Raw genomic sequence first — 57,671 nt, forward strand, 5'->3', positions numbered from 1 at the left:
CGACGGCACTCATCACTGCGGAACCGATCACCACTTGACTTCGAGGTCGACCATGGGGCTACCCTCGATCAGGCCGCCTGACGTACACACCCCGTGTCCACTATCCAGGGGTCACGCCCGACTTCGGTGGCGGCACCCTCGATATCGCTGTCCTGACCGCGACCAGCGAATGGACCTTCGAGGTCATCCGCGCCGGGGGGGACAACACCCTCGGCGGCAAGAACCTCGACGCCACCGTCGCCCGGTGGGTCGACGATCGGGTCCGCGGCGACGATCCGGAGCTGGCGGCCTGGCTGCGCACTGCGGACGGTCTCGATGCTCGCCGCACTCTCGACGATCAGATCCGCCGGGCCAAAGAGCTGCTCTCGGAGCATCCCTCGGCGACGATCCGGGTCACCGGCAACGGCGCGGACCTGACGTTGACGCTCACCCGGGACGAGTTCGAGCAGATGATCGAACCGCAGATCACCCGGGGTGTGCAGCTGGCGGCGCAGGTGCTGCGCGAGGCCGGGGTGGACCGCACGAGCCTGCAGGCCTTGTATCTGACCGGCGGCTCGTCCCGCATCCCGTACGTGCACCGACGACTGTCCGAACTCGGATCGATCGCCACCTTGGACGATCCGAAAACCGTGGTGGCCAAAGGCGCGGCCGGATTCGTCGCCGGCGGCCGCGCCACCGTCCCCCCGGCCGAGGTCGACACCGAGGTACTGCGACCCGGCCGACGCCCCAACCGGCACCGCGCCCGGCGGAGCCCTCCCCCAGCACCAACCGTGGCGGTGCGGGACGGACGCGGAGCCTGCTGGTGATCGCCGGCGCGGGGCTGGCCGCCATCGCCGCGGCGACGGGAGTGTTCGTCGCGGTCAACCATGACACCGGCGCACCGGCGGCGGCCGCGGCGCCCGCCGCTGCCGACCCGCACCCGGCAGGGCAGGGTGCGGCCGCGGGCCGGTTACCGGCTGCGAGCGCCGATTCGAGCTATCGCAGCGAAACGACCGACGAGGTGACCGTGCTGCTGCCGACCACGCTGTTCATCTCCTCGACCGCCTGCGAGAAGTCCAGCTTTTCGTCCGAGGGGGCGCTGCAGGTGCGGTGCCTGCTCAATCCCGATTCCGCCGTCGGCAAGACGATCGGGATGGAGCGCCACGACTACACCTCGATCACCGCCTGGCGCGACGACCAGTACGCCCGCTCGACCTTCATCCGGCTCCGCGACGCCACCGACGGGCACACCACCGTCATCTCCGAAGACGGCACCCGCCTCGTCGACGCCGACGACTCGTCCGGCCGCGACGTCCGGTACACCGTCATCGACCGCTCCACCGGTCTGATTGCGACGTTCTCGATGGACAGCGTCGAGATCGGTGCCGCGTTCCTGGCCGAAGTCGGTTGGGACAGCTGACCGCTCGCGGCCTTCTTTTCTCGCACCTTCTTTTCTCGGATTGTTCTCGATGAGGAGTTTGTTTCCCATGCGTATTTCTCGTACCCGACGCGTCGTGGTGGCCGTGGCCGCGGCGACCTCGCTGACCGTGGCCGGCTGCAGTACCGACGACGGCGGTGCCGCGGCCGCAGACACCACCACCACGGCCGCTGCGGGGGACAGTATCGATCTGGCGGTACTGGACACCGGCGCGTACAACACCGAACCGAAGGATTTCGTCGAGCAGGGCCAACGGGCCGAGGACTTCGGGCCCGCGGTCGAAGGGCAACGCCTCGCCGAATTCGTGGTTCACCCGCACACCATCGATCCCGCCCTGACCGTCGGCGGACCGAACAACGGTGTGTTCGTCGGAGGTTTCGGCCCGATCTTCACCGGCACCGAACGGCAAGTCGTCGAACCGTTCTCGATGATCCATGCCTTCGACAGCTCCCGCTCCACCGCCGACGAATCCCGCACTCTCGGGATCGGGGTCTGGCGTTTCCCCACCGACGACGACGCGGCCGGCGCCGCGCAGGCGCTGCACCAGGCGATCGTCTCCCCCTCCGGCGAGGATCTGACTTCTGGTCCCGAAACACCGGTCAGTGTGCCGCAGCTGCCCGGCACGCTGGCCTCGACCTACACCTGGCCCGAGACGGGCACCACCAGCCTGAACACCCTGACACCACGCGGGATGTTCGTCATCTACACCTACACCAGCGACCGCAGCGGCGAGAGCGCCTGGGTCACCGACACCGCGGTACGGTCGGTACAGCAGCAGATCGAGTTGCTCGATCGGTTCCCGGCCACCCCGACCGACGAGATCGGCGCGCTACCGGTGGATCTGGACAAGGTCCTGGCCCGCACGGTCGGCTTCCTCGACAACGAATACGCCCGCAACTCCGACACCGCGATCTACGGCCCCGACGGCTGGTTGCACTTCGATTCGCACCCGGCCAAGACCGAGGAACTGTTCGAGCGGACCGGCACCGACCGGATCGCCAAGGCCAACAGCAACGTCTACCGCACCGCCGGCGCCGCCGACGCCGACGACCTCAAAGCGGCGTTCATCGAGATGAACGGGGACACCTACCCCGATCTGGTGCCCGACACCGCACTGGCGCAGGACCTTCCCGGCACCACCTGTTGGTCGGGTGATACCGCCCAAGGACGGATCGGGGTGTGCCTGATGACCTACGGCCGCTACATGGCCGAGGTGAGCGGCTTCCGTGCGATCGCCAACACCGATCCCGACAACGACACCCTGCGCACCATCGCGCAACGAGTGGCCACCCAGTACACCAAGTTCGTCCGCGCCGACGAGATGGGCCTGGGTGAGAACTGACGCTGCACCGGCCCCGGCGATGACCACGGCCAACGGTCGGGGAGAACAGCCGCAGCCACCTCGGGTGGCTGCGGCACTGCCGGCGACATCCACGACGTCCGAGACCGACGACCGCGACCGGCTCGAACGCGAGCTGGCCATGCTCGCCGACGTGCGCCGCCGCATCGCCGCATCCGACCCGAGCCTGCGTATTCCCACCACCACGGTCGACCGGGTCCTCGACGACTACCTGCAACTGCCCGAGCGACCGCAATCGGCACCGGACTGCGAGCAGACAGCGGATCCTGTCGAGGAGAACAGCAGGTAGGTTACTGCCCGGACAGAGGGGGCATGATGACCGAAACCGAACTGATCGAGCGGTGCCGGGCCGGGGACCGGACCGCATTCGCCGCACTGGTGACCCCGGCGCGGACCCGGATGTGGGCGGTGTGCGTGCAGATCACCGGCAACCGGCACGACGCCGAAGACGCCCTGCAGGACGCGCTCATCGCCGCCTGGCAGAACCTCGACAAGTTCCGCGGCACCGCCCAGTTCTCTTCCTGGCTGTACCGGATCGCCAGCAACGCCGCCCTCGCAATCGTGCGCAAACGCCGCGACATCCCATCCGACGAGATCGATCTCGCACACTCGCTGTCGACGCCGGGACCGGCCGAGCGGGTCGCCGACACCGACGCGGTCCGAACCGCTCTGGCGCAGCTGCCCGAACAATTCCGCGCCGCGGTGGTGCTACGTGAATACGCGCAGGGGCATTCCCCCCGGAGTGTGGACATCCTGAACACTGGGCCATGAAGGGCCCAGAAGGAGTGATGTCACGATGGTGATGAAGGCGTATTCGGCGGAGTTCAAGGCCGATGCCGTCGCGCTGTACTTGTCCGACCCGAGCCACACCTTCGAGGGCATCGGCAAGGACCTGGGCGTCAGCCGCGAAACCCTGCGCAACTGGGTGCGTGCGGAACGTAAACGCACCGGCACTGCGTCCGCAGCGGACCGGCCCCGGAAGCCGGCACCGGCGGGCGGGGTATCGTCCGAGTCCGTGTTGGAAGAGGAAAACAGGCAGCTCAAAGCGCAGATCCGCAAGCTGGAGACCGAGCGGGAAATTCTGCGGAGGGCCGCGAAATATTTCGCGGGCGAGACCAACTGGTGAGCCGCTTCCAGTTCGTCGACGACCACCGCAACACCGCGCCGGTGAAGTGGCTGTGCCAGATCCTCGAGGTGTCCCGATCCGGTTTCTACCGGTGGCTCGCCGCCGCGCCTGCCCGGGCCGAACGTGCCCGTGCCGACGAGGAGCTCGCGACGCGGATCCGTGGGATTCACGACGAGTTCGACGGCACCTACGGTGCCCCGCGCATCACGGCTGAGTTGCGCGACGCCGGGATCGAGGTGAACCACAAGCGGGTCGAACGGGTGATGCGTGCGAACGGGATCGTCGGGGTGCACCTGCGCAAGACCGTGCGCACCACAGTCCCCGAACCTTCCGCGAGCCCGGTGCCGGACCTGATCCGGCGGGACTTCACCGCGAGCGCACCGAACACCAAGTACGTCGGCGACATCACTTACCTCCCCGTCGGGGACGGTGACTTCCTCTATCTGGCAACAGTATTGGACCTGAACTCCAAACGGTTGGCGGGGTGGTCGATCGCACCGCATATGCGCACCGAGCTGGTCACCGACGCCCTGCGGGCAGCGGCCGCCGCCCGCGGTGCCGCCGGTCTCGACGGCGCGATCTTCCACTCCGACAACGGTGCCCAATACGTCTCGCAGAACTTCGCGGATGTCTGCCGCGAGCTGGGCGTGACCCGGTCGCGAGGTGCGGTCGGAACGTCGGCGGACAACGCTGCCGCCGAATCATGGAATGCGACGTTGAAGCGGGAGACACTCCAGGGCCGGAAAAGGTGGAACAGCGCAGGTGAGGCCCGCACCGCCGTCTTCCGTTGGATCACGCGTTACAACACGCGAAGGAGGCATTCCGCTCTCGGTCAGATCTGTCCTATCGAGTTCGAGCAGAGATCGACTATGATGGCTTCCGCCGCATAGGTATTGGTGTCCACATCTCGGGGGGAACGCCCCTCCATCCGCCGCTGGCGTGGTGGGTGGCCGCCAGGGTGCGGCAGGACCAGACCGCCTCGTGCGGGGCCACCCAGTGCACCTCGTCGAAGGCCGGGTAGTCGATGTTGTCGGGGTAGATGCTCGACCCGAGTCCGCGCATGAGCCGGGTGTGGGCGGGTTGGCCGAAGATCGTCGAACCGACGGTGTCGACCCCGACCAGTTTCAACTCCGGGCAGAACCGGCGCAGCACCCGGGCCACCCCGGCCGAGTGTCCGCCGGTGCCCACCGAGCAGACCAGCACGTCCACGCGGCCGAGTTGGGCGGCCAGTTCCAGGGCGAGGGATTCGTAGGCGTCGACGTTGTCCGGGTTGGTGTATTGATCGGGGCACCAGGAGCCGGGGTGCGCGCCGAGCAGCGCGGCGACCTTGTCCCGACGCGCCTGTTGCCAGCCGCCGGTCGGGTGCGGCTCGGTGACCAGTTCGACGGTGGCGCCGTACGCGGCGAGCATCCGGTGCACGATCGGCTCGAGGCCGGGGTCGGTGACCAGGGTGACCGGATGGTGGTGGGTGATCCCGGCCAGGGCCAAGCCCAGGCCGAGGGTGCCGCTGGTGGATTCGATGATCATCGCCCCGGGGGCGAGGTCGCCGCGGGCCTTGGCGCGTTCGACCATGTGCAGGGCGGGCCGGTCCTTCATTCCGCCCGGATTACTGCCTTCGAGCTTGGCCCAGAAACCGCGTCCGGTGCCGGCGAACGGCTCCCCGATCCACAGGACGGGGGTGTTGCCGACCATGGTGGCGGGCTGGGGGCAGCGGAGGGCGGTGGTCAGCAGGTGCGCGGAGGACGATGCCGCGAATGTGGAGTGAACAGCACTGGTCATGTGAGGTGTGATCCCTGTATCGGACTGCGACGGGCGCAGTACATCGGTGACGGGCAGCGCGGAGCGGGCCACCAGGGACGATCCCCGAGGTGGCCTGCGGGCTGTCGATCAGCACCGATTGATACAGAGAGTGTTGAGAATGGTGCGCCCGGATCGGGCGCGGGGTATCGGATCCGGTGGGGCACGGGCGGCCAAGGTGGCCGGCATCAGTGCCATCATCACCACGAGGGCGACCAGAGCGAGCACGGCGGCGGTACCCAACGGGCGCAGCGGATTGTCCGACCGGGGCATGGCGACGACGGTGTGCCCCTCGTGAGGGCGGTGCTCGCCCTGCTCGATGTGCGCGTGCCCGGGGGCGTGCTCCTCCGCGGCGACCGCGGTCGAGGTGGTCACCACGTGCACGTCCGTGTCGTGATCGTGGGCGAGGAACAGGCCGCATTGGGCGATGGTGTGCCCCAGCAGATACAGAACAGCAGCGACGGCGATGACCGTCCGCGTACGCGGGGGGCGTATCGCAACGGCGCTCACAACTTCCTGACTGTAGCAGCGCAAAACGGGCCGATCGGTTGGCCCAGGCATCGAGCCGGCCGAACCCCGAGGTCAGCCTGCGGTCGACCGGCACCCCTTCCCCTGCCTTCTCGGGCACGGTCGGTGCCGGGCCGGGCGTCCGGCCCGCGAACACGCCGACCCCGATGCGTTCGGGGTCGTGGGAGCGGTGTCGGCGCCTATCTCGGGCAGCCGCGCACGTCGTCGGCGCAGGCTCAGAAGTGGCCGCATCCCGGGGACGGCCGGGACCAGTATTTCCGCGAACTGGGGGGCGGTTCAGGTACACACGAGCGCGGACACCGCGCCGGCGCCCGCCAGGACCGTGAAGATCGGGCCCACCATGGACACCGTGCCCATTGCCGCGCAGGACAGCCAGGGCCAGCGCGCCCGACCTTCGATGCGCAGCTTCCACAACCGCAGCGACGTGTCGTTGCTCAACCCCAGTGTCCCTGCGGGCCGCGGCAGAGTCGACGCCGACACCGCCGTCAACGCCGACCGCACCGTGGCGGGGCTGGTGACCCGGGCGGCATGTTGATCCGCGGTGAGTTCGACGAGGGTGGTCACCGCGGTCGGCGCTGCGGCGAACAGTGGCACGCGGGGGAACACCTCGGCCAGAACATTGCACACGTTGACGATGCGGTGGTGTTGGCCTCGCAGATGGGCACGCTCGTGCGCAAGAACGGCTTCGCGTTCGCCGGCGCTCAGGCACGCCGACAAACCTTCGGTGGCCACCACGAAGCCGGGACGACCGCCGACGCTGTAGGCCATCGGCAGTGGGTGATCGAGCCACATGACATCGCCTCGGGACCGCGCCACGATGGCCACCACCTCACGGTGATAGGTCCGCACCCGGCGCGACTCCCGGGTGTGGCGCCGACCCACGACGGTGGTGCGGATCGCCGCGAGGGCCAGAGCAACGGTGACAGCGCCGGCGACCGCCGCGGTGATCCCTGGGGCTGCGGTGTGCGAGAGCACCGACCAACAGCGCACCAGGGTCTCGACGGCCGATTCGGCGGGCGCATGCTCGGGCCAGAGCGAGACGGCCACCGCGGAGGCACCGAAGAACACGGTCCCGCCGATACTGCCGAGCCATGCCGCCAGCACCGTCCTCGGTGTCAGGGCTGTGTCGGTCAGGCGTCGCAGCAACGTCGGCGCTGCCACTGCGATCAGAGCTGCGCCGACAAGGAGAATTACCGCCAGAGTCATCGGTCCGTGGGCCCACCGGTGCGTCCGCGACGCAGCGCATCGAATTCCGGGTCGGTCACCGTCTTGGCGAAGTGCAGCAGCACCGCACTGGGGTCGGCGCTGCTGTCGAGCAATGCCCGCAAGGCCTGGGACGTGGCTTCCTCGCGACTGCACGACGGTGAATAGAAATAGGCACGACTACGCTTTTCCCGCTGCACCCAGCCCTTCTCGTACAGATGGGTCACCACGGTCAGGATGGTCGTGTAGGCGAGTTGTTTGCGGCCACTCAGGCGTTCGACGAGGTCGTGTACCGACTGCGGCTCGTCGGTGGACCACAGCTCGTTCATCACCTCGGCCTCGAGACCGCCCAATCGCTGCATGGCTCCCCACGTAGATACTCGCCGGCTACCACACGTTCTCAGCGTGGTCCCTATTCCTCGGTCCTCTCGAATTCAACCATGCGGGAAATTTACCGTGTAATTGTCGGATGCGTATCGCCCAAGCGCCGAGGTGACTCCGCCGACCAGCGTGTCGGCCCCTCTTCCGATGCCGGGCACTCGTTTCGCCCACCTGCCTCGGTAGTAGTACAACGAGTCAGCGCAACGAGTCAGTACAACGAGTCAGTACAACGAGTCAGTACAACGAGCAGGCCTGCTACGCAGGGGGCGGTGTCGGTGAGGACAGCGACGGTAGGAACCGTCGACGCATCCCGAGAACCTCATCGGTGAGGGCGATGGAGGCGGCGCCGTCGTCGACGGTGCCGGTCACCGCCCGGATCGCGTCGATCGATTCCGGTATGACGATCGCTTCGTTGAATACCTGATAGGTGAGGTAGGCCTCGTCTCCGTCGACGGTCACCACGTCCTCCCACACCGCAACCTCCCACATATCGCCCCGCGGCCTCCCGAGATCCCGCATCAGTTCGACGGTGGTGTTCAACGCCACCAGTCCCTCCGCCATGGTGACGAAGGCGATCCGCGGGGCAGCGTGCAGGGCAGCGAGGACCTCGTCGCGGCTGCTGCGTCGGCGCAGTCGCAGGCTCCAGTAATGGTTGTGGGTTTGGGTGTGCGCGGCCTTGGCGGCCATGGTCACCACATCGAGATTCGGCAGGACGGTTCGCGCGTCCGGTCCTTGATGGGAGGGAATGGACGACTCGGGAACGATCGTGTTCATCACCCCACCCAGGTGGGACTCGCCGGGATCGGTGGCGCGCCGGATCAGTGTGCCCCGCGCGCTGGCCAGCAGATCCGCCGCCTCCAACGCCCCGAGGACCCGCACGATGCTGGTGGTGTTGCACGAGACCACCCGCGTGCTCTCCCGGCCCACGGCGCTGGCGTAATTCGCCTGCGCGACGAAGGAATGACCGGTCGTGGCATGCGATTCACCGCCCTGCAGGATCACCTTCACCCCGGCCCGACGGTAGAGGGGAAGAGCGGCGGCGGCCACCTTCTTCGGTGTGGCGTCCACAACGACGTCCACCTGGCCGAGCAGGTCTTCGAGGGTGCCGAGCACCGGAATGCCGGCGCTGGTCATCGCGTGCCGGGCGGACTCGCCGGCCGCAAATATCGGAATGCCGAGTTCCGCGGCGGTGCGGATCCGCCAGTCGGTGGCAACATCGGCCACTCCGACCAGATGCATATCGGGCATGGCCCGGACCGCATCGGCGACTCGCTTGCCGATGACTCCGTATCCCGTCACGGCCACTCGTATCGGCGCGGTCATCGATATCCTCCTTCGGATCCGTTGTTGAAGGTTTGGCTGAAAGTTGGATGGATCGCCGCGAGCGCCGCTATCCGGTCGTGTCCCCGACTCGGGGCGGCGCGGCTGCCACCGGTGCCTCCGATGCGGCCGCGCCGGCCTGGCGGGGAAGCTCGAGTCGTTTGAGCATCAAGGCGTTGACCGCGACGATCAGGCTTGAGCCGGACATCGACAGCGCCGCGATCTCCGGGCGCAGCACCAGCCCGAAGGCGGGTTCGAACACGCCGGCGGCGATCGGCAGGGCGATGACGTTGTAGCCGACCGCCCAGCCGAGGTTCTGCCGCATCTTGCGCAGGGTGCCCCGGCCGATGCGCAACGCGATCGGCACATCGAGTGGGTCCGAACGCATCAGCACCAGGTCGGCGGTTTCGATGGCGACGTCGGTGCCGGCGCCGATGGCGATGCCCAGATCCGCCTGCGCGAGGGCGGGGGCGTCGTTGACCCCGTCGCCGACCATGGCGACCTTCTTGCCGCCGCGTTGCAGTTCGGCGATCTTGTCGGCCTTGTCGGCGGGCAGCACCTCGGCGATGACGGTGTCGATGCCCAGCTGTCCGGCGATGCGCCGGGCGGTCGCTTCGTTGTCGCCGGAGAGCATGACCACCTCGATACCGAGCTCGTGCAGCGACGCCACCGCCTCGGCCGAGGTTTCCCGGGCGGCGTCGGCCAGGGCGATCACCCCGACACCGCGGCCGTCGACCGCGACGAGCACGGCAGTACGCCCCGTCGCGGCGAGCTCGTCGCGTCGGTCCATCAGCGCGCCGAAGTCGACGTTCTCGGCCACCATGAGTTTGCGGTTGCCCACTGCTACCCGCCGGCCGGTCACCTCGGCGACCGCGCCGTGGCCGGGCACGTTGCGGAAGTTCTCCACCGAGACGGCGGGAATGCCGCGCTCGGTCGCATGGCGCACGATTGCGCCCGCGAGGGGATGTTCGGATTCGCGTTCGACCGCTGTCACCAGCGTCCAGAGTTCGTCCTCGGGCAGACCTTCGACGACGACGTCGGTGACCTCCGGCTCGCCTTTGGTCAAGGTGCCGGTCTTGTCCATCACGACGGTGTCGATCCGGGCCGAGGTTTCGAGAGCGGTGGCGTTCTTGAACAGCACGCCGCGCTTGGCGCCGAGGCCGGTCCCGACCATGATCGCGGTCGGGGTCGCCAACCCGAGCGCGTCGGGGCAGGTGATCACCACGACGGTGATGGCGAACAGCAGCGCCATCTGTATGTCCCCGTCGAGCAGCCACCACACCAGGAAAGTGCCCACGCCGCCGACCAGGGCGACGAAGACCAGCCAGAACGCGGCCCGATCGGCCAGGCGTTGACCGGGGGCCTTCGAGTTCTGCGCTTCTTGGACGAGGGCGACGATTTGGGCCAGGGCGGTGTCGGAGCCGACCTTGGTCGCCCGGACCCGCAGGGTGCCGGTGGTGTTGATCGACGCACCGATCACTTCGGAGCCTTCGGTCTTGGTGACCGGCAGGGACTCACCGGTGACCATGGATTCGTCGACCTCGGAGTGGCCGTTCTCGACGATCCCGTCGACGGGGATCTTCGCTCCCGGCCGGATCAGCAGTAGGTCTCCGACCACGACCTCGGTGGTGGGGATCTCCACCGGCTCGCCGCCGCGCAGCACCACCGCCCGGGGTGGGGCGAGTTCGAGCAGGGTGCGGATGGCGTCGTTGGCGCCGCCGCGGGCGCGCATCTCGAACCAGTGCCCGAGCAGCACGAAGCTGGCCAGCACCGTGGCGGCCTCGTAGAACACCTCGCCGCCGCCGGTCAGGGTCACGCCCACGCTGTAGAGCCAGCCGGTGCCGACCGCGACGGCGACGAGCACCATCATGTCCAGGGTTCGGGCCTTGAGGGCCCGGTAGGCGCCATCGAAGAAGATCCACGACGAGTAGAAGACCACCGGAATCGACAACAGCAGCGAGAAGACGTCGTCGCGTAGGCCGAACGGTGCGGCCACGGTGAATCCGAGCACCTCCCGCCCGATCGGCGACCACAGCAGGATCGGGATCGACAGCAGTGCCGCCACGAGGAAGCGGTTGCGCATGTCGCGCACCATCGCGTCCATCGACATCCCGGCGTGCCCGCCGTGGCCCATCAACTGCTGGGGCGTGTGGGCGGCGTGGTCGTCGTGCGCGGCGTGTTCGTCCTGTGCGGCAGGGGCGGGTGCGGCAGAGGGGTGGGCGGCGTGTTCGCGCGGTTCCTCCTGCGGGTCGCACAGGTGCGAGGGCACCGACTTGCCCTCGCAGTGGTATCCGCAGTCCCGTACCCAGTCGGTCAGGGTCGCCACCGAGGTCACGGCCGGGTCGTAGGTGACGGTCGCGGTCTGGTTCATCGCGTTGGCCTCGACAGCCAGGACGCCGGGTCGGCGGAGCAAGGTGGACTGCACCACCGCCGCCGAGGTCGCCCAGTGCAGGCCACCGACCTCGAGTACGGCGGTGCGTTCGTTTCTGTTTGTCACGGTGTTCGAGGACATGGTGTTCTCCGGACGGTCGATGGAATACGCATTGCGAAAGGCGCATTGGAGGGTCAGGGAAAGCAACCGAAGAGCCGAACGCAGTTAGCGGCCCGATCCGTGGCCTCCGTGGCCTCCGTGGCCGGGGCCGCCCATCATCATCGCCATCATCAGCACGCAGGCCCCGGCGAACACCAGGGCACCGACGCCCACCGTGCCGGTGGCCACCAGCGCAATGGCGATCGCCAACATGGGGATACAGCAAATCACCATCATCGCGCGGTGTCCGAGAGCTCGACGCATTCGCCCGGCACGCGCGGGGGCCGGTTCGGAGTGTTCGTGGGGCGAGTGCCGACGGTCGGGCATCTCGCGGGGGTCGGTCATCGGGCACCTCTCAACGACTTGGGCTGGTAGCCGAGTGCGGCGTAGAGCGGGCAGTGCCCCAAGGCTCCGGTCACCGCAAGGTCGAGACCGGCCAGGATCAGCAGTACTTCCAGTGCGGCCACTCCGAGGCCCGGGGACTGGAACAGCAGGACGATCCCGGCGGTAATCGCGGCCGCTCCCACAACGATGCGACCGATGCGTTCGGCCGGGGTGATGTTCAACGACCATCGACGTGCCATCACAACCGCTCCTTCGCCGGTGAGCCGGGGCAGATTCCCCGGGCTTGCTGCTTGCCTTCATCCTCGTCGGGGGGTACGTAGATTCGGTGCGTATCGGATGAGGGTTTGATGAAGATGTCGTGCCGCATGGCCCGCGTCTTCGGTCCGAGGGCGCGGTGTCTTGTGCGCTGGGAGTTCATCGGCGGATCCTTGTCGTCGGGTGCCGCTGCAGCGGGAACTGCAGCGTCTGTCCCCCACCGAGGGTGCGGTGTGCTCCGTCCACGTCGACGGTGACCGCGGTGGCGGTGCAGCGATGGGCGGTCAGGTACAGCGTGCTCTCGTCGAGGCGCACGTCGATGCGGTGGCCCCGGTAGTGCAGTCGGAATTGCAGTTGCCGGATTTCGGGGGGCATCTGCGGGGTGAGCACCAGACGGTCCGACTCGAAGCGGACTCCGGCGAACGAGCGGGTGACGATGTCGACGGTGCCGGCCATCGCGCCCAGGTGGATGCCTTCGCGGGTGGTGCCGCCCTGCGTGTCGTCCAGATCGGCGATCAGCGCTTCCCGGAAGACGCCCCAGGCGCGGGCAGGATCGATCCGGGCCAGCACCGAGGCGTGTACGACCCGGCTCAGGGTCGACCCGTGTGCGGTGCGGGCCAGGTAGTAGTCGACGGTGCGGGTCAGCTGCTCGGCGGTGACGTCGTAGCCGAGCCGGGCGAGTATCGACAGCAGCTCGGTCGGTCCCAGCAGATACAGCAGCATCAGCACATCTGCCTGTTTGGCGAGCTTGTAGCGGTTGGTGGTGTCTGCTTCGGATTCCAGGATCAGATCGAGGCGGCCGATGTTGCCGTAGGTGCGCCGATAGCGAGGCCAGTCGAACTCGGAAAGCCGGTCGTATCCGTCGAACTGGCTGATCAGCCCGTCATGGAACGGCACCGCGATGCGACGGCTCAGATGTCGCCATCGCGTCATCTCCTCGGGGTCGACGCCGAGCCGGTCGAGCAGTTCGTCACCGTCGGTGCCGGCCAGCTCCGCCACCGTCGCGGCCGCATGGTGACACACCCAGGCGGCCATCACATTCGTGTAGGCATTGTCGCGGACACCGAGACCGGGGGCCTCGGGATACCCGTCGTGGTATTCGTCGGGGCCCATCACCCCGGAAAGGTGGAACCGGTCCTCCTCCGGGTCGTGCTCGGCCAGGGACGTGAACAGGCGGGCCACCTCGATCAGCAGTTCACCGCCGCGGTCGGTGAGCCACACCCGGTCACCGGTGCTCTGGTAGTACTGCCAGGCGTTGTAGGCCACCGCCAAGCCGACGTGTCGTTGACGGCGGGAGTTGTCGGGCATCCAGCGTTCCGAGCGCGGATTGTAGAGCTGGGTGGGGGTTTCCTCCCGTCCGTCGCTGCCGCTCTGCCAGGGAAACAACGCGCCGGCAAGTCCGGCGCGGGCGGCGGCGTCGCGGGCGGTGTCGAGACGTCGCCACCGATACTCCAGCAGCGACCGGGTCACCGCGGGCAGGTGGGTGGTGATCACCGGCAGGACGAACAGCTCGTCCCAGAAGACATGGCCGCGGTAGCCCTCACCGTTCAACCCGCGGGCCGGAACACCGGTGTCGAGCCCCTCGCTGTGCGGGCTGACGGTTTGCATCAGGTGAAACAGGTGCAGGTTCAGCACCAACTGAAGTTCCCGGTCGGTGTCGAGTTGGACGCGGAACCGATCCCACAGTCGCCGCCACGCCGCCTCGTGCCCCGGAAGCAGCTCGGTCACCCCGCCGGGGACGCGGTCGAGTTCCCCGAGAACACTCGATCCCGGCGACGCGATGGCCGCGTCCTTGGAGGTGGCGATCGCGGCGATCTTGTCGACCACCACCGGGTGGTCGTGGTGAACCTCGAGACGGAACTGGTGAGCGGGGATGCCGGCGGTCGTATCGGTGTCTCTGCCCCGCACGTCCCCGGCGCGCACGCGGGTGCGTACCGCCGTCGCGATCCGGATGCGACTCTGGCTGGTGTAGGTCTGTACCAGCAGCACATCGGGCTGGACGTGCCGAATCGTGGTCGCGGTCAGGTGCCGATGGGCCAGGGCTGCATAGTCCGCGACATTCGAGTTGGTCACCGTGGGATCGATGCCGGATCGCACTGTCAGCGTGCCGCTCCAGCCGAGGGGGGTCAGCGTCGTCTCGAGCGCGGCCAGATGGAAGCGCTGCATCGAGACCACGCGTCGTTGCCGCACCTGCAGACGCCGTCCCTGCCCGTCGCGCAGGCGCACCTCGCGGATCAGCAGTGCCCGCCGCAGATCCAGCACCCGCCGCTCGTCCTCGACGATCAGACCGCCCTCGGACCACCACGGTCCGGTTTCGATCCGCACATCGAGCCACAGCCAGTCGGCGGTGTTGACCAAATGCTCGTCTTCGACCCTCCGCCCATGCACGGAACTGGTGAGCCGGTTGTAGACGCCCGCGAGATACGTTCCCGGGTAATGGGTGCCGTCGGCCCGGCGTTCGGGGGCGGCACCCCGCACACCGATGTATCCGTTCCCGAGGGCGGTCAATACCTCCCGGTGGCCCTCGTGCGCGGGATCGAAGCCGCGGTAGATCAACTGCCACGGATCGGTGCGTACTGCACCGAGGTCCAACTCCGACACGTCACCGAGCACCAGGTCCGCGCCCGCGGCCTCGAGGAGCCGGCGGTTGCCACCGCGATCGATGCCCACCACCAGGGCGAAGCCGCCCCGCCGGGCCGCCTCGATACCGGATCCGGCATCTTCGACGACGACCGCTCGACTGGGCGGCACCCCGAGCAGCCGTGCAGCATGGAGAAACACCGCCGGATCCGGTTTGCCCGGCAGATCCCGCTCGGCGGCGACCGTACCGTCGACGACCACGTCGAACATCGTGTCCAGGGCGGCGGCGGACAGCACGGTGGTGGCATTGCCGCTGCTGGTGACCACTGCGGTGGCGACCCCGCCGAGGCGCAGGCGTTGCAGCAGCGCGAGGGTGCCGGGGAACACGGGCACTCCCTGTTCGGCCAGCAGCGTGTGGTAGCGGCTGTTTTTCCGGTTACCGATCGCGTGGACGGTCCACGCGTCCTCCGGGTCGTCGGGGGCGCCGGGGGGAAGGCTGATTCCCCGCGCGGCAAGAAACGTCGCGACACCGTCCGAGCGCGGCCTGCCGTCGACATAGCGGCGGTACTCCACGGCGGCATCGAACGGAGTTTGCGCCGCCCCGACGCGCGGGTCGCGTAGTGTCTCGTCGAACGTCTCCTTCCATGCCCGTGCATGCAGGTCCGCGGTATCGACGAGCACCCCGTCCATGTCGAAAAGTACGGCAGCGTAAGGGTAGTGCGCATGACCTTCCGGGCGGATCCGTCCGTCCGATTCCGCCGGGAGGGTGGGCGCGGCGTGCACAGGAGCGCTGTGGTCCTTCGACAGGGCCGAGTCGGGGCCGCTCACGGGATGTCCTGAACCGGCGACACCGCCTCGCACGGGTCGTCTGTAGGGGCGTTCCACCGCCAGTTCCGAATCTCGGGCATGTCCTCGCCGTGGCGCCGGATGTACTGGCGGTGTGCGATCAAAGTGTTTTTCAGTTGTTCACGGGCATGGGCGGCAGCGTCGCGCAGGTGGGGCAACAGATCCAACGCGGTGATCGCCAGATGGAACCGGTCGATCCGGTTGAGCACACACATGTCGAACGGGGTGGTGGTGGTGCCCTCCTCGATGTATCCCCGCACGTGCAGGTTGGCGTGATTGGTGCGTTTGTAGGTCAGCCGGTGGATCAGCCAGGGATAGCCGTGGTAGGCGAACACGACCGGCGTGGTCCGGGTGAACAATGCGTCGAAGTCGGCGTCGGAGAGCCCGTGGGGATGGTCGTCGGCATGTTGCAGACGCATCAGATCCACGACGTTGACCACCCGGATCGCCAACTCGGGGAACAACCGGCGCAGGATGTCCACGGCGGCGAGCGTTTCCAAGGTCGGCACGTCACCGGCGCAGCCGAAGACGATGTCGGGTTCGCGACCGCAGTCGGTCCCCGCCCACCCCCAGATCCCGATCCCCTTGGTGCAGTGGGCGATCGCGGCATCGACGGACAGGTACTGCAGTTGTGGCTGCTTGCCGGCGACGATGACGTTGACGTACTGGCGACTGCGCAGGCAGTGATCGGCCACCGACAGGAGCGTATTCGCATCCGGCGGCAGATAGACCCGCACCACGTCGGCCTTCTTGTTCACCACGTGATCGATGAATCCCGGGTCCTGATGGGAAAACCCGTTGTGGTCCTGGCGCCACACGTGCGAGGTCAGCAGGTAGTTCAAGGACGGAATCGGATACCGCCAGGCGATGGCGTTGGTGGTCTTGAGCCACTTGGCGTGTTGATTGAACATCGAGTCGATGATGTGCACGAACGCCTCGTAGCAGGAGAACACGCCGTGTCGTCCGGTCAGCAGATACCCTTCGAGCCAGCCCTGGCACAGATGCTCGGACAACACCTCCATCACCCGTCCGTCCGGCGCCAGATGCTCGTCGAGGTCGGTGATCGGCAGAGCCCACGCCCTGTCGGTGGCCTCGAGCACCGCGTCGAGCCGATTGGAGTTGTTCTCGTCGGGAGCGAAGACCCGAAAGCTCGTCATGTTCTCGGCCATGACATCGCGCAGCAGGTGGCCGAGGATCCGGGTCGACTCGGCGACCGTGGCGCCGGGTTCGGTGACCTCGACCGCATATCGGCGGAAATCCGGCATCCTCAGCGGACGGAGGCCCCCGCCGCCGTTGGTGTGCGGGTTGGCGCTCATGCGTCGGTCTCCCGACGGGTGCAGGTCGGCGATCTGCGGATACGGTGCGCCGTCCCCATCGAACAACTCCTCGGGACGATAGCTGCGCAACCACTGCTCGAGCACCGTTCGGTGCGAGGCGTCGTCGCGCGCATTGCCGAACGGCACCTGATGCGAGCGCCAGGATCCTTCGACGCGGTGACCATCGACCTCGGTCGGTCCGGTCCATCCCTTCGGGGACCGCAGCACCAGCATCGGCCACCGGGGACGTTCGGCTGCGCCGTCGCGGCGCGCCCGTGCACGGATCGCGGCGATCTCGTCGAGGGCACGGTCGAGCGCGGCGGCGAACTGCCGGTGCATCTGTTCGGGATCGTCGCCCTCGACGAAGTACGGTGTGTGACCGTATCCCCGCAGCAGCGATTCGAGTTCGTCGGGGTCGATGCGCGACAGCACGGTGGGACTTGCGATCTTGTAGCCGTTGAGATGCAGGATGGGCAGCACCGCACCGTCCCTGGACGGATCGACGAATTTGTTTGAGTGCCAGCTCGCTGCCAGGGGGCCCGTCTCGGCTTCTCCGTCTCCGATAATCACCGCGACCACCAGGTCGGGGTTGTCGAACGCGGCACCGTAGGCGTGGGCCAGGGAATATCCCAGCTCACCGCCTTCGTGAATGGACCCGGGCGTCTCGGGGGCGACATGGCTGGGAATTCCCCCGGGAAACGAGAACTGGGTGAACAACCGGCGCATGCCGTCTTCATCGCGGGAGATATCGGGATATACCTCGCTGTAGGTGCCCTCGAGCCAGGCGGCGGCGACCGGCCCCGGCCCACCGTGGCCGGGACCCATCACGTACATCATGTTCAGATCGCGGGCGGTGATGACGCGATTGAGATGGGCGTAGATGAAGTTCAGGCCGGGTGTGGTGCCCCAGTGGCCGAGGAGTCGCGGTTTGATGTGCTCCGGCCGCAGAGGTTCGCGCAGCAGCGGGTTGTCCATCAGATAGATCTGACCCACCGACAGATAGTTTGCGGCCCGCCACCAGGCGTGGATCCGCTCGAGGTCTTCGTCGTCGAGTGAAGGCGAGGTTTCCGGCCGGTTGATTGTCACGGATACTGCACCACTTTCTTTTCTCACATCGCTGCGGGTCTGCTCCCACGGTCGGTCGGCCGCTCCGCAGAGGATCCGGTTCGTAGACAAAGATCTGATCAGATGGTGGCCAACGGTTTTCGTGCCGACAGATCCGCGTCCCGGTGACCGCGGCATCTCATCGGCAGCGGTTTGCTTCTCCCCTGGTCCCGGACCGCGGCTGCGGTGCATCCGGTCCTCACAGTGCCCGATCGACCGGTAGAAGACATAGAGGAATCATGAAGATTTGATCAAGATCCGGAGGTGGTCCCGCGCCTCTCGCGAAGCTTCGACCGACTTTTCCGCCACGGCGCGGCAAGCGGGCCGCCATCGACCTGCTCGTGTCGATCAGCGGCGCGCTCCTGACTCGGAGGCGGCGGTGGGGAACCCGGATCGCCGTCGCCGCCCGTCATCCGCGGCTATTGCAAGGGCCGGACGGGAGCTGTCCGCATTCGAGACCGCCGTCGGTGGACAACGCCACCTGCGCGGTGGGTCTGATGAGCACCGGGCATGTTGGTTGGCCTGCCCACCTCAGGCTCTGCGGTCGGTGACCGCTCGCAGACAGGACGCCCACCTCATGCCGGTCATCCGACAGGGACGAGTCTCAACGGTGCCCCGCGAGGTGGCTGATGCGTAATCCGCACCAGTGCTGTAGCCGGGAAGCCTCTGTGCCACGCACTTCCGGCTCGTCCCGCGGCGCACCTGATGTTCGGTCAGCGATCGCCGGCGACGGCTCACCCGGCGCCGGCGGGGCGCCGGGTGAGCGAGTATGCCCACCCGGTCAACGCTGTGTTCGCCTGCGGGCGTGGGTCATCGTGCGCCGGTCGATATGGGCGGGTCGTCAGCTGCAGCAGCAGCCACCCGCTCCGCTCGCCATGGGCAAGGAGCGACCGACCGCATCATCTGCGGAGACGATCTCGTAACCTGCGTCGGTAATGGCGCGGGATACGGCCTGGGTGGTTGCGGTTCCGGTCGTCGTCACACTCCCGGCCTGCAAGTCGACCTCAACGCCGGTCACGCCGGGCACTGCGCCGACAGTGGTTTTCACGGACGATACGCAATGCCCGCAGGTCATTCCCTGAACCTGGTAGGTGGTGACCGTCATCGTCATAGTCCTTTCTCCGAACGCCGTGGGGTGATCCCACACCCGAATCATATACCCCCGGGGGGTATATGATTCGGCTCGGCAGGTTTCTTCAGGAAATCTTCACCTTGGCACCCGGGGAGTGAGGTGGGCGTCCACGGACGCGTCGCCCGAGGCTGGTCGATCGATTCGCAAAACCGTGGCCGTCGGGGCCGGGTCGAGAGCGTCCCGGCGTCGACTATCCTGGCGAGCCTGGATCGAATACCTCTCTCCCGCGCGGGATATCGACCGTCAGCGGTCGGTGCGCCGGGGCGGTAATGACGTTCACTCGAAGCTCCTCGACCTCGGCCGCGACCGAACCACACCGGAGGTACGCGATGAACCCCACCAGCGGACCGGCCACAAGGGGACCGCTTGTCCGGTCGGGGAGACACTCCCTGATGGCGCTTGCGGCAACGGTGGTCCTCGGGACCACACTGTCGGGGTGTTCCGGCGGCGCCGACCCCGCCCCCGGTCCGGCCCCGTCCGCAGCAACCACACCGTCCGGACCGGCCGGGACGGTGACCGGATCGGTGTGGGTCGCCGACGAGGAAGGGGACAGTCTCACCGTGGTGGACGCGGCCACCGACGAGGCGGTGACGACACTGACCGGCGTGGACTCACCCCACAACGTCCAGGTCGGACGGGACGGGACGACCGTATACACGGTCACCGGTGACGACCGAGTGATCGCCATCGACCCGGCCATCTATGCGGTGCGCGCGGTCGCGCCCACGGGTTCGGCGCCGGCACACGTGATCGACGCCCCGAACGGCAAGGTCTATGTGACCGACGCGAGCGACGGCACCGTCTCGGTGTTCGAGGCCTCCGGCTTACGGCCGGCCGGGCGGATCGAACTCGGCGGGATGCCCCACGGGCTGCGGCCCGCGGCAGGAGGTTCGGTGATCGTGGTCGCCGACACCGAGGCCGGCGTGATCCACCTGATCGACCCTGCCACCGATCGGGTCACCGGGACGGTACCCGTCGGCACCGGCCCGGCCCAGGTCGCGGTCTCCGCCGACGGACGGTTCGCGTACACCGGGACCACCGAGCCGGCCGCGGTGGTCAAGGTCGATCTGACCGCCCGCGCGGTAGTGGCCACCATCGCGGTGCCGGCCGCGCCCGTGCAGCTGTACCTGACCCCGGACGAGAAGACCGTGGTCTCCGCCGACCAAGGCACCCGGCAACAACCCGGCAACACCCTGTCGGTGATCGACACGACCGAAATGACGGTCCGCGCCGACGTCGGCACCGGAGCAGGCCCGCACGGGGTGGTGATCGATCCCTCGGGCACGCGCGCATGGGTGACGAACACGTACGACGACACGATGTCCGTGATCGATCTGCCCAGCCTCTCGGCGGTGGCGACCGTGCCGGTCGGCGAACGACCCAACGGGGTCAGCTTCTCCCCGCGCCCGCCGACGGCCACAGCCCCCTCGACCGGAGTGACGCTTCCGCCGCCAGCAGTTACCGAAGACCGTAGCGACGAGGAACACCCGGATGAGCACGGACCGTAAGGCGCGCCCGGAACGGCCGGATCGGACCACATGACCAACTACCCGTGGCTCGACACCGGCCACGCGGCGGCCGGGGCGGCGGCATCCTCACCGCAGCGCACCACGGCGTCGGAAAAGCGAAACGCCGGCGCAGCGTGTCAGCCACGGAGGCGCCGACGGCTCACGCGGCGCGCAGCCGTCCCGATGCGTGGGATCGCCGTCGGAAGCACCGCGGCAGCCCCACCCTGAAACAGCCCCTCCCCTGCTACCGGGTCGCTCTGCGAAAGCCGTGCTCTACATCGGCATGTTCATCATCGGTATTCCACTCATCTGGTGAAACCACATCATCAGCTGGTGCAGCACTAGGTGCGCCTGGTCCATCATGCCCATCATGTTCACTGTGCTCTCCTTCCGGAATCGGCACTCTCGACGCTCGAGGTGGCCCTAGTATCGGTTCCCGGCGAAGTGGGCGTGCCGTATCGGCGGCGGCCGGCGGGTTTCTTCAACAGATCTTCATAAGATCTGCCCGCCACGGACAGATGTCGCTCGTAGGTGTGCTCACCGTGGATCATCGAGGTGTGGCATCGAAAACGGCGGTGCCGAGCCGGGATCGACGGTGGCCTGCCGGCGCGATCGTCCGAGGTGTGAGATGGCTGTTTCCAAACCCGCCGGGCCTTCGCCGAGGCCGGTGCTGGTCGCGGAGGGGGTCGAGAAGAGCTTTCGGCGAGGATGGTGGCCGGCCCGGCGTCGTTCCACAGTGCTGCGGGGCACCGATCTGGTGCTCGCGCCCGGTGAGGTGGTCGGGTTGACCGGCGAGAACGGCTCGGGCAAGTCGACGTTGATGAAGAGCGCCGCGAGCGGCGGTGCCGCGACATTGTGGGCGGATCACCACGGGTGAAGCACCCAACGGGTATTCCTTCGAGAAAGTCCGGCTCGCCCGATCAGGTCTTCGCGACGGTGAGCAGCACCGTGCTGTCTTCGCAGGCGTCGATCCGGTGCCGGGCGCGGGGAATGATGACTAGATCTCCAGTTCTTGCGTCCCAGGAGGTGTCACCAGTGCTGAGACGGATGCGCCCGTGCAGCACGTACACCGTTCCCTCGCCGGGGCTGTCGTGTTCCCCCATCGATCGTCCCTGTTGCAGGGCGATGAGGGTCTGGCGCAGCACCTGGTCGTGACCGCCGTATACGGTTTCGGCACTGCGGCCACTGGACGCGGTGGCGGCGTGAGACCGCAGGTGGCGGGCGACGGCGATCAGCGACAGCTTCTTCATGCCCTTTTTCTACCGTCTCTACCCAGCCGGCTTGTCCTTCTTCCCGCAGACCGCGGACCGGAGTTCTGACTGCAAGGACGCTCCTATGGATGTCAAGCGGTCTGATGGTGTTCGAGTAGCCGGTAGAAGTCGCGGGCGATGTATCGCTTGAGGCAGCGTTTGGTCTCGCGGGACGTCTTTCCTTCGGCGGTTCGTCGGGCGGTGTACGCCTTGGTCGCGTCGTCGTATCGTTGCCGGGACAGCACGACGGTGTGCAGGGCCCGGTTGAGCTGCCGGTCGCCGTGCCGGTTCAGCCGATAACGGGTGGTGACCTGACCACTGTTCGCCGGAATCGGCGCGACGCCGGCGAGCATCGCGAACGCCGCTTCGGACCGGATACGGCCGGGGTGCGACCATGCGCACAGCACCGTGGCGGCCACGATCGGCCCGACGCCGAGCTGGGCGAGCAGGTCCGGCCGCCACCGCCGCACGATGGCCAGGATCTGCTTTTCGAGGTCGTCCGCTTCGGCCTGCAGAGTGCGGGCACGACGGGCGAGTGTCTTCAACACGGTCGCTGTGGTGGTGGTTTCGGTGTTCCAGTCCTTGCGTAGGCGCACGGTGGCGGCCCGACGGATCATCTCGGGTAGTTTGTGTCCGCGAAGCGTGTCGCGCAGTACCTCGGGGGCGGCGATGACGAGGCTGAACAGCTGGCGTTGGGCGACCGTCGAGGCGTCGACGGCGGATCGGCGCGCAGCCAGCAGTACCGATAGTGCTTGACGGTCACCACCTGATCGTGGCGTGCCGACATCCTTGCGGGACAATGCTTCCCGTGCCGCACGCACCGCGTCGAGAGGGTCGGACTTGGCGCCGTGGCGACGTTGGGCGCGCTCGGGCCGGTCGAGTTCGACGACGAGTTCCTCACGGCGTTCGAGCAGTCGGGCCAAGCCGGCACCGTGCCCGCCGGTGCCCTCGATCGCCCACACTCGCACTGCGCTGTGCTCGTCGGCGAAGTCCACCAGATCCTGGTAGCCATCGACAGTGGTCGTCACGGTGATCTGGCCGAGAACAGCGCCGGTGCCGGCGGCGACCGCCGCAGCGGTGTGGGTGTCGACGTGGGTGTCGACTCCGATGACGACGTCGACGATGTCAGTCAAAATGGTCATGCGTTCCTCCATTAGCTCCGGTTGGGACGAAGGGTCCGGTCCGGATGGGAGTCTCGGCAGGACTGTGACGGGACACGGCGGTGCTGTGAACACCACCGGTCAAGCTCCTGATCAGGCCAGTCGCTCCACCGGGCCGGGGCCGACGGACCACGAGCGGACAAGTCCCGGGAAAGGCACGAAGCCAGTCAGGCGAAGAGTCACGCACGCAGTCCATCGACTTCAGCCCACCACCGGCAACTGGCGAACGTGCCGGCATTCACGCGGTTGGTGGTGAATCCATCCTCACAGTCAGCGGAGGACGTGCATGACGGTATGTGGTGAGCCGGGACTCGGTACGCGACGGGCACCCGCACGGTGATCGGGTCCGAGGCGATGCGGGTCGCGGCCTCGACCCGCGAGCGGATGTCGGTGGCGGCCGGGGCGATGTTCAGCCGGCCTTCCTCGGCGGGGCGAGACGGTGCCACTGCCCCTCGGCGAGGCCGGAAAACCGGGAGGGTGTTCAAGCGCAGGATCTGCAGCGGCTCGGTGCGGGGGCCGTGGAATCCGGCGTTGAGGACCTCCAGTGGGTTGTCCAAGCGGCCAGCGGGGTGCGTATCTCGTGTACCAGATCCGAGAACCCGCACCGCTGGTGCCCTCAACCGAGTCACGTCGCTGAGCGAGTCGACTGCTGATGTGCGCCCGCTGGTCGAATCCACCCCGAAGCGGTTGGTAGCGGCCACTGGCAATCTCTAGGGCGGAGGCGGGCAGCTGCCGGTCGAAGTCGGGCATCATGCACCAGTCCTGACGACTTCGGATACCAGCAGCATCCTCCCGTTGCCCATCTTCAGAGAACCTTCATCAAATGAACACCTCCCACGGGCAGGCACAGGGCAGGATGGAGCAACGTGGCACCCGCCGGCACGCCGGCTACGCCGCCCGCGGCAGCCTGGTAGCGCCCCTCGCGCACACGGTCTCCCGCGCTCTGAAGAACATTTGTCCCACACGCGTCCGCATCCAGCCGCGGCCCCGATATGACATAGGAACAACACGTGGTCTCCACCGGCGTACCCCCCACGGCCACCGTCTTGGCGTACCTGCCCAGCCCGCCGCAGGGGGTGTGGTACCTCGGTCCCGTCGCGCTGCGCGCCTATGCGTTGTGCATCATCGTCGGGATCGTCGTGGCGATCTTCTGGGGCGACCGCCGCTGGATTGCCCGCGGTGGTGAACCCGGCACCGTCCTCGACATCGCGGTGTGGGCGGTGCCGTTCGGGTTGATCGGCGGCCGGCTCTACCACGTGCTCACCGACTGGCCCAAGTACTTCGGCGAGGGCGCCGACCCGCTCGACGCCCTGAAGATCTGGCAGGGGGGTCTCGGCATCTGGGGCGCCGTCGCGCTCGGCGGTGTCGGCGCGTGGATCGGCTGCCGCCGCCGCGGCATCCCGCTCCCTGCATTCGGGGACGCCCTCGCCCCGGGAATCCTGCTGGCGCAAGCCATCGGCCGACTCGGCAACTGGTTCAACCAGGAGCTGTACGGTCGGGAGACCACGGTGCCGTGGGGACTCGAGATCTACGAGCGACGCACCGATTCCGGCCTGACCGGACCCGACCTGATCGACGGGGTCTCGACCGGCGAGGTCGTCGCGGTCGTGCATCCGGCCTTCCTGTACGAGCTGCTGTGGAATCTGCTCGTCGTCCTGCTGCTCGTCCTCGTCGACCGCAGGTTCCGGATCGGGCACGGGCGGCTGTTCGCGCTCTACGTCGCTGGATACTGCGCGGGCCGGTTCTGGATCGAGCTGATGCGCTCGGATCCCGCCACCGTGATCGCCGGCATCCGCATCAACTTGTTCACCTCGGCGATCGTGTTCGTCCTCGCCGTCGCCTACGTCGTCCTCGCCCGCAAAGGCCGCGAGGCGCCCGAAGACCTGAAATCCCCGCCTGGACGCACCGGACCTTGAGATGACGTTCGACGGACCACGGACGCATCGGTGCCGTAGAGGGAGAATCTGCGCCGGGATGAACGGGGAACCGGGACGCCGGTCCCGCATTCCGACACCAGGCGATGATCGCCATCCGTTTCGCCGCGGCGACATCGACGTGGACGACTCCCGGGCTCAACGACGCGCCCTGCGCCACTTGCTGATCCGACGCAACGCTCTCCTTCGACCCCCAGGAGACTATTCGTGGTCGACCTCTCGTATCGCAGAGTTCGTACTCGGTTCCGCCGTAACCTAGGAGGCCGGGCCGCATGCGGCACACGAGAACAGCGGGTGACCCGGTCACAGCTTTTCCAAGGTGGCCCGTGCCTTGACGCACAACACCGAGGATCGAACCAGGCGATCATGATGGCACAGCTCGCCCCACGGCCGGTCCGGGCGGATCCCGGGGAAGGCGGGGCGCCGACCGGTGAATACAACGCATTTGTGCCCATTCCGCGGTTGCGCGCTCGCGCCGGAGACCTGATCGGACTCCCGCATCCGAGCGCCGACGACCCCACCGTGGCGAAACCGACACATCATGACCCGGGGCGCAAGGCGCACAGGTGGCCGGGCCGGGACCGTGGCGGTCGAGTCCCGAGGTCCGAGCCCGCCGAGAGAAGGAGTAGCGATGCAACTGGGACTTGTGGGCCTGGGCCGGATGGGTTCGGGCATGCGCCGGCGCCTGCGTCGACGCGGCCACGACGTCATCGGATTCGATCCGCACTCCGCCGCCAGTGATGTCACCTCTCTGGAGGCTCTCGTCCAGGCGTTGTCCGTCCCGCGCACGGTATGGGTGATGGTTCCCGCCGGCGCACCGACCCGGGAGGTGATCGGCCAGCTTTCCCGGATGTTGTCCGGAGGAGATCGGGTCGTCGACGGCGGCAATACCCGATTCACCGAGGACCGCATCCATGCCGAGATCCTTGCCCACGCGGACATCCGATTGGTGGACTGTGGGGTCTCCGGAGGGGTGTGGGGGGAAGCCGACGGGTATGCGCTCATGGTCGGCGGCCACCCGACCGATGTCTCTGACCTGATGCCGATCTTCGAGGCGTTGTGTCCGGACGGTGAGCGCGCCGACTCGTTCGTCCATGCCGGGCCCCTCGGGGCAGGACACTACGCCAAGATGGTGCACAACGGCGTCGAGTACGGCTTGATGCAGGCCTATGCCGAAGGCTTCGAGCTTCTCGCCGCCGAGGAGTTGATCACCGATGTACCCGCAGTGCTGAGAGCCTGGTCGCGGGGCACCGTCGTGCGGTCGTGGCTTCTCGATCTTCTTGTCGACGCGGTGTCCGACGAAGACGAGTTCTCCCGGGTGTCGGGGTATGTGGAGGACTCCGGTGAAGGCCGCTGGACGGTCGAAGAAGCCCTCCGTCATGCTGTCCCTGCCCCCGTCATTTCCGCCGCACTGTTCGCTCGGTTCGCCTCCCGGCAAAGCGATTCGCCGGCGATGAGAGCCGTGGCCGCCCTGCGTCGCCGATTCGGTGGCCACCCCGTACGCACCCACCGCCCACCGAAGGAATGACGTGGGTTGGCTTTGAGAAATGTCCGCGGCTCCACGGTGATCGCACCGTGCCACCCTGCTGTGAGTGGCACCCTTGCCATGGCGGCAAGGGCTGCGGCCACATGCATTTCCTCGGTGCTGCCAGGCGCACCGCAGTGGACGAGGAACCGATCGGCCAAAGCGTGCGGCGGCGACGTACTCACGTCGTTCGGATTGTGCCGTGATGATCGCAGCCCATCGCGGACACGAAGTCGACGATCGACCCGAAGCTCACGCGCCCGTCATGCCCGGTCGGGTGTGATACGTCATCCTGCGATACCGACGACCGGTGCTCTCACCGTCGAAGGGACCGAGGGCCACTGTGCCAGCGTTGGACGGTGCGGCCATAGTTCCGGTCCCCGCCGCCGTTCGAAGAGCGGGAAGACGGTCCTCACACCACCCTCGATGTGCAGTCGCGACCGACGAACCGCTTGACAGTCCGATCTCTCGAAGTCGGAGCCGGGTCAGCCGAGGGAGGCGATCAGATCGTGGCACGCCTGTTCACACCGTCGGCACACCTCGGCACACATGCGGCAGTGTTCGTGATGGGAGGCGTGCCGAGCACACTCGTCGCCGCACGCCTTGCACGCCGCCGCACAGGTATCGAGGACGGACCGGGTGAGGTTGGCGTCGTAGCCGGTGTGGCGTGAGAGCACCCGTCCTGCGGTCTCACAAATGTCGGCGCAGTCCAAATCGATGCGGATGCACTTGACCAACTCGGCTGCCGCATCCTCGCTCAGACACGCATCGGCGCATGCAGTGCATACTTGCGCACACTCGATGCACGCCTCGATACAGGCGGTCAGTTTCGCCGTGTCGATCCGGTCGAAGCTCTTGGGGTAGGTATCGAGCATGCTCGCTACGGTGCTCACTGGTGTCTCCTCTCGTCGATGCCGGTTGCTTTGTCACTGGAAGTACCCGGTTCAGATGCCGTACCCGTTCATCCGTCGCGAAAAACGAGGTGCCGTAGTTTTTGTGGTGCTGCATCCCGCGCCGACCATCTCCCTGTCCGGCCATCCGGCGTGGTGTTCGACGACCGACGCGTCCTTTTTTCGAATGCGCCGGTAGAGCCCACCCGGATCCTGGACCAATGTGTTGGGGCGCAGGGCTCACGCCCGGTCGTCGGCAGATCCGCTCGGCGATGGCCGAATCCCGCGCGGTCGTAGCGCGAGCCACAGCGCGGCCAACACTACGGACAGCCCGAGCACCGTCCAACGGTTCGGGCGCTCACCGAGCACCAATGCTGCGAGAACAATGCCCACCACCGGCACCAGGAACGTCCACGCGGTCAAGGTGTCGAGCCGGCAATGCCGGCTCTCGGTGAACCAAGCGACGAATGCTGCGGCGGTACCTCCGACGGACATCGCACCCAGCACTGCCACAAAGCCCGGAGTCCAGGAAATATTGGGCGCTCCCTCCGTGAGCGCTGCCCAGACGGCCAGCCCTGCTCCACCGAGCACGAAATGCCATCCGCTGGCTGCGACGACGTCGAGCCCGCCCAAGCGGCGGCCCAGCAACGTGCCGGCGGTGACCGCCACGGCGGACAGCAACGCCAACACCGCCCCTTGCCCTCCGCCGCCGGGCACGGCCACCACCACCAAGCCCACGAATCCTGCCGCCAGCGCTGCGACCGTGCGCGGGGAGATTCGTTCCCCGTACCACCACCACGCCGGCAGCACGATCAGCAGTGGTTGCGCGTTGGCCAGTACCGCGGCCGTGCCGGTCGACGATCCCGCCACCGAGGCGAACATCGCAGCGAACGCGAGGGTGACATTGACCGCAGCCAGTGCGGAGATCAGCAGCCACGCGCGCCGCCCGCGGGGTCGAGGTCGATGTTGGACCCCCGCCACCGCCAGAAGCACTCCGCCCGCCACCAGGGCACGCAGCGCCGCGAACCACAGGATCGGCGCATACGCGAGCCCCCACTGGATCCCGAGGAAGCAGGCGCCCCACGCCGCGATAATCCACGCCATACGCAGCGGTTTCGGCGCGCGCAGCTCCGGGGCGGCCTCGACAGTCATGATCTGCCGTGTATGCCTGCGGTTCGGTGTAACGGCTCCTTGTTGTCCGGCCGCGCACGACGGGGGTATGCATCACCACGCAAGTCGAACATCCCTGTAAGACGCACTGTTTCCCTTCCGGCGATGCCTAGTCGCGCCGATTCACGGCGACGCTGTAGCGGTTATCGGCACAGTGTCATCGGTCGAGTTCACGCCGTATTCTCCGACCGGAACAGCCCAGTCCCCTTCCAGCTGTCTGCGGGTGTCGAAGTCGAGTCTCGCCGCCGGGCGGGTCCGATCCGACACGGACGGTACCCCTCGATAGTTGTCTTCACCACCGTAGGTCGCCCCACAGGCAGGGTCACCTGTGTGGAGGATCCGGCGCCCCACTGCGGGCAGCGCGACACCGGCGGCCACGGAACAGCAGTACAGCGAAAGCGCTCACCTCCGGCGTGTTTCGCCGACCGAATGCGCGTGGTGGTCCTGCCGCTTTCACCCTGCCCACGCGCTGCCGCCACCGTCTCGTACGCCGGTCACCGCCTGCGACGATTCGATTCGTCGGTAACGAGCCGGTAGAGCACATACAGCGCGAACCACGCAATCGACACGGCCGCCAGGACGAGCAACGCCTCGAAGAGAACAACCACGACATCAGAGTAGAGTGCCCGGGGTCAATTCGATGGCGTCCGTCGAGCTTCCGGTGAAGAACGACGCTGTTGCAACGACGGCACCTGATCAGCGTCACTCTCAGCCTTGACGTACCGCGATGCCACTAAACTATGTCGCTATGACACCGCAGGATAGATGCGCGGAGCGCCACGTCGCCGGGGCCAGCCGGCGACGAGTGGACGGCTGCACCGAGCCGATCGCTGCCCGGCGGAGCTGAATCCATGCCGCCACCTCTGAGCGAACGGTACCGTCAAGTCGCCGAGACCCTGGGCCGGCACGGACTCGGATTTCTTATCGGGGCGGCGGGTCTGCAGCGGTGGGTGCCCTTCCACCGAGGGCTTCTGGGACACGACCGCCGGGAACAGCCCTATTCGAGTCCCGAGCATCTGCGCCTGGCGCTCGAACAACTCGGGCCGACTTTCATCAAACTCGGCCAGATCCTCTCCACCCGCCAGGACCTGCTACCCGAGTCCTATCGGGTGGAGTTGGCGACACTGCAGGACGCCGCCCCGACGGTGCCGGCCTCGACCATCGTCGAACTCGTCGAGCATGAACTCGGGGATTCCGTCTCTAGGATCTTCTCTTCCTTCGACGTGCACCCGCTGGCCAGTGCCTCGCTGGGGCAGGCACACGCGGCTACATTGCGCGACGGTACCGCGGTGGTGGTCAAGGTGCGACGCCCCGACGTGGTCGAACAGGTCGAGCAGGATCTGGAGATTCTCCGGAATCTGGCCGCCCGGGCCAGCCACCGATGGGAGGCTGCCGCCGACTACGATCTGCCCGGCGTCGCTGAGGAATTTGGCCGCACCTTGCGTGCCGAACTGGACTATCTCGAGGAAGGACGCAATGCGGAACGCTTCGCTACGAACTTTGCCGGTGACGACGGCATCCACATTCCTCGCGTCTATTGGGACACCACCAGCTCCCGAGTCCTGACACTTGAGCGCATCAGAGGAATCAAAATCAGCGATGTGCCTGCTCTCGACGCGGCCGGCGTCGATCGGTCGGCTCTTGCGGCACGGTCCGCCGGGATCGCCGCAAAGATGATTTTCGAAGATGGGTTCTTCCACGCCGATCCGCACCCCGGGAACCTCTTCGTCGAACCCGGTGGTCGCATCGGGCTCATCGACTTCGGCATGGTCGGGCATCTCGATCCGCCACTCCGCGCACATCTCGGAAACCTGCTGGTGGCGTTGGCACGTCGGAATCCGCGCCGCGTAGCCACTGCCCTGGCTGAGATGACTCCTGCTCGCGGTGCGGTCGATGTGGCTGCCCTGTCCGTGGACCTGGCTCCCGTCCTTGACCGTTACGCCGATCGCACCCTGGGTGAGCTCCCGGTCGGTGCCTTGATCCGTGACATCGTGACTGTTCTGCGTCGTCACCACGTCCAACTACCACGCCAACTCGCGTTGTTGCTGAAGATGCTCGTCATGACCGAGGGGCTGGGTGTGCAGGTCGATCCGGACTTCCAGCTCACTCAGGTCATCGCCCCCTACGCCCAGCGGCTGGTCGAAGACCGTTACTCCCCCACCGTCCTGGCGCGTCGGCTCACCGCAGCCAGCGCTGTCGTCCTGGACCTCATGGCCGAACTTCCCGTCCAGCTACAGCGAGTGCAGGACATGCTCGAGGCCGGAGGTCCGGAGGTCCATCTACGGACCGCCGAACTCGACGCACTCGTGGGTCGACTCGAAACGACGACACATCGCCTGGCCGTCGCCATTCTCGTCGCCGCGGCTCTACGGGGACTTGGGGATGCGGCGGCGGCCACCGGGGCGGACCGACACGGACTCTGGCACCGCCTCCTCTTGGGGGTCGGTCTGGGTACGGCCGGATCACTAGGGCTGTCGCTGGTGTGGACGACCCGCCCACCCCGGCGGCGGTAGAGCAATAGCGCTGTCACCGCACACGCACACCTGTCGGTGCCGTCGACCCGAGCCACGTCGCTCGGGCCTTGCACGCCAGTCGTGTACCGGCACCCGGCGGACGCGTCCCGGCGCGGACATCGACGGTTTGAGCATCTCCTGCCGGACTCGGCTTCCGCAGCGGATGTTCCACTCGTCGGCGTCTGCCGACGGTGCCTGCGCGACGCGGCGCGCGGTCCGCACCCGGTTTCGCCGTGCTCAGCTGGTACGGAAGGGGAATGCGTCCACCCCCGAGCCAGGTTCCGCCCCGAGCATGGCGATCAGGGTGTCCATTACCCACGCCGTCATCGAGCCCAGTCGGCTGAGGTCGCAGTCGGCTCCGTTGTCGGGGTGGTCCCGGTCCGGCTGATCGACCTGCCAGCGGGTGGCGATCCGATGTAGCGGCACCTGATGGATTCCATCGACCTCGGCAAGGTTGACCGCTCCGAGGTACCCGAGCCGATTCGACCAGCCCAGAACGGGGACCACGAGGAACCGGGTTTCGGGTTCGGTCACGGCGGGCAGCACGCCGAGAATGCGGACACCGTCCTGGTTCAGGCCGATCTCTTCGCGGGCCTCCCGCAGGGCGGTCGCCACCGGCCCGCCGTCGCCAGGATCCTGGACGCCGCCGGGGAACACGAGACGTCCGGGATAGTCGTGCAGATCGGAAGTGCGTTGTGTGAGCAGCACCTGAGGACCGGTCGGTCCCTCCGTGAGCAGCACCAGCACGGCAGCGGTGCGCAGGATGACCGACCCCCCGCTGGGCATCTCGTTCGGCAGGTAGGGTCGCAACGTGGCTGCCAGCCGGGTAGCCCACGGCGGCATGTCGTCCACGACGCTGTTGCGGTGCGCGGGCGAGGTCTCGCAGTCGGTGCCGATCCATCGGAGCTGTCCGGATCGCACGTGCAAGGTGGCGATGCCGGGAGCCGTGTCGGGCGAGGTCACCTGCCGGGTCTGCTGCCCGAGTCCCGGATGGCCGAACAGTGCACGGGCAGCGCGATGTGGCGGCGGTGCGCCGTTGCCGGCCCAGTCGGCGGGGTTGTTTGCTACGGCGACGAAGGCCTGCGCCGAGCCGACCAGATGGGCGACCTGACCGGTGAAGGGGGCCAGGCTCTCGCTCATCGCCGGGACCAGCACCACGTTGGCGCCGATCTCGGCCAGAGTGTGTACTGCCTGCGGGTTGAGCAGATCCCGGCAGATCGCGAGGACCAGGTGCCACCCTTCGGCGGTGACGTACACCCGCACCTCGGGCCAGCCCTGGGGCTGGATGTCCTCCCGGATCGGTTGTTCCGCCGGCGAATGCTTGTCGTGAATCAACGGGCGGTCGTGTCCACGGATCCAGGCCAGGGCGGTGTTGCGGCGGCGTGGCGGTGATCCGTCGGCGTGATGGTAGCTGCCCGCCACCAGGATCTGGGGTCCGTCGTCTCGTTTGACCCAGTTCTGCAGGTCGTGCGCGAGGGCTTCGGTGACGCACAGTTCGGGCAGCACGACGATGGACGCGCCGGCCCGGACGGCGTCGCGGACGAGTCGGTCGAGGTGCGCACGCTGTGCGTCGAGATGCGCCGGCTGCACCGGAAACGCGGGTTGGCTGGGATCGTCGGGAAGGGTGAATTCGGTGAGGCCGCGGTTGGGGTGGCAGGTGGCAACGATCGTTTCGGTGGTGATCAGTTCGGTGGCAGTCTCGACGAGACTGTAGTCGAACACAACACGGAACTGCGTGGCCCATCCTCCGGCCAACCGGACGTGGCGGGTCTCGTCCAGCCGGTTCGCCAGTCGCCAGGGCGGCGCCGTGGGCTGCATATCCATCACCGTCCGGACGTCGGGTCCTCCGAGTGGGATCGGGTCTCCGACACCGGGCTGGTACGGGCTGCGGCGGCGGAAGGAGTCGGCGAAGAATTGCCCGTAATGGTCGTCGAGGAACTGGGCCAGCTCCCGGGCCACCACCACGGGCGCGACTGCCCCTACCGGCTGCAGCGCATCGACGAGACCGCGTCGCGTTGCCGGGTCCAGCGCCGCGGTGGCCGGACGGGAACGGGCGAGGGCGCGGAGGGGCTCGAGCATCTGGGTCACGGTGGCCTGGGTCGCGGGGTTGCCGGCCTGCTCCCACAGCACGGGATGTTCGTCACGGCACAGGTGCAGTAGATGGGTCAAGGTCACCAGAGGGTCGGGCTCGTGCTCGACTGCGGCGCGCAGCGCTGCCAGTTCCTCGGCCGGTGAATGAAGTTGCGCCACGCACGGCGAGCACGGCACGTCCTCGGCGGCCAGGACGCCGCCCGGTTCCGTCATCGAGGATCCGGTCGGGCCGGGAAGCTCACTGCGGCTCATATCGATTTATCTTGCCCTCGTCCCAGCCCCGACACCGGGATGTGGACGTGCAGAGACTGTTCCCGGTGCCGGCACGGCCGAGTCGGCCGGCGCCTACGGCCGATCGCAGACGGTTACTGTCGGCGGGTGACCGCACCAGAGATTGCCGATCGGTCCCGGCGTCATATCGGCCGCGGCGAACGTCGACGGGCGATGTTGGCAGGCCCGGACGTCATCGGTCTGAGTTTTGCGCTCGTGTTTCTTGCGTGGAGCCTGAGCCCGTCCTTGCTTCCGCGAGGATGGGTCGTCCAGGGTGTGCTCAGTGGGCTCGCCGGCGCCACGGGTTACGGCGTGGGCCTGGCACTGGCCTTCCCGGTCCGTCGATGGATTGTGCCGAAGTTGTCGTGGAGGCCGCTTTCCTCCCGCCGAGCGGAAAAAATCCTGCCGCTGATAGTCGTGGCCGGAGCCGCGGCGATGGTGGTCGGTACCGCGTGGGCGGCCGCGGACTGGCAACGTGATCTCGCTGTACTGGTGGGGATGCCCTCGCCCGCCACGGTGCCCTACGGGCGCACGACTCTGCTCGGGGCGGCGATCTTCGGAACGGTGTTGTTTCTCGCCCGAGGACTGGCGACGATGGCCCGCGGTGGGGGGCACTGGCTCCGCGGCCGAGCGCATCTACCCCCGATCGTGGCGCATGCGGTTGTGCCGCTCGTGATGCTGCTCGTGGTGGTGTTCGCCGTCGACGAGGTCGACCGGTCGGGCAGTTCCGGCGCGGCCCGCCGTGTCTTCGGCGCCCAGGACGGTACCGCGGCGGACGTTGTCCAACCGCAGCTAACGGAGCGTTCGGGCAGTCTTGTGTCGCGGTCGGGGTGGGACACGCTCGGGATGCCGGGACAGTTGTTCGTGAGCGGCGGCCGCACAGCGATGGAGTTGGCGACGGTCAACGGCGCCCCGGCCCGGGAACCGATCCGGGTGTATGCCGGTCTCGCCTCCGCTGCCGACACCGCCGCTCGGGTCGAGCTTGTCCTCGACGAACTCGACCGCACCGCGGCGTGGAATCGGAAGATCCTCGTCGTGGCCGGTACGACGGGGGCCGGGAAGCTCGATCCGATCGCCGTCGACTCCGTGGAGTTGATGTACAACGGCGACACCGCCATCGCCGCAATGCAATATTCCTCCCTGCCGAGCTGGCTTTCGCTTCTGGTCGACCGGGCGGCCGCCGACGCGGCGGGCGCCGCTCTCATCGACGGTATCCGCCAACGGTGGTCGCAGCTTCCCCCGGACCGCCGCCCCCGCCTGGTGGTCTACGGCGAGGGCCTCGGCGCGCAGTCGATCGAAGCCGCCTTCGACGGCCCCGGCGAGCTACGCCGATCGGTCGACGGGGCCTTGTTTGTGGGCCCGAACTCGGACCGGTTGTGGCGCAGCGTGAAAGATCGACGCGATCCCGGTACCACGGAGGTGCTGCCGACCTACTCCGACGGTCTCGTCATCCGATTCGCCGCCACCCGGCAGGATCTGGTGGTACCCACCGAAAATGGGTTGCACACCACGAGCGAGCCCTGGACACCCCCGCGCGTGCTCTACCTGCAGCACAGCTCCGATCCGACGGTGTGGTGGGATCCCGCGCTGCTGTTCTCACGACCGGACTGGCTGTCCGAACCCCCGGGCGGCGACCGCAGCCCCGCCATGCGCTGGTACCCCTTCGTGACCTTCGGGCAGGTCACCGCCGATCTGGCCCGGGCGCAGACCTCACCACCCGGGCACGGACACAATTACGCCGACCTGATCCCCTATGCCTGGGCCGCTGTCGCGGCGCCGCAAGGGTGGAGCGAGGCAGACACCGAGCGTATCGCCCGCGCCGTAGTGATGTCACCGCCGGACCGATGAGTGCACATTGCGGTGGCAACGGCTACCGGACAGTCCTCGGCCGAGACCCAGACGTCAACGTCGTTGATGTGACAGTCTGCAACTACGTCACTTAGTAGTACGGGAAGGCGTGCCCCATGGACGAGGAACACACATTCGAGGTGGTCGTCGGAGTGGACGGATCACCCCAGTCACTGCTCGCCCTGGAATGGGCGGTCACGGAAGCTCGGCTGCGCCACGGGCAGCTCCGCGTGGTGACCGGATGGCAGTTTCCCGCAGTAGCGGCCGGTATGGAAAGCCTGCCATGGGAGTTCGATGCGTTTCAGCGCGTGGCGCAACGAATCCAGGCCCGAGCATTGAAGGAGGTGTCCTGCGACGGTGTCGCCGTCAGCAGTGAAATCCATCAGGGGCCCGCCGCGGCCGTGCTGTTGACGGCGTCGAAGGACGCAGATCTTCTGGTCGTGGGTTCGCGCGGCCACGGCGGCTTCACCAACCTGCTGCTCGGCTCGGTGTCGAGTCAGATCGCCCACCACGCCCCCTGTCCGGTACTGATCATCCGGCCGAAGCACCCGGCACGTGCTGCGATATGACTCGCTCCGTCGCGGTGCTCGGCACGCGGCGATCCCGCCGGCGCCCGGTTGGGGATCCGCCTCCTCGGCCGACCCCGATCGGATCGACGTCGATGCCGTCACCGGGTTCCGGCGCCCTTCCAGAAGCGCCGTCTCTCTGGCCCGGTCCGGACAGCTTGCCTCAGGATTGTGTTTCAGTACCCGGCGGTGGGCAGTTCGACGGTGAAGCGTGCCCCACGGCCGGGTCCCTCGCTGTGCGCCTGGATACGCCCGTGGTGAGCTTCGACGAGGGCTCGGGTGATGGTCAGGCCGATGCCGCTCCCACCGTGTCGGCGGTCGCGGGCGGCATCGGCCCGGTAGAACCGGTCGAACAGATGATCGAGGTGATCGGGGGTGATGCCGTCACCGGTGTCGGCGACGGCGATCTCCGCATGACCGTTGTCCACTCGTCTGCTGGTGACGGTGACCGTGCCCCCGTTGGGGGTGTGGCGCAGGGCGTTGTCGAGTAGATTGCCCAGCACCTGACCGAGCCGGTCGGGATCGACCGTCACAGCTGCGGAGTCGTCGATACGGCTGTGCACGGCAACGCCCTTGCTGTCGTACTGTTCGCGCACGGCATCCACCGCGGTGGTGACCAGGGCGCCGGTGGTGGTGGGCACCGGCCGGATGCGGGTGAGGTGTTCTTCGGCGCGCGAGACCGCGGTGATGTCCTGGGCGAGACGACCCAGCCGGTGGGTGGCGGCGCGCAGGACCGCCCGGGTGTCGTCGTCGAAGGTGCGGATGCCGTCGTCGAGGGCTTCGAGGTAGGAGTCGAGGGTGGCGATGGGGGTGCGCATCTCGTGGCCGAGGTCGGCGAGCATCCGACGCCGGGTGGTTTCGGTGGCGTCGAGCCGGCGGGCGAGTTCGTTGACGGTGGCGGCGAGTTCGTCGAATTCGCCGCCGAGTCCGGGACTGGGCACGCGGGTGTCGTAGTGGCCATCGGCGATCCGGGCCGTGGAGGCGGTCACGGCGGTCAGCGAGCGTTGGACGCGGCGGGTGAAGTACCAGCTCACCGCCAGCGCCAGGAGCACGGCGATCGCGATGGCCAGGCCCCAGGCCAGGATGATCGCCCGGGTGAATGCCTGTTCGACGTGGGCGGCTTCGCTGGAGTTGTGGTCGATGCCGGCCTGGCCGAGGTGATCGTGGAAGATGCCGGGCGCGAGCGCGGAGGCGACGAGCCAGGCGCTGACCGCGCAGCCGACCACCACCACGGTCAGGGCGAGGAACAGTCGGGTGCCGAAACTCGAACCGGTCAGTGCCCGTCGCAGCGACGGCCCCGACGCGGGGATCCGAGTGTTCATTGTCCGGTGCCCATCCGGTAGCCGACGCCGCGGACGGTGCGCACGTAGCGGCCTTCGGTGGCGTCGTCGCCGAGTTTGCGGCGCAGATGCCCGATGTGCACGTTGACCAGCTGCTCGTCCCCGACCCAGCTCGGACCCCACACCGCTTCGATCAGCTGCGTCCGGCTGAGAACGACAGCGGGATCCTGGGACAGGGCGGCGAGGACGTCGAATTCGGTGCGGGTGAGTGCCACCGGCACGCCGCCGACGGTGACCTCACGGCCGTCGACGTCGATGGCCAGGTCACCGAAGTTGCGGGCGGGCGTGCCCGGAACAGACTCGGCCGGCCGGGGGGTGTGGGTGCGGGGGCGACGCAGCATGGCCTGGATGCGGGCCGTCAACTCCCGGGGGCTGAACGGTTTGCTCATGTAGTCATCCGCGCCGACGGAGAGCCCGATGAGGGTGTCGACTTCCTCGGTGCGGGCGGTGAGCATCACCACGTAGGCGTCGGAGAAGGTGCGCAGTTGCCGGCACACCTCGACACCGTCCAGATGTGGCAGGCCCAGATCCAGGACCACGACATCGGGATCGACCTGCCGGGCGAGGCCGACCGCGTCGGCGCCGTCACCGGTGATCGTGACCTCGAACCCGTCGCGTTCGAGGTAGCTGCCCACCAGGTTCGCCAGCGGCGCCTCGTCCTCGACGACCATCGCCCGCAACCCCGTCGGCGGGCGCCGCACCGTTGCGGTGTCGCTGCTGGTCTCGGGCGTGCGCGCAGAGGTGTCCATGGCATCCATCATCGCCAGTAGCGTCCGGCGCTGACGTTGCGGGCCGGACTTCTTGAGCAAATCTTCATGCAACCTCCACCGGATTACCGGGGTCCGTGCGCGAGGCTGGAAGCACGAAGAGAAGGAAGGGGACGATCATGATGGGCTGGGCAGGTGAGCTGAGCTTGACCGGATGGATTCTCATGGCCGTGTGCATGCTCGCGTTCTGGGCGGTGGTGCTCTACCTGATGGCCGCCATGTTCCGCACCGACCGCGCAAGCGGGCCAGACGGCACCGAACACGAGGCAGGTCCGCTGCAGGTGCTCGAAGCGCGTTTCGCCCGCGGCGATATCGACTACGACGAATTCGTCGCACGCCGTCAGCTACTGACCCCGACCAGGGGCACGGCCGATGGCAGCGGCCGACAGGAGCCGATCCGTGGGTGAACTGACCCGCCGGTCCTTCATGCTCGGATCGCTTTTCGTCGGTGCCGGGGCGCTGGCGGCCTGTTCCGGATCCGGATCGCCGACCGGTGCGCCGGTGACCGCCTCGTCGGGCGTGGTGCGCCGGCTCGAGCAGCAGCGCCGCAGCCCCGGCCAGCGAGTGGTCTCGGCCCGGTTGACGCCGCGTCCGGTCGAGGTGGACCTCGGTGGGCGCGTCGTCTCCACCTGGGGCTACGACCAGAATCTGCCCGGACCCCTGCTCCGGGCCCGCGCCGGGGATCTGCTGCGGGTGGAGGTCGACAACCGGCTGCCGGTCGAGACGAGCGTGCACTGGCACGGCCTGGCGCTGAGCAACGACATGGACGGGGTACCCGGGTTGACCCAGGACCCCATCACCGCCGGCGGCCGGTTTACCTACGAGTTCACCGTCCCGGATCCGGGCACGTACTTCTACCATTCGCATTCCGGGCTGCAGCTCGACCGCGGCCTGTACGGCGCGCTGGTCATCGACGACCCGCTCGAGCCCGGCGACTACGACCACGAGTGGATCGTGGTGCTCGACGACTGGCTCGACGGTACCGGCCGCACCCCGGACGAGGTGGGCCGCGACCTCGGCATCGGCGCCACCGGCGAGAGCGACGATGCCGGGATGGGCGGGATGGACCACGGCGCCATGGACGGCATGGACGGCATGGACATGGGGGAGGAAACGATGCTCTCCCCGCTGCTCGGCGGCGCCGGGGACGTCTCCTACCCGCACTTCCTGGTCGGCGGCCGAGTCCCCGAGGACCCGATGGTTTTCACCGCCACACCGCGGCAGCGGGTACGGATCCGGTTCGTCAACGCCGGCGCGGACACCGCCTTCCGTGTTGCGCTGGGCGGGCACCGGATGACCGTCACCCACACCGACGGCTTCCCCGTCGTGCCGCAGGACACCGACGCACTGCTGATCGGCATGGGCGAGCGCTTCGACGTGCTCGTCACCCTCGGCGACGGCGTGTTCCCGTTGTTCGCGCAGGCGGAAGGCAAGACCGGGCACGGGCTAGCGCTGGTGCGCACCGCCGTCGGCGAGCTACCCGCACGGTCCCGGCCCGAGGAGCTGGAGCGGCGGGTGCTGCTCGGCACCGACCTCGCGCCCCGCGAGTATGTGCGGCTGACGGAGCGCGATCACGACCTGTATCACAGCGTGGATATGGGCGGGACCATGTCGCCGTACCGGTGGACCCTCAACGGCCGGGCCCACCCCGACATCCCACCGCTGGACGTGAGCGAAGGGCAGCGGGTACGTATGCGGATGCGGAACATGTCGGACATGTTCCACCCGATGCACCTGCACGGGCACACCTTCGCGCTCACCGACACCGGTCTGCGCAAGGACACCGTCACCATCGGGCCGATGCGCACCGTCGAGATCGAATTCGACACCGACAACCCGGGCCAATGGGCCCTGCACTGCCACAACGCCTACCACCAGGAGGCCGGGATGATGACCACCGTGTCCTACCTGGCCTAGTCCAGGGTGCGCCGGCTGCGGGGATACCCCGTCGTTGGTTCACCTGTGTCTGTGACCGTTCGAGGAAAGGATCCACTCATGAACAAGAAGACTCTCGCCGTCGGCGCCATGGCGCTGGCGGTGGTGTTCACCGCGGCGGCGTGCAGCGACTCCGACACCGGCACCACCGCCGCCACATCGAGCGCCACCACCTCGGCCACCGCCTCCGCCGCCGACGAAGCGGCAGCGCACAACGACGCCGACGTGATGTTCGCGCAGATGATGATCCCGCACCACAGTCAGGCCATCGAGATGAGCGACATGCTGCTGGCCAAGCAGGACATCCCCGCCGACGTGACCGCGCTGGCCGAGCAGATCAAGGCCGCTCAGGGCCCGGAGATCGCGCAGCTCGAATCCTGGCTCGAGCAGTGGGGCGAGCCCACCGAGATGCCCGAAACCGGCAACAACGACATGCCCGGCATGGACATGGACGAGGGCATGGACGGTATGGAGGGAATGGAGGGAATGCAGATGGAAGGGATGATGAGTGAGGAGGACATGCAGGCACTGTCCGATGCGCAGGGCACCGACGCCGCTCGCCTGTTCCTCGAGCAGATGATCGCCCACCACGAAGGCGCGATCGACATGGCGCAGACCGAGATCGAGGACGGACAGTTCCCCGACGCCGTCGAGATGGCCCGCACCATCGTCGACACCCAGCAGCAGGAGATCGACACCATGCGCCAGCTGCTGACCACCCTGTAGACACCGCGTTCGTTTCCCAACCCACTACAGTCAGGAGCTTGTCTCGATGGCGCGCCCCGAGCACGGACCCAACGACCCGGAGCCGGCATCCGCCGGGCATGACCACGGTGCGGTGACGCAGAGTCCGCCCCCCGATGAACATGATGCGCACGCCGGTCACGGTGAGCACCTCGCCCATGTCGGGCACGAAGGCCACACCGGGCACGAGGGTCACACCGGGCACGAGGGTCACACCGGGCACGGGGGCCATGATCGACATGCCGGGCACGGGGCGCACGGGGAGATGTTCCGCCGCCGGTTCTGGGTCAGCCTGATCCTGTCGGTGCCGGTCGTCGCGTTCAGCCACATGGTCGCCGACCTGCTCGGCTACCCCATGCCGGACTTCCCCGGCGCGATGTGGATTCCGCCGGTGCTGGGCACGGTGATCTTCGTCTACGGCGGCACGCCGTTCCTCACCGGCGGCTGGGCCGAACTCCGCTCGCGCCGCCCCGGGATGATGCTGCTCATCGCCATGGCCATCAGCGTCGCATTCGTCGCGTCCTGGGTCACCACCCTCGGACTCGGCGGATTCAACCTGGATTTCTGGTGGGAGCTGGCGCTGCTGATCGTGATCATGCTGCTCGGGCACTGGCTCGAGATGCGTGCCCTCGGCTCGGCATCGGGCGCCCTCGAAGCCCTGGCCGCGATGCTCCCGGACACCGCGGAGAAGATCACCGATGACGGCACCCGCGAGGTGCCGATCTCGGAGCTGTCCCGTGGCGATCGGGTGCTGGTTCGCGCCGGGGCGCGAGTGCCCGCCGACGGCACCGTCACCGACGGCCGCGCCGAGGTCGACGAATCGATGATCACCGGCGAATCCAAAGCGGTCACCCGGCAGGTCGGGGACACCGTGGTCGCCGGCACCGTCGCCACCGACAGCGCGCTGCGGGTGCGCATCACCGCGGTCGGCGACGACACTGCCCTGGCCGGCATCCAACGGATGGTCGCCGACGCCCAGGCCTCCTCCTCTCGCGCCCAGGCACTGGCGGACAAGGCCGCGGCGTTCCTGTTCTACTTCGCCGCCATCGCGGGCATCGTCACCTTTACGGTGTGGTCGCTGCTCGGCAACGTCGACGAGGCCGTGGTGCGCACCGTCACCGTGCTGGTCATCGCCTGCCCCCACGCCCTCGGTTTGGCGATCCCGCTGGTGATCGCGATCTCCACCGAACGCGCCGCCCAGGCCGGGGTGCTGGTCAAGGACCGGCTCTCGCTCGAACGCATGCGCACCGTCGATGTGGTGCTCTTCGACAAGACCGGCACGTTGACCCAGGGCCGGCATCAGGTCACCGGCGTCGCTGTGACCGACGGGATCAGCGACGAGCAGGTGCTGGCGTTGGCCGCGGCGGTCGAGGCCGACAGTGAACATCCCGTCGCGCGGGCCATCGTCGCCGCCGCCGACAGTCGTGTCCCGTCGGGCGAGCGGATCGTCGCCACCGACTTCCGGTCGCTACCCGGACGCGGGGTGCGCGCGATCGTCGACGGCACCGAGGTGACGGTCGGCGGACCGGCGATGCTCACCGACCTGTCGTTGTCGGTGCCCGCGGACGTCACCGCCGTCACCGCCGGGTGGATCCGGCGCGGGGCTTCGGTGCTGCACCTGGCCGAGGGTGACCGGGTGCTCGGGGCGGTGGCGCTGGAGGACGCCGTGCGCGAGGAATCGCGTCAGGCCATCGACGCGTTGCACGCCCGTGGGGTGAAGGTCGCGATGATCACCGGGGATGCGCGGCAGGTCGCCGACGCGGTGGCGGCCGATCTCGGTATCGACGAGGTGTTCGCCGAGGTGCTGCCCGAACACAAGGACGCCAAGGTCACCGAACTGCAGAACCGCGGGCACACGGTCGCGATGGTCGGCGACGGTGTCAACGACGCCCCCGCTTTGGCCCGCGCCGATGTCGGCGTCGCGATCGGTGCAGGCACCGATGTGGCCATCGAATCCGCCGGCGTCGTGCTCGCGGCGAACGATCCGCGGGCGGTGCTGTCGATCATCGCGCTCTCGCATGCCAGCTACCGCAAGATGTGGCAGAACCTGGTGTGGGCCACCGGCTACAACATCATCGCCGTTCCGCTCGCCGCCGGGGTGCTGGCCTTCGCCGGGGTCGCGATCTCCCCGGCGGTGGCCGCGATCCTCATGTCGGTCTCGACGATCGTGGTCGCGCTCAATGCTCAGCTGCTGCGCCGCCTCGACCTCGACCCCGCCCGCCTGGCCCGCACCTGAGCCGGCACCCGACCCGATCCGAAACGAGTTCGTTTTTCATGTGGAGTTTTCCCCTGCGCCGGTGGGCGCATGTCCTTGTCCCTGTGGCTGCTGCGGCGGTGCTGGTCGGGTGTTCGACCGGCGAGCCACCCACCCCGGCCGGGTCCGGGTCCGGGGCCGGGGTGGCGGCGGTCGAGTCGTCGGTGCCCGGGGTGGCGTTGGCCCCGGCGCTCGATCACCTGCACGGTCTGCATCTGGCCCCCGGCGGGGCGGTGCTGGCCGGCACCCACACCGGCCTCGTCGACCTCGCCACCGACGGGCGCACCACCCGCCTCGGGGGCTCCGACGACGACTTCATGGGACTGACCGGCGTGCCCGGCAGCGACCACCTTTTCGCGTCCGGGCATCCGGGGCCGTCCAGCTCCGCCCCGAACCCACTGGGACTGATCGAAAGCCTCGATGGCGGCCGCACCTGGACACCGAAATCCCTGACCGGTGAAGTCGACTTTCATGCCCTGGCCACCGACGGAGAGCTGCTGGTCGGATACGAGGGCGGCACCGGCCTGCTGACCTCCACCGACGACGGCGCCACCTGGAGTGCCGGCGCCCCGCTGGCCGCGGCCGCGCTCGCCGTCACCGACACCGGAGTGTGGGCGACCACCACCGCCGGACTCAAACACAGCACCGACGCCGGGCGCACCTTCACCCTGGTGCCCGACGCCCCGCCGCTGGCGTTGCTCTCCGCCGCGAGCGACGGCTCCCTGTGGGGGGTCGACACCACCGGCACCGCCTGGCGCAGCCGCACCGGCCAGAGCTGGGAACAACACGCGGTGGTCGGGCCGGTCGAAGCCGTGCTGGCCGTCGACTTCGACACCGCCTATGCCGCGACCGCCCAGACGCTCTACCCACTGGACTGACCCCGATGAGCACTGATCCGGGCCTTATTGCGGGAATGGTTGCCCAGTTTGCGCAGCCGCGTCACCGACGACAATCGTCCATCCCGGGTCGAGGGGACAGTGCACATCAGGTCCGGCCGGTGGGTCTCGAGCAGCGCCCAGTCGAGGACGTTGTCGCCGAACAGCGAATCGATGTGCTGATAGCGGGCGCTCGCCTCGGGGCGGTAGAAGTTCAGGTCGTGCCGGTTGCGGATGCGGGCAGCAGGTCGAACCCCGACAGAGTGCCCCGGCCGAACACCGGCAGCGACATCGCATGCAGCTACGCGGCGGGCCTCGGTCGGTGGCGGCGGTGGCGGCCCCGTCAGCGTCCGGTGTGGAGATTTTGCACCGGAAATGTGTCCTGCGCACGTGATCGGATCCGACCCGACCTGTGTCCTTCCGATACGGAGTCCGGTCAGCTGTTCGGTTCCCAGCGCGCCCCACATGCTGGCGCGCACCGCACACTCTTCAGGAGAGTTTCGTGACCCCCTCCGGCAACTTCGGTCCCCGCGTCAGCAGGCGAACATTCCTCACCGCCACCTCGGTGGGCATCGGCGGTCTGGCGCTGACCGCGTGCAGCAAGACAACCTCGACGACGCCCGGCACCACAGCAGCGAGCGTCGAGCAGAGCGCGATTCTCGCTGCCGAGGCGAAACGCCCTCACACCGGTCGTACCGTCACTGCCAACCTCACCCCGCAAATGACAGAACTCGACCTCGGCGGACCAACAGTGCGTTCCTACGCCTACGGCGACACGGTGCCGGGACAGGTGATCCGCGCCGGCGTCGGTGACGAGCTGGCCGTCACGGTCGACAACAAGATGTCTGATCCCACATCGGTGCACTGGCATGGCATCGCTCTGCGCAACGACATGGACGGCGCCGCCCCCGCAAGCCCCGACATCAAGCCGGGCGAGTCCTTCACCTACCGGTTCTCGGTGCCGCACTCGGGCACCTTCTGGGCCCACCCACATGTCGGTGGGCAAACGGACTACGGGCTGTATGCGCCGGTGATCGTCGACGACCCCAACGAACCCTTGTCGTACGACGCGGAATGGATCGTGGTCCTCGATGACTGGACCGATGGTGTCGGTCGCAGCCCTCAACAGATTCTCGACGAACTCCGCGAAGGTGGGATGGGATCGATGGATCACGGCTCCATGCCCGGGATGAGCATGCCAGGTATGTCCGGCATGCCGGGCATGTCATCAGGCATGTCATCAGGCATGTCGGGCATGGCTCAGCCGCCCACCAGCGGCTTGTCCGATGGGACGAGCGACAACCTTCTCGGCGGTGACGCCGGGGATGTCACCTACCCGCTCTATCTGATCAACGGCCGCGTCCCGGAGTCTCCTTCTTCGTTCACCGCCAAGCCGGGCCAGCGGATCCGGATTCGTATCATCAACACCGGTGCCGACACCGCGTTCCGGGTCGCGCTCGCCGGGCACCGCATGACCGTCACCCACACCGACGGCTTCCCTGTGGTCCCCACCGAGGTCGATGCACTGTTGGTCGGAATGTCCGAACGCTACGACGTCATCGTCACGGCCGCAGACGGCGTCTTTCCGCTCGTCGCCGCGGCAGAGGGTAAGAACGCGCAGACCCGCGCCCTGCTCCGGACAGGCGCCGGCGCCGTGCCGGATCCAGGTATGCGGCCCACCGAACTCGCCGGGCAGGTCGGCACCGTGCACTCGTTCTCGGCCACCGGTGAAGTGATGCTTCCCCAGGGACCGCCGGATGTGAACCTGACGGCCGATCTCGGTGGCGACATGATGAGCTATCAGTGGACGATCAACGGCCGGATGTTCGACCAGATGGAGCCACTGACCGTCCGGGAAGGCCAGCATGCCCGATTGACGTTCACCAACATGTCGATGATGTGGCATCCGATGCACCTGCACGGGCACACGTTCCAGGTCGTCCGCGCCGATGGCACCCCAGGACCGCGTAAGGACACCGTGATCGTCCTGCCGATGCAGAAGATCGAAGTCAACCTCGTCGCTGACAATCCCGGTTACTGGATGCTGCACTGTCACAACGGCTACCACCAAGACGCGGGCATGATGACCAGGCTCGACTACCGGAGCTGAGCGCCGTGTGGGGGTGCGTCACCGGCACCCGGCACCGGTGATGCACCCCGCCGGGCGCGTTCTTCTCGGTAACCCGGCCGGTTCGGTACCCGGTCGGTGTGGACCGGATGTCTAACGCAGGGGTGGAGAGGGTCTGATTGTTTCGTAGGGCATCCGCCGCGGGTGTGGCCGTGCTCGCGGGGCACCACGCCAGCCAAGACGGACTGCAGGGCCCTGCCCTGCGGAGCAACGAATGTCGGATCAGCCGGGGTCAGCGTGAAGTGCCGGAACAACTCCTCACGACTGATCTCCGGGAACTCCCGAAGTCGCTGCAACTCCTCGCTCCCGAATGCCCGCGTCGCCGCGAACCCCAGCCTCCCAAAACGCCGACCAACCTCATCAATAGCCAAGCCGAGCGCCAACCATCCCGGTCCGCAGCCCGAACCGAGAAATCACCGCCGATCAGGAACTACGCGAACCTCGTGGTTTTGCGCCATTACTCCCGGGACCCCTCGTCGATGCGTCAGGCGACGAGCGGCAGCAGCTGCGGTCCCCGCGCTGCGTTGACACAACGGGTACGGGTACAGCTGCACAGCAAGACATCCGTAGCGGCATCCAGTATTTAGCGTGTCGGGCCATCGATACCGCCGCATCGCCCTGACTTCGCGAGGACAAGGCGCTGCTCATACCTGGCACGGAGGTCACGATCGGCATGCCGGGCACGGGGGTCACGATCGGCATGCCGGGCACGGGGCACGCGGGGAGATGTTCCGCCGGCGGTTCTGGGTCAGCCTGATCCTGTCGGTGCCGGTCGTCGCGTTCAGCCACATGGTCGCCGACCTGCTCGGCTACCCCCATGCCGGACTTCCCCGGCGCGATGTGGATTCCGCCGGTGCTGGGCACGGTGATCTTCGTCTACGGCGGCACGCCGTTCCTCACCGGCGGCTGGGCCGAACTCCGGTCGCGCCGGCCCGGGATTTGATCGGTGGTGGGAAACGAGGGCTCGGTGAGGGCAGAGTAGTTCCTCTGCACCTCTAGATACCCTAGGGGGGTATGGTATACATTGTGCGGGTGGGGACAGAAGACCCGCCGCGACACGGAATCCCGTGTCCGCACCGATCGGCAAGAGGGGTAACCCATGAGCACCACCACCGTCACCGTGACCGGCATGACCTGCGGGCACTGCGCCTCCTCCGTACGCGAGGAGATCGGCCAGATCCCCGGCGTGACCGGCGTGACCGTCGATCTGGCCAGCGGCCGCGTCGACATCGACTCGACCACCGACATCGACCGCACCGCGATCGCCACCGCGGTCGACGAGGCCGGTTACCGGCTCGCCGACTGACCGACCCCGCGACCCGGACAGGAGACCGCACACGATGAAGGCCCCGTCGAAGATCACCGGATTCCTCGCCGCCCTGGCCGCGGTCTTTGCCCTGTCCTTCGGGGCCGGCGCCGTGCTCGGCCCCGACGAACCCGCACCACCGGCCACCCACGGCACCGAAATCCACGACGTCGACACCCCGCCCCCCACCGAGGTCGCCACCGCGCCGATGCCGTCCGGACACGGGCACTGACCGCCACCACATTTGCGAGAGGGAGGAAGACGCGATGAAGTCCGTCACCCACCCGGCCGACAGCCGAATCGAACTCGACATCGGCGGCATGACCTGCGCGTCCTGCGCCAGCCGGGTCGAAAAGAAGCTCAACAAGCTCGACGGTGTCACCGCCACGGTGAACTACGCCACCGAAAAGGCCCGCGTCGACTACGTCGGGGACGTCTCGGCCGAGGATCTCGTGGCCGCCGTCGAACAGGCCGGCTACACCGCCACGCTCCCGACCCCGCCCCCCGCCCCCGGCACCGGCACCGTGGCCCCACCGGCTACCACACCGGATCCGACCGCCGCGCTGCGGCAACGGCTGCTGATCTCGCTGGTGCTCAGCGTCCCGGTGATCGCGATGGCGATGGTCCCGGCGTGGCAGTTCCCGAACTGGCAGTGGCTCTCGCTCACCCTCGCCGCGCCGGTGGTGGTATGGGGAGCGTGGCCGTTCCACAAGGCCGCCTACACCAACCTCAAGCACGCCACCGCCACCATGGACACCCTGGTCTCCCTCGGTACCCTCGCCGCCCTGGGCTGGTCGATCTACGCCCTGTTCTGGGGCACCGCCGGCGTCACCGGGATGACGCACCCGTTCGAGCTGACCATCGCCCGCACCGACGGCGCCGGCAACATCTACCTCGAGGCCGCCGCCGGGGTCACCACCTTCATCCTCGCCGGGCGCTACTTCGAGGCCCGCTCCAAGCGTCGCGCCGGCGCCGCCCTGCGCGCACTGCTCGAACTCGGCGCCAAGGACGTCTCGGTCCGCCGCGACGGCACCGAGCACCGCATCCCGATCGACCAGCTGGCCGTCGGCGACGAGTTCGTCGTGCGCCCCGGCGAAAAGATCGCCACCGACGGTGTCGTCGTCGACGGCTCCTCCGCGGTGGACGCCTCGATGCTCACCGGGGAATCGGTGCCGGTCGAGGTCGGACCGGACGAGCCGGTCGTCGGCGCCACCGTCAACGTCGGCGGGCGGATCGTCGTGCGCGCCACCCGGATCGGCTCGGACACCCAACTCGCGCAGATGGCCCGACTCGTCGAAGACGCCCAGACCGGCAAGGCCCAGGCCCAACGACTGGCCGACAGGATCTCCGGTGTCTTCGTCCCGATCGTGATCGCCCTGGCGGTGGCCACCTTGGGGTTCTGGCTCGGCACCGGCGGCTCGGTCGCCGCGGCGTTCACCGCCGCCGTCGCCGTGCTGATCATCGCCTGCCCGTGTGCTCTCGGGCTGGCGACCCCGACCGCGCTGATGGTCGGCACCGGCCGCGGCGCCCAGCTCGGCATCTTGATCAAGGGCCCCGAGGTGCTCGAATCGACCCGCCGCGTCGACACCGTCGTGCTCGACAAGACCGGCACCGTCACCACCGGCAAGATGACCCTGCTCGAGGTCATCACCGCTACCGGCCAGGACGCCGGTCAGGTGCTGCGCCTGGCCGGAGCCGTGGAGGACTCGTCCGAGCATCCCATCGCGCAGGCCATCGCCCGGGGCGCCCGCGAGAAGATCGGCGACCTACCCGCAGCCCAGCAGTTCACCAACCTCGAGGGCCTGGGCGTGCAGGGCCTCGTCGACGAGCATGCGGTGCTCGTCGGCCGCGCCCGGCTGCTCGCCGACTTCTCCCAGCACCTGCCCGCCGACCTCGCTGAGGCCATGGCCGCCGCCGAATCCGCCGGCCAGACCGCCGTCGCGGTCGGCTGGGACGGCCGCGCCCGGGCGGTGCTGGTGGTGGCCGACGCCGTCAAACCGACCTCCGCCGAGGCGATCGCCCAGCTGCGCGAGCTGGGGCTGACCCCGATCATGCTCACCGGCGACAACACCGCCGCCGCCCAGGCCATCGCAGCCCAGGTCGGCATCGACGAGGTTATCGCCGAGGTGCTCCCGGCGGACAAGGTGGACGTGGTCAAACGCCTGCAGGCACAAGGCAAGGTCGTCGCCATGGTCGGTGACGGAGTCAACGACGCGGCCGCGCTCGCCCAGGCCGACCTCGGCCTGGCGATGGGCACCGGCACCGACGTCGCGATCGAGGCCAGCGACCTGACCCTGGTGCGCGGGGACCTGCGGGCGGCCGCGGACGCGATCCGGCTCTCGCGCCGCACCCTGGGCACCATCAAGGGCAACCTGTTCTGGGCCTTCGCCTACAACGTCGCCGCCCTGCCGCTGGCCGCGATGGGACTGCTCAACCCGATGCTCGCCGGCGCGGCGATGGCGTTCTCGTCGGTGTTCGTGGTCAGCAACAGCCTGCGACTGCGCCGCTTCCGCTCCACCGCCCGGTGACCGGGACCGGAATTCACCGAAGCCGGGTGGGTGGCGCGGGCAGGCGCCACCCACCTGCGTCCGTATCTTCCCCACCACCACCAAGGAGAAAGAGCATGTCGACGGTGACCACCGCGCTGATCCGGATCGCCCGTCATCCGGCCGCCCGGGCGGCGGCCCGGTGCGCGGCCGGCTGCGCCGCGGCGGCGGCCGGCCACCGCCTGCAGGAGGCGCACCCGCCTCGGCCGTCTACCTCCGGTGGGCATAATCGGGGGTGCTCGTGCTGACAGCCGGATACCAGGAGGACCCCATGGCCACCCCCACCCCCGCGGCCACGTCCCCCGACGCCCCGGCCGCCGCCGGCGCCGGCGACCACGCCGGGCACGGCTACATCACCGCCAAAGACGACTACCTCAAACGGCTCAAGCGGATCGAGGGCCAGGCCCGAGGGGTGCACAAGATGGTCGAGGACGAGAAGTACTGCATCGACATCCTCACCCAGATCTCGGCGATGACCAAGGCGCTGCAAGCCGTGGCGATGGGGCTGCTCGAAGACCACATCGGCCACTGCGTCGTCGATGCCGCCGTCGCCGGTGGCCCCGAGGCGCAGGCGAAGATCAAAGAAGCCACCGACGCGATCGCCCGCCTGGTCCGGTCCTGACCGACCGGGTGCCGACAGAGGGCCACTGGCTCCTCGCCCGGCGACCGGTCAGTGGTGGGCGGCGGCAGATTTCGAGGCCTGATCCGTCGACGGCGGACGTGGCGACCGGGGTCCCTGCTGCGGAGCCAACCCGGTCAGAATGAGGGCGACGAGCCGGTCCGCGGCGGCGGGCGAGTCGAGCCCCTCGGCGGCGGTGACCGCATGCAGCACGTACCCGGTCAGCTCGTCGGCCGGGACATCGTCGCGGACCTCGCCGACCTGCGCCGCGTCGGTGACCAGGGCGCGTACGAACTCGTGCAGGCGATGTTGCGCATGCTCGACGTGGTTGCCGCGGTGCAGCCCGGCCACGATCGCCCCGGTGGGATGATGGGTGAGGATCTGCGCATAGGCCCCGAGCACCGCCTCGAGGCGGGAGCCGGCGCCGGTGGCGCGATCGCGTACCTGCGCCAGGTGCTGCAGGTGGCGGGTGATCTGGCGGTCGTGCCAGGCCGCCAGGATGGCCTCGGCGTCGGGAAAGTACTTGTACAGCGTGGCCCGGCCGATCCCGGTGCGTTCGGCGATCTTCGACATGCTCACCCCCGCGAGACCGGACTCGGTGATCACGGTCGCAGCGGCGTCCAATGTCGCCTCCCGCACGGCGTGGCGATGCGAGGCGATCGTCTCGTTCCACAGCTTGGGCACCCCCGAAGTATACGCAGCGCCACAGCCTCGACATGGTGAAGATGTCGTGACAGAGTGTATTGAAAAGTAGGGACGGGAACGTCCCGCCCGCGAGACGGAAGGCACCGCTGATGACCGGCCCGCCCTCTCCCTCCGACCCCCTACCCGAGAGCCACGGCCCGACCGGTGGCCCACCGGAGCATCGCACTCCGCGCTGGGTGAAGGCGGCCCTTGTCGTGGTCGCGGTGCTGGTGGCGCTGATCGTGGCCATGATGCTGCTGGGGGACGGTACTCACGGCCCGAGCCGACACCTGTCCGCTCCCCCCACCTCGGCGGTCGCGGCGACCGAGAGCGCCGACCCCACGCTAGCTGACGGCTGCCTGTTCGGGGTTGTCGGGACGTGAGGCTCTCGCCCCGGGCGCGCCTGGCCGCCCGCACCGTCCATATCGGGGCCGCCGCGGGGTGGTTCGGCGCGGTGCTCACCTATCTCGTGGTGGCCGCGGCGACGCTGCCCGGTGCCGCTCCCGCTCCGACGGTGGGGGGCTATCAGGTGCTGGCCCTGATCACCGTCGTTGTGCTGGTGCCGTTGTCCGCGGCGACGCTGGTCACCGGGCTGGTGTGCTCCCTGGGCACCTCATGGGGGTTGCTGCGGCACTATTGGGTGCTGTTCAAGCTGGTGTTGAACCTGGTGGCCACCGCGGTGCTGCTGCTCTACACCCGCTCGATCGAGAATGCCGCGACCATTGCGGCGAAACCGCAGTGGTCCGATGCCGATCGACGGGTCCTCGCCGACCCGACCCACGTGGTGCACGCGTCGGCCGCGTTGGTGGTGCTGGTGACCGCGCTGGTATTGGCGGTGTTCAAGCCCCGCGGGCTGACCCGGTACGGGCAGCGCCGAGCCGCCGGACATCCCGGCGCCGCGACTGTGTCGCGCTAGCCGGGGCCCGGTGTCCGAGCCCGGTAGTAGCGCTCCGAGGCAGAAGACCCAGGCGCAGGCGGCGAAGTTCTTCAGCAAACCTTCATCAAACGACGAGCCGCACCCCCACCCGCCGTGGCCATACTGAGGCGATGCCCCGAGCATCGAGCCGACCGGTACGACGGCTGTTTCGATACGCCGTGTGTGCTGCGGCGATGGTGCTCGCCGTCTCGTGTGCGCCGTCCGTGAGCGAGCAGGGCCGAGAGCGCGGGGCCGGTTTTTCCCCGCACCGCGGTGTACTACCTGGATCAGGATTCGCTGCCGTCCGTCGACGAACTCGCGCGATACGACCTCGTGGTCATTGACCACGAGTGGGCGCAACGGGCGCCGCAGTCGTTATTTCGTGCACTCGACGAGGTCCACCTCGCTCTTCGGCTGCTCGCCTACGTCAACCTGGTCGACTATCCGGATGCGCTGGGGTTGGCCGAGTACCGGCCCGGCCGCTACGATCCGTGGCAATTCTCGGACTCCACCAGCAGTTCCTTTCCTCCTCGGTGGCTCGCCACCACCGCCTTCGGGAGCACGGTCAGCGAATGGCCGAAGACGTCGCTGGCCAACCTCACCGATGTCGTACCGCAGGTGCAGGGCCGTATTTTTGCCGAATACGCAGCGCAGTGGGTCGTCGATCGAGTCTGGGCCACCGGGATGTGGGACGGGATTCTTCTCGATGTGTGGGGCGATCGGATCTACACCGCCGACCAGGACCGGTGGGACATCGACGGCGACGGTATCGACGAGACGGACGAGCAGATCTACGGTCCCGACGGACCCTGGGCCCGCGGTCTGGCGCGGGCCGAGCAGCTCATGCGGGCGCAGATGCCCGAGGCGATCCTGATCGCCAACAGCAACCGCACCTTGCACCGCAGCCCCCTCAACGGCCGAGCGTGGGAGAGCTTCGCCGACCCTCTCGCGGCCGGGATCCGAAAGCAGATGTGCAGGACTACCTCACGACCGTCGCGGCCGGCGAACAGCAACCTCCCGGCGTATCGATGACGATCGATCGGCGCCGCGGCGGTCTCGAACCGGCCGAGCACTCTCGGCGGGCCCGGTTCTTCCTGACCGCCACGTTGTTGCAGGACGGGTACTGGGCTGCGATGGAAGAACACTACCGAGAGCTGGCCTTCTACGACGAGATGGACGGAGCAGGGCTGGGTGGGGGCTATCTGGGCGAGCCGATCGTCGAGAACCCGTCGTGGGAGAGGGTGAACCGTCCGTACACCGCGGGGTCGGCACGGTCGCCGCGGGCGTGTACCGCCGGGATTTCGACCACGGCGTGGTCCTGGTCAATCTCGGAACCGAAGCCCAGCCGGTGGCACTGGGCCAGACCTACCGGCATCTGCGGGGCACGCAGGACCCGTCCGTCAATACCGGAGAGCTCGTCGACGCGGTGACGATACCGGCCCAGGACGGCCTGGTCCTGGTGCTCCCTGAGCGCTGAGGCGCGAGGGGCGGTGGCGGGGGGTTACGGGCTGATTTGCGGTACCGCAGCCGCAGAGCGTAATCTTTGTGGTGCAGACCCCCCACACCTGTGGATACGGGGGTCTAGCTGTTTTCCGGGGGACCTCAGAGTTCTCGGGGCTCACGCTGGGGACGAATATGTCAATCTCATTCAGGTCCAGTAGGGCGGCTTGATCCGGGCCCACCCTGGTGCATGGATCAGGTGGAGTGCTGAGCTCGGGTATGGGCGAGTCGGTAGGAGTCGGTGCCGGTTTCGATGATGTTGCCGCCGAAGGTGAGCCTGTCGACAATGGCAGCGCAAAGCCGTGGGTCGGTGAACGTCTTCGTCCAACCGGAGAACGACTCGTTCGATGCGATGGCGACGGAATTCTTTTCTTCCCGTTCGGTCAACACCTGGAACAGCAGCTCCGCGCCTCGCTTGTCGAGTTCCATGTAACCGAGTTCGTCGATCAGAAGGAGATCCACCCTGCCGTAACGGGCGATCGTGCGGGCAAGTTGTTTCTCGTCGGCGGCTTCGACGAGCTCGTTCACCAACCGGGTCGCGAGGACGTATTTGACGCGGTAACCCGCTTCGGCGGCCGCGGCGCCGAGCCCGATGAGGAGATGCGATTTCCCGGTCCCGGAGTCCCCGATCAAGCACAGGGGTTGTCCTTTGCGGATCCAGCCGCCGGTCGCGAGGGTGCCGATGGTCGCGCAATTGATATTGGGGTTGGCGTCGAAATCGAAGTCGGCCAACCACTTTTCGCGAGGAAACCCCGCCCCTTTGATCCGCCGCACCACACTCCTGCGATCACGGTCGTCGCATTCGGAAAGCAGAAGTTCAGCCAAGAACCCGTAGTACGAGAGTTGGTCCTTGCGGGCTGCCGCAGCGGCGTCCGCGACGACGGCACGAATGGTGGGCAGCCGTAGTCGCCGGCACGCTTGATCGACCGCAGCGATGGCGGCCTCCTCGGTCAAACCTCGTCGACGCAACGTGGTGGACACCGTGACGGGTGGACGAACCATGTTCAGGCCTTCTTTCACTCTGCTCGGACGGCGGTGTCGGGTGGGGTTCGTTCCGGTAGGCGGAGCAACTGGTCGTAGTGATCCACCGTCGGCGCAGGCCGAGAATCGGCCGGCAGACCAGCGATGACCGCTGCCGGATCGGCGAGACGGCGTTGGGTCAAGCTGACAACACGCTGCTCCCGGCCGCCACGACGAGCAACGAGATGACGGCCTGGATCAGACCCACCCGCACCGACCTCCGAGAACGCGTGCCGGCGGGCTTCGACCGCGACGACATCAGCGGTCACCGCGCCGACGGTCAGAGCGGCTTCGATACCGGCGATCACATCCACCGCATCCATCGTTCGATGCAGGAGCAGGACATCGATCAGTTGGCGAGTTCCACCGGCGTCACCGTCGGTTGTGCGGGCCGCCGCCCAGAACGCGTCATGGCTGGCGGTGAACGTCCCGTTCCTACGGGCTGCAGCCAACGCGCTCGCCCCCGGCAGCGCGCCGGGTTTGGTGCGCAACACTTCCAGGTAGTGGTCGAGGTCCAGACTCTGACCGCCCCGGGCGATGACCCGCTGATGGCGAGCGATCACCGCCCGCCCGTCGAAGACCACCACCTCCGATGCCCGCAACGACACGCGTACTCGTCTGCCGATGAAACGTGCAGGAACAGAGTATTTCGCCATCCGCACCGTGATCAACGCACTACGATCGACCCGCGGTTCCAGCGACAATCCAGGATCGAACCCCTCACCGGGAACAGGCAGAAGAAGCGGTGCTTCGACGGCGAAGTCCTGCCCGACCGTGCGTATCCGGTCATTGATGCGCCGGTCGTCATCGGCGGTGTCCCAGCCGCGGATCTTCTCGTTGAGCTCATCAAGTGAGTCGACAACCGGCATCGGGGACAACCGGTTTCGGCGGAACCTGCCCACCTCACCCTCCACACCGCCCTTCTCGTGCGCCCCGGCGATACCCGGCTGGCAGTAGAACGGGTCGAACCCGAAGTGCGAACGAAACAGCACCCATCGTGGGTTCTCCACCCGAGCACGAGATTGCCCGTAGATCACCTTCTGCACAGCGCTGGTGAGGTTGTCGTAGCGGATGTGACGGGTCGGCACGCCGCCGATCTCGTCGAACGCGGCGATGTGTCCTTCGAAGAACGCTTCCTGCCCTTGCGTCGAGTACACCCGATGCACGGATTTTCCCGAGTGCGAGAGGCGGAAGGCGAACATGTGGCATTTGGTTTTCACCCCGGCCAATATCACCCATACTTCACCGAAATCGACTTCTGCTTCGGCGCCGGGTGCGTGTTCCTGCGGGACGAACACTTCGATGCGACGTCCGGCTTCGACGTCGATCTGTGCTCGCCGGACCCGCACGTAGTCACGCACGGTCGAATACGACAACTCGTGCGCCCCATGCTCATCGGCCAGCCTGGCGAGGATTCGGCGAGCCGTGTGACGTTGCTTTCGTGGTGCGTCGATATCGGTGGTGAGCATGCCGTCGATCGCAGCTTTGAACGAATCGAGCTTCGGTGACGTTCGTACCGGGATCTTCCTCGGCGGCGGCTCTGCCTGAGCCAACGCCATCCGCACCGTTGCCCGACCGACCTGGTGGCGGCGGGCCAACTGCCGGATCGAATACCCCTCGACCCGGGCATCACGTCGAATACGGGCGAACAACTCCATCCGAGTCTCCATCACTGCCCTCCACCAGTTCCTGGCATCCGAACAAGGCCAGATGCCACAACACTGCGGTGGGCTCAGCTCAAACCGTCATCATCGGTCCGGCGAGTCGCAGACGGGTCTGGGTCTGGCCGTCACGGTGGTCTCGACTCAAGCTGTCATAAACAGCCAGCGGGGTCAGGTACCGGCCGGCCCAGTCCTGGCCGGTGGGGTAGGAGTCGACGCCGGGGGCGCTCCAGCCGGTGGTGTCGAGGAGACGCGGGCTGCGGGGTCGATCAGTTCGGCCCAGCGGGAGAAGGTGTGGACGCTGTGCCACTGCGTGATGGCGGCTCCGGCGCTGGTACCCCGCTCGAGTACCAGCGGCTCGAGGCCGCCTTCACGCAGGTGAGCGGCGGCGGCCAGGCCGATCGGTCCGGCTCCCACCACGACGACGGGCAACTCGCTCATAACAGATCCTTTCATCGATGGGTATCGATCTAAGCTGCCGCCAGAATATAGATGGGCATCGATGAATGCAGCCATCGATGCCGATCGATATAGTGGGGGTATGACATCACTCGGCCTGCCGACCCCGGCCATCCCCGGCGCGGAGGTGGACATCGACGCCCTGAGCCCCGAGGACGCGGCCACCTACGCCGGGTGGTTCGCCTGCCTGGCCGAGCCCACCCGGGTGCGGCTGCTGCACCACGTCGCCGCCCGCCCGGCCGGCATCACCGTCGGAGAACTCGCCGAGATCCTCGGGGTCGGCCAGCCCACCATCTCCCATCACGTCCGCAAGCTCGCCGACGTCGGCTTCGTCACCACCGGCAAACACGGCACCAGCACCGTGGTGATGGTCAACCCGAGCTGCTGCAGCGACCTGCCCAGTGCCGCCGACGCGGTGATGGGGGTGCTCACCGCCCACCCGTGCTGCCCCGAGGACGTCCCGGCCGACGTGAGCGTGCGTCCGCTCGCCGGCCGCGACTGGGAGGCCGTGCGCCGCATCTACGGAGAGGGCATCGCCACCGGTACTGCGACGTTCACCACCGAGGTCCCCACCCGCGAGGTGCTCGAGGACCAGTGGCTGCCCGGGCATCGGTGGGTCGCCGAGATCGAGGGCCAGGTGGTCGGCTGGGCAGCGTTGAGCCCGGTGTCGGGGCGCGAGTGCTACCGGGGGGTGGCGGAGAACTCGGTCTATGTCGGCGACGGCATGCGCGGGCGTGGGGTCGGCAAGGCGCTGCTGCGCACCCAGGTCATCGCCGCCGATGAGGCCGGATTGTGGACTCTGCAGACCTCGATCTTCCCGGAGAACCGCGCCAGTCTCGCGCTGCACCATTCGGCGGGTTTCCGCACCGTCGGGGTGCGCGAGCGCATCGGCCGGCTGCACGGGGTGTGGCGCGATACGGTACTGCTCGAACGCCGCTCCGAGTCCGTTCCC

Annotated in this window: 50 protein-coding genes and 4 pseudogenes (1 of these 54 running past the window's edge); 30 read left to right on the plus strand and 24 right to left on the minus strand. The window is 67.9% G+C overall.

Annotation, left to right across the window (positions count from 1 at the left end):
- The first annotated feature begins 152 nt into the window (after positions 1-152).
- From K3M35_RS26300 to K3M35_RS19530, 6 genes are all read left to right on the plus strand, one after another.
- Complete coding sequence (locus K3M35_RS26300; RefSeq protein WP_259444276.1) at positions 153-806, plus strand: Hsp70 family protein; 654 nt, start codon at positions 153-155, stop codon at positions 804-806.
- Entirely contained in the window at positions 803-1,399 is a 597-nt protein-coding gene (locus tag K3M35_RS26305) for a hypothetical protein (RefSeq protein WP_254704836.1), read from the plus strand. Before K3M35_RS26300 ends, K3M35_RS26305 begins: the two co-directional genes overlap by 4 nt.
- Positions 1,400-1,466: 67 nt before the next feature.
- Complete coding sequence (locus tag K3M35_RS19515; RefSeq protein WP_254704837.1) at positions 1,467-2,759, plus strand: hypothetical protein; 1,293 nt, start codon at positions 1,467-1,469, stop codon at positions 2,757-2,759.
- 64 nt (positions 2,760-2,823) lie between these two features.
- A complete protein-coding gene (locus K3M35_RS19520; RefSeq protein ID WP_064257569.1) occupies positions 2,824-3,066 on the plus strand; it encodes a hypothetical protein in 243 nt (80 codons plus the stop codon).
- A gap of 23 nt (positions 3,067-3,089) precedes the next feature.
- Positions 3,090-3,548, plus strand: a complete 459-nt coding sequence (locus tag K3M35_RS19525) for an RNA polymerase sigma factor (RefSeq protein WP_254707619.1) — start codon at positions 3,090-3,092, stop codon at positions 3,546-3,548.
- Positions 3,549-3,573: 25 nt separating this feature from the next.
- Positions 3,574-4,793, plus strand: a protein-coding gene (locus K3M35_RS19530) for an IS3 family transposase (protein ID WP_138846000.1) whose coding sequence is annotated in 2 segments (ribosomal slippage) — positions 3,574-3,883 and positions 3,883-4,793 — 1,221 coding nt in all. Because the reading frame shifts where the segments join, the coding sequence is not laid out codon by codon here.
- Between the two features lie 34 nt (positions 4,794-4,827).
- On the opposite strand, the pseudogene K3M35_RS19535 reads toward K3M35_RS19530, so the two are convergent.
- From K3M35_RS19535 to K3M35_RS19585, 11 genes and pseudogenes are all read right to left on the minus strand, one after another.
- A pseudogene (locus K3M35_RS19535) lies at positions 4,828-5,682 on the minus strand (PLP-dependent cysteine synthase family protein); the annotation flags it as partial.
- A gap of 108 nt (positions 5,683-5,790) precedes the next feature.
- Positions 5,791-6,210: a hypothetical protein gene (locus tag K3M35_RS19540; protein WP_006554855.1), complete on the minus strand. Its 420-nt coding sequence runs from the start codon at positions 6,208-6,210 to the stop codon at positions 5,791-5,793.
- A gap of 294 nt (positions 6,211-6,504) precedes the next feature.
- A complete protein-coding gene (locus K3M35_RS19545; protein ID WP_039958834.1) occupies positions 6,505-7,434 on the minus strand; it encodes a M56 family metallopeptidase in 930 nt (309 codons plus the stop codon).
- Positions 7,431-7,793, minus strand: a complete 363-nt coding sequence (locus K3M35_RS19550) for a BlaI/MecI/CopY family transcriptional regulator (RefSeq protein ID WP_006554857.1) — start codon at positions 7,791-7,793, stop codon at positions 7,431-7,433. The genes K3M35_RS19545 and K3M35_RS19550 overlap by 4 nt, the downstream gene beginning before the upstream one ends.
- A 274-nt stretch (positions 7,794-8,067) precedes the next feature.
- A complete protein-coding gene (locus tag K3M35_RS19555) occupies positions 8,068-9,135 on the minus strand; it encodes a type II glyceraldehyde-3-phosphate dehydrogenase (protein WP_138846001.1) in 1,068 nt (355 codons plus the stop codon).
- A 67-nt stretch (positions 9,136-9,202) separates the two neighbouring features.
- Positions 9,203-11,629 carry a cation-translocating P-type ATPase gene (locus K3M35_RS19560; protein ID WP_254704839.1) on the minus strand — a complete coding sequence of 809 codons (2,427 nt, stop codon included), beginning with the start codon at positions 11,627-11,629 and terminating at the stop codon, positions 9,203-9,205.
- A gap of 99 nt (positions 11,630-11,728) precedes the next feature.
- Positions 11,729-12,007, minus strand: a complete 279-nt coding sequence (locus K3M35_RS19565) for a hypothetical protein (RefSeq protein ID WP_084222351.1) — start codon at positions 12,005-12,007, stop codon at positions 11,729-11,731.
- Positions 12,004-12,246, minus strand: a complete 243-nt coding sequence (locus tag K3M35_RS19570) for a DUF2892 domain-containing protein (protein ID WP_039586167.1) — start codon at positions 12,244-12,246, stop codon at positions 12,004-12,006. The genes K3M35_RS19565 and K3M35_RS19570 overlap by 4 nt, the downstream gene beginning before the upstream one ends.
- A gap of 175 nt (positions 12,247-12,421) precedes the next feature.
- Positions 12,422-15,670, minus strand: a complete 3,249-nt coding sequence (locus K3M35_RS19575) for a beta-phosphoglucomutase family hydrolase (RefSeq protein WP_308257092.1) — start codon at positions 15,668-15,670, stop codon at positions 12,422-12,424.
- Positions 15,667-18,084 carry a phosphoketolase gene (locus K3M35_RS19580; protein ID WP_220666901.1) on the minus strand — a complete coding sequence of 806 codons (2,418 nt, stop codon included), beginning with the start codon at positions 18,082-18,084 and terminating at the stop codon, positions 15,667-15,669. The genes K3M35_RS19575 and K3M35_RS19580 overlap by 4 nt, the downstream gene beginning before the upstream one ends.
- Positions 18,085-18,949: 865 nt before the next feature.
- The gene (locus K3M35_RS19585; RefSeq protein ID WP_037217551.1) at positions 18,950-19,213 is read right to left on the minus strand and encodes a heavy-metal-associated domain-containing protein; all 264 of its coding nucleotides are present in this window, start codon (positions 19,211-19,213) and stop codon (positions 18,950-18,952) included.
- A 419-nt stretch (positions 19,214-19,632) separates the two neighbouring features.
- Between K3M35_RS19585 and K3M35_RS19590 the strand changes: the two genes are divergently transcribed.
- Positions 19,633-20,748, plus strand: a complete 1,116-nt coding sequence (locus K3M35_RS19590) for a hypothetical protein (RefSeq protein ID WP_006554257.1) — start codon at positions 19,633-19,635, stop codon at positions 20,746-20,748.
- 628 nt (positions 20,749-21,376) lie between these two features.
- Positions 21,377-21,574 (plus strand): annotated as a pseudogene (locus K3M35_RS19595) (ATP-binding cassette domain-containing protein); the annotation flags it as partial.
- Between the two features lie 94 nt (positions 21,575-21,668).
- On the opposite strand, the gene K3M35_RS19600 reads toward K3M35_RS19595, so the two are convergent.
- The 3 genes from K3M35_RS19600 to K3M35_RS19610 form a co-directional block, all read right to left on the minus strand.
- On the minus strand, positions 21,669-21,998 hold the full coding sequence (locus K3M35_RS19600) for a cupin domain-containing protein (protein ID WP_006554259.1): 330 nt from the start codon (positions 21,996-21,998) through the stop codon (positions 21,669-21,671).
- A gap of 92 nt (positions 21,999-22,090) precedes the next feature.
- Complete coding sequence (locus K3M35_RS19605; protein ID WP_006554260.1) at positions 22,091-23,140, minus strand: IS110 family transposase; 1,050 nt, start codon at positions 23,138-23,140, stop codon at positions 22,091-22,093.
- A gap of 197 nt (positions 23,141-23,337) precedes the next feature.
- Entirely contained in the window at positions 23,338-23,715 is a 378-nt protein-coding gene (locus tag K3M35_RS19610; protein WP_006554261.1) for a hypothetical protein, read from the minus strand.
- 453 nt (positions 23,716-24,168) lie between these two features.
- Here K3M35_RS19610 and lgt point away from each other — a divergent pair, with 453 nt between their 5' ends.
- Together lgt and gnd are read left to right on the plus strand one after the other, a co-directional pair.
- The gene (gene lgt / locus K3M35_RS19615) at positions 24,169-25,074 is read left to right on the plus strand and encodes a prolipoprotein diacylglyceryl transferase (protein ID WP_138846005.1); all 906 of its coding nucleotides are present in this window, start codon (positions 24,169-24,171) and stop codon (positions 25,072-25,074) included.
- Between the two features lie 649 nt (positions 25,075-25,723).
- Positions 25,724-26,620: a phosphogluconate dehydrogenase (NAD(+)-dependent, decarboxylating) gene (gene gnd / locus K3M35_RS19620; protein ID WP_138846006.1), complete on the plus strand. Its 897-nt coding sequence runs from the start codon at positions 25,724-25,726 to the stop codon at positions 26,618-26,620.
- Between the two features lie 482 nt (positions 26,621-27,102).
- Here the strand turns inward: gnd and K3M35_RS19625 are convergent, their stop codons facing one another.
- Entirely contained in the window at positions 27,103-27,510 is a 408-nt protein-coding gene (locus K3M35_RS19625) for a four-helix bundle copper-binding protein (protein ID WP_138846007.1), read from the minus strand.
- Between the two features lie 237 nt (positions 27,511-27,747).
- Positions 27,748-28,659 (minus strand): DMT family transporter, encoded by a 912-nt coding sequence (locus tag K3M35_RS19630; protein WP_006554265.1) that lies wholly within the window; start codon positions 28,657-28,659, stop codon positions 27,748-27,750.
- A gap of 869 nt (positions 28,660-29,528) precedes the next feature.
- Between K3M35_RS19630 and K3M35_RS19635 the strand changes: the two genes are divergently transcribed.
- Complete coding sequence (locus tag K3M35_RS19635) at positions 29,529-31,190, plus strand: AarF/ABC1/UbiB kinase family protein (protein ID WP_006554266.1); 1,662 nt, start codon at positions 29,529-29,531, stop codon at positions 31,188-31,190.
- Positions 31,191-31,427: 237 nt separating this feature from the next.
- On the opposite strand, the gene K3M35_RS19640 is transcribed toward K3M35_RS19635, so the two are convergent.
- Entirely contained in the window at positions 31,428-33,494 is a 2,067-nt protein-coding gene (locus K3M35_RS19640) for an NUDIX domain-containing protein (protein WP_052227338.1), read from the minus strand.
- Between the two features lie 165 nt (positions 33,495-33,659).
- On the opposite strand from K3M35_RS19640, the gene K3M35_RS19645 reads away from it, so the two are divergent.
- On the plus strand, positions 33,660-35,399 hold the full coding sequence (locus K3M35_RS19645; protein ID WP_161793632.1) for an alpha/beta hydrolase: 1,740 nt from the start codon (positions 33,660-33,662) through the stop codon (positions 35,397-35,399).
- 116 nt (positions 35,400-35,515) lie between these two features.
- Positions 35,516-35,968 (plus strand): universal stress protein, encoded by a 453-nt coding sequence (locus K3M35_RS19650; RefSeq protein ID WP_006554270.1) that lies wholly within the window; start codon positions 35,516-35,518, stop codon positions 35,966-35,968.
- Positions 35,969-36,141: 173 nt separating this feature from the next.
- Here the strand turns inward: K3M35_RS19650 and K3M35_RS19655 are convergent, their stop codons facing one another.
- A complete protein-coding gene (locus K3M35_RS19655) occupies positions 36,142-37,287 on the minus strand; it encodes a cell wall metabolism sensor histidine kinase WalK (RefSeq protein WP_006554271.1) in 1,146 nt (381 codons plus the stop codon).
- Positions 37,284-38,054 carry a response regulator transcription factor gene (locus tag K3M35_RS19660; protein WP_006554272.1) on the minus strand — a complete coding sequence of 257 codons (771 nt, stop codon included), beginning with the start codon at positions 38,052-38,054 and terminating at the stop codon, positions 37,284-37,286. Before K3M35_RS19660 ends, K3M35_RS19655 begins: the two co-directional genes overlap by 4 nt.
- Positions 38,055-38,191: 137 nt before the next feature.
- On the opposite strand from K3M35_RS19660, the gene K3M35_RS19665 reads away from it, so the two are divergent.
- The 5 genes from K3M35_RS19665 to K3M35_RS19685 all read left to right on the plus strand — a co-directional run bounded on the left by K3M35_RS19665 (position 38,192) and on the right by K3M35_RS19685 (position 43,883).
- Positions 38,192-38,479, plus strand: a complete 288-nt coding sequence (locus tag K3M35_RS19665; RefSeq protein ID WP_006554273.1) for an SHOCT domain-containing protein — start codon at positions 38,192-38,194, stop codon at positions 38,477-38,479.
- Positions 38,445-39,989 carry a multicopper oxidase family protein gene (locus tag K3M35_RS19670; protein ID WP_052227335.1) on the plus strand — a complete coding sequence of 515 codons (1,545 nt, stop codon included), beginning with the start codon at positions 38,445-38,447 and terminating at the stop codon, positions 39,987-39,989. The genes K3M35_RS19665 and K3M35_RS19670 overlap by 35 nt, the downstream gene beginning before the upstream one ends.
- Before the next feature lie 78 nt (positions 39,990-40,067).
- A complete protein-coding gene (locus K3M35_RS19675) occupies positions 40,068-40,733 on the plus strand; it encodes a DUF305 domain-containing protein (protein ID WP_006554275.1) in 666 nt (221 codons plus the stop codon).
- A 46-nt stretch (positions 40,734-40,779) separates the two neighbouring features.
- Positions 40,780-42,987 (plus strand): copper-translocating P-type ATPase, encoded by a 2,208-nt coding sequence (locus K3M35_RS19680; protein ID WP_138846009.1) that lies wholly within the window; start codon positions 40,780-40,782, stop codon positions 42,985-42,987.
- 38 nt (positions 42,988-43,025) lie between these two features.
- Positions 43,026-43,883, plus strand: a complete 858-nt coding sequence (locus K3M35_RS19685; protein WP_037217562.1) for a F510_1955 family glycosylhydrolase — start codon at positions 43,026-43,028, stop codon at positions 43,881-43,883.
- On the opposite strand, the gene K3M35_RS19690 is transcribed toward K3M35_RS19685, so the two are convergent.
- Positions 43,868-44,347, minus strand: coding sequence for a transposase (locus K3M35_RS19690; RefSeq protein ID WP_247849644.1), 480 nt, complete (start codon positions 44,345-44,347; stop codon positions 43,868-43,870). The two genes, K3M35_RS19685 and K3M35_RS19690, sit on opposite strands and share 16 nt — an antisense overlap.
- Before the next feature lie 35 nt (positions 44,348-44,382).
- Here K3M35_RS19690 and K3M35_RS19695 point away from each other — a divergent pair, with 35 nt between their 5' ends.
- The 7 genes and pseudogenes from K3M35_RS19695 to K3M35_RS19725 all read left to right on the plus strand — a co-directional run bounded on the left by K3M35_RS19695 (position 44,383) and on the right by K3M35_RS19725 (position 50,482).
- Positions 44,383-45,990, plus strand: coding sequence for a multicopper oxidase family protein (locus K3M35_RS19695; RefSeq protein WP_039586143.1), 1,608 nt, complete (start codon positions 44,383-44,385; stop codon positions 45,988-45,990).
- Positions 45,991-46,734: 744 nt separating this feature from the next.
- Positions 46,735-46,948 (plus strand): annotated as a pseudogene (locus K3M35_RS19700) (heavy metal translocating P-type ATPase); the annotation flags it as partial.
- A 159-nt stretch (positions 46,949-47,107) separates the two neighbouring features.
- Positions 47,108-47,314, plus strand: a complete 207-nt coding sequence (locus tag K3M35_RS19705; RefSeq protein WP_006554281.1) for a heavy-metal-associated domain-containing protein — start codon at positions 47,108-47,110, stop codon at positions 47,312-47,314.
- A gap of 34 nt (positions 47,315-47,348) precedes the next feature.
- Complete coding sequence (locus tag K3M35_RS19710) at positions 47,349-47,546, plus strand: hypothetical protein (RefSeq protein WP_019290682.1); 198 nt, start codon at positions 47,349-47,351, stop codon at positions 47,544-47,546.
- Between the two features lie 34 nt (positions 47,547-47,580).
- Positions 47,581-49,842 carry a cation-translocating P-type ATPase gene (locus K3M35_RS19715; RefSeq protein ID WP_112319877.1) on the plus strand — a complete coding sequence of 754 codons (2,262 nt, stop codon included), beginning with the start codon at positions 47,581-47,583 and terminating at the stop codon, positions 49,840-49,842.
- 95 nt (positions 49,843-49,937) lie between these two features.
- A complete protein-coding gene (locus K3M35_RS19720; protein ID WP_156666220.1) occupies positions 49,938-50,108 on the plus strand; it encodes a hypothetical protein in 171 nt (56 codons plus the stop codon).
- 23 nt (positions 50,109-50,131) lie between these two features.
- On the plus strand, positions 50,132-50,482 hold the full coding sequence (locus K3M35_RS19725; RefSeq protein ID WP_039586201.1) for a metal-sensitive transcriptional regulator: 351 nt from the start codon (positions 50,132-50,134) through the stop codon (positions 50,480-50,482).
- Positions 50,483-50,530: 48 nt separating this feature from the next.
- On the opposite strand, the gene K3M35_RS19730 is transcribed toward K3M35_RS19725, so the two are convergent.
- A complete protein-coding gene (locus tag K3M35_RS19730; protein ID WP_082921152.1) occupies positions 50,531-51,163 on the minus strand; it encodes a TetR/AcrR family transcriptional regulator in 633 nt (210 codons plus the stop codon).
- A 110-nt stretch (positions 51,164-51,273) separates the two neighbouring features.
- Here K3M35_RS19730 and K3M35_RS19735 point away from each other — a divergent pair, with 110 nt between their 5' ends.
- The 4 genes from K3M35_RS19735 to K3M35_RS19750 all read left to right on the plus strand — a co-directional run bounded on the left by K3M35_RS19735 (position 51,274) and on the right by K3M35_RS19750 (position 53,556).
- The gene (locus K3M35_RS19735) at positions 51,274-51,546 is read left to right on the plus strand and encodes a hypothetical protein (RefSeq protein ID WP_254704841.1); all 273 of its coding nucleotides are present in this window, start codon (positions 51,274-51,276) and stop codon (positions 51,544-51,546) included.
- Positions 51,543-52,079, plus strand: a complete 537-nt coding sequence (locus tag K3M35_RS19740) for a hypothetical protein (protein WP_039586141.1) — start codon at positions 51,543-51,545, stop codon at positions 52,077-52,079. Before K3M35_RS19735 ends, K3M35_RS19740 begins: the two co-directional genes overlap by 4 nt.
- A gap of 273 nt (positions 52,080-52,352) precedes the next feature.
- The gene (locus K3M35_RS19745; protein ID WP_052227332.1) at positions 52,353-53,111 is read left to right on the plus strand and encodes a putative glycoside hydrolase; all 759 of its coding nucleotides are present in this window, start codon (positions 52,353-52,355) and stop codon (positions 53,109-53,111) included.
- A 199-nt stretch (positions 53,112-53,310) separates the two neighbouring features.
- Complete coding sequence (locus K3M35_RS19750) at positions 53,311-53,556, plus strand: hypothetical protein (RefSeq protein WP_052227331.1); 246 nt, start codon at positions 53,311-53,313, stop codon at positions 53,554-53,556.
- Between the two features lie 218 nt (positions 53,557-53,774).
- Here the strand turns inward: K3M35_RS19750 and istB are convergent, their stop codons facing one another.
- The 3 genes and pseudogenes from istB to K3M35_RS19765 form a co-directional block, all read right to left on the minus strand.
- On the minus strand, positions 53,775-54,581 hold the full coding sequence (gene istB, locus K3M35_RS19755; protein ID WP_039586139.1) for an IS21-like element helper ATPase IstB: 807 nt from the start codon (positions 54,579-54,581) through the stop codon (positions 53,775-53,777).
- A 14-nt stretch (positions 54,582-54,595) separates the two neighbouring features.
- A complete protein-coding gene (gene istA, locus K3M35_RS19760) occupies positions 54,596-56,269 on the minus strand; it encodes an IS21 family transposase (protein ID WP_052227330.1) in 1,674 nt (557 codons plus the stop codon).
- A gap of 151 nt (positions 56,270-56,420) precedes the next feature.
- Positions 56,421-56,701: pseudogene (locus tag K3M35_RS19765) on the minus strand (FAD-dependent oxidoreductase); the annotation flags it as partial.
- 100 nt (positions 56,702-56,801) lie between these two features.
- On the opposite strand from K3M35_RS19765, the gene K3M35_RS19770 reads away from it, so the two are divergent.
- On the plus strand, positions 56,802-57,671 hold the 5' portion of the coding sequence (locus K3M35_RS19770; protein WP_039586137.1) for a metalloregulator ArsR/SmtB family transcription factor. 18 nt of this gene lie beyond the right edge of the window; 870 of the gene's 888 nt are visible here — the first part of the coding sequence; its start codon is at positions 56,802-56,804; its stop codon lies beyond the right edge, outside the window.

This window comes from Rhodococcus sp. DMU2021, assembly GCF_019641445.1.
In the GTDB taxonomy this organism is placed as follows: domain Bacteria; phylum Actinomycetota; class Actinomycetes; order Mycobacteriales; family Mycobacteriaceae; genus Rhodococcus; species Rhodococcus pyridinivorans.

Coding starts and splice junctions, on each gene's coding strand:
- K3M35_RS19515 (WP_254704837.1), top strand. CDS start 1,467: ATGCGTATTTCTCGTACCCGACGCGTCGTGGTGGCCGTGGCCGCGGCG.
- K3M35_RS19525 (WP_254707619.1), top strand. CDS start 3,090: ATGATGACCGAAACCGAACTGATCGAGCGGTGCCGGGCCGGGGACCGG.
- K3M35_RS19545 (WP_039958834.1), bottom strand. CDS start 7,434: ATGACTCTGGCGGTAATTCTCCTTGTCGGCGCAGCTCTGATCGCAGTG.
- K3M35_RS19550 (WP_006554857.1), bottom strand. CDS start 7,793: ATGCAGCGATTGGGCGGTCTCGAGGCCGAGGTGATGAACGAGCTGTGG.
- K3M35_RS19555 (WP_138846001.1), bottom strand. CDS start 9,135: ATGACCGCGCCGATACGAGTGGCCGTGACGGGATACGGAGTCATCGGC.
- K3M35_RS19565 (WP_084222351.1), bottom strand. CDS start 12,007: ATGACCGACCCCCGCGAGATGCCCGACCGTCGGCACTCGCCCCACGAA.
- K3M35_RS19570 (WP_039586167.1), bottom strand. CDS start 12,246: ATGGCACGTCGATGGTCGTTGAACATCACCCCGGCCGAACGCATCGGT.
- K3M35_RS19585 (WP_037217551.1), bottom strand. CDS start 19,213: ATGACGGTCACCACCTACCAGGTTCAGGGAATGACCTGCGGGCATTGC.
- K3M35_RS19590 (WP_006554257.1), top strand. CDS start 19,633: ATGGCGCTTGCGGCAACGGTGGTCCTCGGGACCACACTGTCGGGGTGT.
- K3M35_RS19600 (WP_006554259.1), bottom strand. CDS start 21,998: ATGAAGAAGCTGTCGCTGATCGCCGTCGCCCGCCACCTGCGGTCTCAC.
- K3M35_RS19605 (WP_006554260.1), bottom strand. CDS start 23,140: ATGACCATTTTGACTGACATCGTCGACGTCGTCATCGGAGTCGACACC.
- gnd (WP_138846006.1), top strand. CDS start 25,724: ATGCAACTGGGACTTGTGGGCCTGGGCCGGATGGGTTCGGGCATGCGC.
- K3M35_RS19630 (WP_006554265.1), bottom strand. CDS start 28,659: ATGACTGTCGAGGCCGCCCCGGAGCTGCGCGCGCCGAAACCGCTGCGT.
- K3M35_RS19635 (WP_006554266.1), top strand. CDS start 29,529: ATGCCGCCACCTCTGAGCGAACGGTACCGTCAAGTCGCCGAGACCCTG.
- K3M35_RS19640 (WP_052227338.1), bottom strand. CDS start 33,494: ATGACGGAACCGGGCGGCGTCCTGGCCGCCGAGGACGTGCCGTGCTCG.
- K3M35_RS19650 (WP_006554270.1), top strand. CDS start 35,516: ATGGACGAGGAACACACATTCGAGGTGGTCGTCGGAGTGGACGGATCA.
- K3M35_RS19655 (WP_006554271.1), bottom strand. CDS start 37,287: ATGAACACTCGGATCCCCGCGTCGGGGCCGTCGCTGCGACGGGCACTG.
- K3M35_RS19660 (WP_006554272.1), bottom strand. CDS start 38,054: ATGGACACCTCTGCGCGCACGCCCGAGACCAGCAGCGACACCGCAACG.
- K3M35_RS19665 (WP_006554273.1), top strand. CDS start 38,192: ATGATGGGCTGGGCAGGTGAGCTGAGCTTGACCGGATGGATTCTCATG.
- K3M35_RS19670 (WP_052227335.1), top strand. CDS start 38,445: ATGGCAGCGGCCGACAGGAGCCGATCCGTGGGTGAACTGACCCGCCGG.
- K3M35_RS19675 (WP_006554275.1), top strand. CDS start 40,068: ATGAACAAGAAGACTCTCGCCGTCGGCGCCATGGCGCTGGCGGTGGTG.
- K3M35_RS19680 (WP_138846009.1), top strand. CDS start 40,780: ATGGCGCGCCCCGAGCACGGACCCAACGACCCGGAGCCGGCATCCGCC.
- K3M35_RS19685 (WP_037217562.1), top strand. CDS start 43,026: ATGTGGAGTTTTCCCCTGCGCCGGTGGGCGCATGTCCTTGTCCCTGTG.
- K3M35_RS19690 (WP_247849644.1), bottom strand. CDS start 44,347: ATGTGGGGCGCGCTGGGAACCGAACAGCTGACCGGACTCCGTATCGGA.
- K3M35_RS19705 (WP_006554281.1), top strand. CDS start 47,108: ATGAGCACCACCACCGTCACCGTGACCGGCATGACCTGCGGGCACTGC.
- K3M35_RS19710 (WP_019290682.1), top strand. CDS start 47,349: ATGAAGGCCCCGTCGAAGATCACCGGATTCCTCGCCGCCCTGGCCGCG.
- K3M35_RS19715 (WP_112319877.1), top strand. CDS start 47,581: ATGAAGTCCGTCACCCACCCGGCCGACAGCCGAATCGAACTCGACATC.
- K3M35_RS19720 (WP_156666220.1), top strand. CDS start 49,938: ATGTCGACGGTGACCACCGCGCTGATCCGGATCGCCCGTCATCCGGCC.
- K3M35_RS19725 (WP_039586201.1), top strand. CDS start 50,132: ATGGCCACCCCCACCCCCGCGGCCACGTCCCCCGACGCCCCGGCCGCC.
- K3M35_RS19735 (WP_254704841.1), top strand. CDS start 51,274: ATGACCGGCCCGCCCTCTCCCTCCGACCCCCTACCCGAGAGCCACGGC.
- istB (WP_039586139.1), bottom strand. CDS start 54,581: ATGGTTCGTCCACCCGTCACGGTGTCCACCACGTTGCGTCGACGAGGT.
- istA (WP_052227330.1), bottom strand. CDS start 56,269: ATGGAGACTCGGATGGAGTTGTTCGCCCGTATTCGACGTGATGCCCGG.